The organism is Bacillus sp. AFS088145, from assembly GCF_002564465.1.
Taxonomy (GTDB): domain Bacteria; phylum Bacillota; class Bacilli; order Bacillales; family Bacillaceae_G; genus Gottfriedia.
Genome location: NZ_NUUX01000042.1, coordinates 1 through 52836 on the forward strand (window position 1 = coordinate 1; position 52836 = coordinate 52836).

A 52836-nucleotide genomic window follows, 5' to 3' on the forward strand; every position below is an offset into this window, starting at 1 on the left:
TGTTTAGTTTTCAAAGATCACCTTATCGCTCTGAGGCGACTTAAACATCTTAACATTCCCTGTCGAATGTTGTCAATGTTTTTTTAAAAGTTTTTTTCGTTGTCATTTCGTATTAATGTGACAACGTTTAATAATATAACATCTATAAAAACAAAATACAATACCTAATTTTAAATTCTTTTTATTCAGATAGTTTCTACCAGATTCCAATAAATAAATGATGTCCTTATTCCTTTAAAAAGATACATTCAATTATAAAAAAACTGGCTAAAAGTATTCCTTTAGCCAGTTAGTTAAATCTTATTTATGTCTCATTAATGGGAATAATAGAACGTCACGGATTGAAGGAGAATTAGTTAACAACATAACTAATCGATCAATACCTATTCCAAGACCACCAGTTGGTGGCATACCATGCTCTAATGCTTCGATGTAATCATCATCCATCATATGTGCTTCGTCATTACCAAGCTCACGTTCTTTAAGCTGTGCTTCAAAACGCTCTTTTTGGTCAATTGGATCATTTAACTCTGTAAATGCGTTAGCATGTTCACGTGCCACAATAAATAACTCAAAACGATCAGTAAAACGTGGATCGTCAGAATTCTTTTTCGCAAGCGGTGAAATTTCTACAGGGTGACCAAAAATAAATGTAGGTTGAATTAATGTTTCTTCAACTTTTTGTTCAAAGAATTCGTTAATAATATGACCAACAGACATATTCTCATTAACTTCAACATTATGTTCTTTAGCATATTGTCTTGCTTGCTCAACTGACATTTCTGGCCAGAAATCTACTCCACAAGCTTCTTTAATCGCATCTACCATATGAAGTCTAGTCCATTTTGGCTCTAGGTTTACTGTGTACTCACCGTAAGGAATAGTAGTAGTACCTAAAACTTCTTTAGCGATATGAGCGATTAGATTCTCTGTAAGTTCCATTATGTCAGCATAATCAGCATAAGCTTCATATAATTCAATCATCGTAAACTCTGGGTTATGACGAGTAGAAATACCTTCATTACGGAATACGCGACCAATTTCATAAACTTTTTCAAGTCCACCTACAATTAGTCGTTTTAAGTGTAGCTCAATTGCAATACGCATATATAATTCCATATCAAGCGCGTTATGATGAGTGATAAACGGTCTTGCAGAAGCTCCACCTGCAATAGCATGTAGCATAGGAGTTTCAACTTCTAAATAACCTTGGCTATCTAAATAACGTCTCATAGATTGGATAATTTTACTGCGAGCAATAAATGTTTGTCGGCTTTCCATATTCATTAAATCTAAATATCTTTGACGGTAACGTTGCTCAACATCTTGTAAACCATGGAATTTATCAGGAAGTGGTAATAACGCCTTTGAAAGGAATGTATATTCTTTAACTTTAATAGATAATTCTCCTACATTCGTTTTAAATACCACACCTGTAACACCTACAATGTCACCTAAATCAGTAATATCAAAGATTTCATATTGTTCTTCACCTACAGCATCTTTACGAACGTAGATTTGAACTTGTCCATTTAAATCTTGAACATGTGCAAATCCAGCTTTACCTTTACCACGTTTAGTCATTACTCGACCTGCAAATGAAACAACAATCGCTTTTTCTTCTAATTCTTCTTTAGAATACTGGTCAAATTGTTCTAATAAATCATTTGAAGAATGTGTGCGCACAAACTTTTTACCGAATGGATCGATACCTTTTCCTTCAAGTGTTTTTAATTTCTCCCTACGTATAAGGGCTTGATCATTTAATTCTTCGTGACTCATTTTCTCAACTCCACGTAATTATTCAAAAATATTTAAATACAATATAATTTTAATAGAAAAACTGCCAGTATTTCGATCTGGCAGTTTTGTTTACTATAACTTATTATATTTTGTCAAGCGAAACCTGTCAAACTTACAAAGCTTGAGTAGCTTTCATTTTTTCTTCCACTTCATTAACGTATGTTGCTAACACTTCAACCATTTGAGCACGAGTACTAACCTCGTTAATTTGATTTCGAACTAATGCAGTGCCTTTTAAACCTTTTAAATACCATGCTGCATGTTTTCTCATTTCCAATACAGCTACATGTTCATTTTTCAAATCAATTAAACGGTCTAAATGCAATAAACATACATCAATTTTTTCACGCGCTTCTGGCTCAGGCATTAATACACCAGATTCCAAGTATTTAACTGTACGATAAATCATCCATGGATTTCCTAATGCAGCTCGACCAATCATTACACCATCACAGCCTGTTTCATCTAACATACGCTTGGCATCTTGAGGAGTCTCCACATCACCATTACCGATTACGGGAATCGAAACCTGATTTTTAACTTCTTTAATCCAGCTCCAATCAGATTTCCCTTCATACATTTGATAACGAGTTCGTCCATGGACCGCAACTGCTTTTCCACCCGCTGCTTCAACTGCTTTTGCATTATCTACTACATATATGTGATCGTCATCCCATCCAAGACGCATTTTAACTGTAACTGGTTTACTAACATTCTGTGCTACAGCATATACCATTTCATGAATTTTGTTTGGGTCTAAAAGCCATTTAGCTCCTGCGTCTACTTTTGTAATCTTAGGAACAGGACATCCCATATTAATATCAATAATATCTGCATTCGTATTTTCGTCAACGTACTTAGCAGCTTCAACTAATGTTGATTTTTCTCCACCAAAAATTTGTAAGCTTAATGGCTTTTCACGTTCATCCATATAAAGCATATCTAATGTTCTTTTATTATTGTGTAGAATAGCTTTATCACTTACCATTTCTGCGCATACTAAACCTGCACCAAATTCTTTTACAGTTAAACGGAAAGCTGAGTTACAAACTCCAGCCATCGGTGCTAATACGACGGGATTTTTCATCTCGATGTCACCAATTTTTAGCACATCCCATCCTCCTTCTATCTACAAGAAAACTCTATATTGATAATTCCTCTACACTTACTTTTAATTGTTTTGCACAATCATGCAAAAATTGTTCAGTCGGCATACGATTCCCTCGCTCAACTTCACCTAACACAGAAACAGAAACTCCAAGGTTTTTTGCAAAGCCTTCTTGGGTAAAACCTTTTAATTTTCTAAAAGCCCTAATCCGTCTACCCCACTTTTCAGCTTCCATAATCGAACTCCTTTATCCTCTAAAAATTTAGTTTCAACCTTAATTGATTGGTTAATTTCTTTTAAGGGGATTAATACAAAGCTTCTTTCAAACATTCTCGGGTGCGGTATTCTTAGGTGCTCAACTTCTATATCTTCGTGATTATAGAGTAAAATGTCAAGGTCTATCGTTCTTGGACCCCAACGTAATTCCCTTTTTCTACCAAGGTTTTGTTCGATTCCTTGCGTAACATCAAGTAATTGAAGTGGTGTTAAATTGGTAGAAATTTTAATAACGAGATTTAAAAATGGATCTTGGTCTACGTATCCAACTGGGTCTGTTTCATAGATAGAAGAGATTTGTTCTACTTGAATGTCGGGATGATTCACTAATTCCCTAATAGCCTTTGTAAGAAAACCTTCTCGGTCGCCTATATTCGTTCCTAAACTTAAATATGATTCATTTTTCATATGCGACCTCTTGTTATTTCAACTGCTACAAAATCATAATGTCCTGGTATTGGTGGATCTGGTTTTATGACTTTTACAGTACATTGTTGAATTAAATCATATGTATTTAATATTTGTTTGGCAATCTCTTCAGCCACTGATTCTACTAAATCATAAGAATGACCTTGAACTACTTCTTCGCAGGTTTTAAATAAGTCTGCGTAACTTACTGAATACGCCAAATCATCTGTTTCTCCTGCTTTTTTTGTATCTAATTCGACAATTAAATCAACATTAAATCGTTGCCCTAATGTTTTCTCCTCTTTAAATACACCATGGTAGCCATAAAATCTCATACCTGTAACATAAATTTTATCCATTTTTTACTCCAATCCTTAACATTGCGTCCATCATTTTAGCCATACGGGAAATCGCTAATACATCATGTACTCGTACAATTTCGCAGCCTTTCGTAATACCTAAACAGACTGTAGCCCCTGTACCTTCCATTCGCTCATGTACTTCAGTACCAAGAACCTCTCCTATAAACCTTTTTCGTGAAGTACCAAGTAACACTGGATAATCCAATGCTTTGATTTGCTCCATTTGGTTTAAAACCTCTAAATTCTGCCTAGCCGATTTCGCAAAACCAACACCCGGATCCAAAATTATCATTTCATCCTTTACACCTGCGCGTTTTGCTATATTAATACTTTCAACTAAATCACAGACAAGATCACTCATTAAACTATAATAGTTTTCATCTGTTCGATTGTGCATTAAACAAATTGGAACATTGTACGCAGCAGCCACTTCAGCAATTTTTGGGTCTTTCTTTGCTCCCCAAACGTCATTAATGATTGTAGCTCCCACTTCAACAGCTTGTTTTGCCACTTCAGATTTATATGTATCAATGGAAATTGGGACATCAATTTCTTTAGATAATGCTTTAATAATCGGAACAACTCTTCTTAACTCTTCGTCTTCGTCAACTATGGCGGCTCCAGGTCTTGTCGATTCCCCACCTACATCAATAATTTTTGCTCCATCAGCAATTAACTTCTTTGCATGTTGTATCGCTAATTCAATTTCGTTGTATCGACCACCATCAGAAAATGAGTCCGGGGTTACGTTTAAAATCCCCATTACAATTGTTTCATTCTGAATTGGTAATGAGTAATTTCCACAAATCAAGGGTTTTGTTGCTCTTCTCACGCTTGTTCACTTCTTTCCATTTCATTCATGCTTAATAAGGATTTTCGGTGAATTCTATAATCCTTTTGCAAATCCTTTATTACGCTACTTTCACTAACATTAAAGATCTGCTCGCCAATTACTGTAACAGGAATAATTTCTTGGATTGAGTTTGAAATAAATATTTCATCCGCTTTTAACAGCTCTTGTTCAGTGTAGAAGCCCTCTTCAACTGTAATCCCTTTTAATTTAGCCCAATGAATCACGAACTGTCTCGTTATCCCATTCAAGATTCCCGTATCAACGTGTGGTGTATATAATCGACCTTGGTTAATAAAGAAGAGATTCGAAACGATACCTTCTGAAAGAAACCCATCTTTGTTTAAAAAGATACCTTCTATACTTGGTGAGTTACCGATTTCTTTTTTACCGATAATATTATTTAAATAATGATGAGACTTTAAACGCTCTTTTCCTTCAGGAGAGTTGCGAGGGGTATTTAGTATTACCCCTTCTTTCTCTAAGATATTACTTTCATGCATAGGTTTAATAAAAATGATGGTATTTGGATTCGAATACTGACCAGTGTATAAACCTATTTCACCTTCACCTGCTGAAACATTTAAACGTATATACGCATCTTGTAAACCATTTAATTCAATTAGCCTTTTTAAAATCGTTTGAATTTCCTCATCTAGCAAATTCCACTCGATATTCAAGTTTAATAACGACTTTCTTAAACGTTTTAAATGATCAAATAATAAAAATGGATGCCCATCATAGATCCGAAGTGTTTCAAATACTCCTAAGCCATATAAAAAGCCATGATCAAATGGAGATATTTTCACTTCATAATCGTTCAAGAATTCTCCATTAAAATATAGTTTCATACTGTACTCCTAGACGGTTTATATGCTTGTAAAAAGTTTCTAAGCATTTCTTTCCCGAATTGTGACATAATCGATTCCGGGTGAAATTGTACTCCTTCAATCGGTAATGTCTTATGTTTTAAAGCCATTATTTCTCCCTCATTCGTCCAAGCTGTTATTTCAAGCTCCTCAGGGAACGTTTCTTTTTTAACAATTAAAGAGTGATATCGTGTCACATCAATTGGTGATGGTAGATCATTAAATAATCCTAAACCTTCATGTGTAATTGCAGATGTTTTTCCGTGCATTAAGCGTTCTGCACGTACTACGTCGCCTCCAAACACTTGAGCGATTGATTGGTGACCTAAGCATACGCCTAAAATTGGGATTTTCCCAGCAAAGTGTTCAATTGCTTTTAAACTGATTCCAGCTTCGTTTGGTGTACAAGGACCTGGTGAAATCATCAAATAAGATGGGGCTAATGCTTCGATTTCTTCTATAGTAATTTCATCATTTCGTTTTACAATTAACTCTTCACCTAATTCGCCTAAATATTGAACTAGATTATAGGTAAATGAATCATAATTATCAATCATTAATATCATTTTACATTCCCACCCAACTTTGCTTTTTCTTCACTTACTTTCTTAGCTGTCCATAAAGCTTGAGCTTTCTTAAGACTTTCTAAATACTCATGTTTTGGATTAGAATCTATAACAATGCCAGCACCAGCTTGTACAAATGCTTGCTGGTCTTTTGTAATCATTGTTCGAATCGTAATGTTCAACTCCATATCTCCTGTGAAGCTAATCCATCCAACAGAACCTGTATAAATGCCACGCTTGGTCGGCTCTAGTTCTTCAATAATTTCCATCGTACGGATTTTTGGAGCTCCTGTAATTGTTCCCCCGGGAAATACTGCTTTTAATAAGTCAAATGAATCTTTACCCTTTTGTAGCTCACCTCTAACATTTGAAACAAGGTGCATTACATGCGAATACTTTTCGATTACTAATAGTTCGTCTACTTCAACAGTTCCATATTCGCATACTCTTCCTAAATCATTGCGCTCTAAATCAACTAGCATAATATGCTCAGCTTGTTCTTTTTCATTGGAACGTAGTTCTTCCATCAGTTGTTGTTCTTCTTCAACTGTTTCACCACGAGATCTTGTACCTGCTATTGGTCTTGTCCAAACTTCTTGATCACGTTTTGCTACTAATAGCTCTGGTGAGCAACTAACAATTTGAAACTCTTCAAAATCTAAATAGGACATATATGGTGAAGGATTTATTTCTCTAAGCTGCTCATATATATACAGTGGTTCTGTTACAAGTGTCTCAGATTGTAGCACCGATAAATTCACCTGGAATACATCCCCCGCACTGATATATTCTTTAACATTTCCAACAGCATCCGTAAATTTTTGTTCAGACATATAAATTGTTTTTTCAATCTCTTCGGAAGAAGTTCTTCTAGATAAATCGATTTGCTCAATTTCACTAATGTAGAACTCTTCTAAAGAGTCTAGTCGTTCTTGTGCCTGATCAACATTTTTCATTTCATCTATAACAATAAAATATAATTGATTTTCTTGATGGTCATAAATAACAACTTCATGGAAGATTAATAAATAAACATCTGGAATATTGTAAACATCCTCAGCCATTGTTGGTAGGTCTTCGATATAATGGTTACAGTCATATGTGAAATAACCGATTGCCCCACCTTGAAATGGTGGTAGGTCATCTCTTTTTTCCGTTGTGTATTTAGATAGATATTCCTTTGCTAATTCAATTGGATTTCCTTCATACTCCACTTTCCCGGAGCATCCTTCAATCCCTACTTCGACCGTTAATTTATTATCCTTCCCATATAACTTCGCAACAGGATTAGATGCCATAATTGAATATCTACCGTCACGACCACTTTCAAGAAGAACGGCATTCTTTTTCTCTTTTACCGTTTCTACAAAGTATTTAAAGAAAGGTGTAGTATATTTGATAACTTTTGAAAAGATTTCATAATTCATGTGAATATCCCCCTCTGATAGCGCTTCTTTTTTCATTTTACACAAAAAGTAAGAAGTATACATCAAAGCATTTTATGGAAAAACAAAAAAACCCTTTGCTCACTTGCAAAGGGATTTTAAATTTATTATTTAATCCATCAAAAAATTACTCAAATTGGAATAATGCTGTGCTTAAATAACGCTCTCCATTACTTGGAATGATCGCAAGTACTTTTTTACCTTTTCCAAGTTTTTTTGCAACTTGTAAAGCAGCACTAATTGCAGCACCAGAAGAGATACCTACAAGTATACCTTCTTCTTTTGCTACTTTTCTAGCCGTCTCCATTGCATCGTCATTTTTGATTTTAACGATTTCATCATAAATATCCGTATTCAATGTTTCAGGGATAAAACCTGCGCCAATACCTTGAATTTTATGCGGACCTGGTTTACCACCTGATAAAACTGGAGAGTCTTCAGGTTCAACTGCGACAATATTAATTCCAGGGTAAGCTTCTTTTAAAACAGCTCCTGCACCGGAGATTGTTCCTCCTGTACCTACTCCTGAAATAAATGCATCAAGTTGGTCTCCCATTTGTTCAACAATTTCAGGACCAGTTGTTAAACGGTGAACTTCAGGATTTGAAATATTATTAAACTGCTGTGGAACGAAATATCCATTTTCTTTTGCTAATTCATCAGCTTTACGAATTGCTCCTCCCATTCCTTCAGGGCCTGGAGTTAGAACTAATTCTGCGCCATATGCACGTAATAAGTTTCGTCTCTCAATACTCATTGTTTCTGGCATTACTAGAATTGATTTGTAGCCTTTAGCAGCTGCTACCATTGCTAATCCGATACCAGTATTTCCACTAGTTGGTTCAATAATTGTATCACCTGGTTTTATTAAACCTTTTTTCTCCGAATCCTCAATCATCGCAAGTGCAATACGATCTTTAACACTGCTACCAGGATTCATAAACTCTAGTTTTAAGTAAATTTCCGCGCTGTCCTCGTCTACTAATCTGTTAAGTTTTACAATTGGAGTTCTACCGATTAATTCGTAAACTGAATTTGCAACTTTCATTTCATCCACTCCTAATTCCTAGTATATTGACCTGTTTAATATACATTATGTAAAAAACAAAAGAATCTGTCAATTACTTTCTCCTATACATAACTTGTATGAAATTCATAATAAATTATGAAAAGAAAGCTCGACAAATTCCTTCAATTTTCACCTACAATTTGTTAATTAATTCTTTTAATTGTTCATCAGAATAATGATAAGGTTGATTACAGAAATGACATGTTACTTCTGCTTCTCCATCCTCTTCTAATATTAATTCCAATTCTTGTTTACCAATGCTTAAAAGAGCACCCTCAATTCTCTCTCTTGAGCATTGACATTGGAATTTTACATCCATCGTTTCTAAAACTTTAACCTCTTCTTTTCCTAACACTTCATATAAAATTTCTTCTGGAGTCAGGCCTTCTTCAATTAGTTTAGAAACTGGTTTAATTGTTTTTAAATGATTTTCAATTTGCGTGATACATTCTTCACTTGCACCAGGTAAGATTTGAATAATAAATCCTCCACTTGCTAAAATCGAATGATCTGGGTTTACTAATACGCCGACACCTACAGATGAAGGTGTTTGTTCAGATACAGCAAAATAGTAAGTAAAGTCTTCACCAAGTTCACCTGATACAATAGGCACCGAGCCTGTGAAAGGTTCTCTCATACCAATATCTTTAACAACCGAGATTGTACCTACAGTACCAACAGCTTTTGCTACATCAATTTTTCCATGTTTGTTAAGTTCAGTTTGTACATGCGGATTTTGTACATATCCTCGGACTTCACCTTTTGCATTACTATCGACTAAAATATGGCCAATTGGGCCATTACCTTCAACTTTTAAAGTTAACTTCTCATCGCCTTTTAACATAGCACCCATCATTGTAGCAGCTGTTAGTGTACGACCTAATGCAGCAGAAGCGTTTGACCACGTGTCATGACGTTCTTGAGCTTCTTTTACGATATTTGTTGATCTAACGCTATATGCACGGACTTCACCGTTAAAAGCTAATGCTTTTACTAAATAATCTTTCATGTTGTACCCCTTTTTATGAATTTCGTTTATAAATTAAATGTAGACCTTTCAATGTTAAATATGGATCCATGACATCAATGATATCCGATTCCTTAGATATTAATGATGCAAGTCCGCCTGTTGCTATAACAGTAGGTTCTACCTTTGCTTGAGCTTTCATTCGTTTTACAATACCTTCAACTTGACCTACATAACCATATAGGATTCCAACCTGCATTGCTTCTACAGTTGTACGACCGACAATATTAGAAGGTCTTGAAAGCTCTATACGAGGCAGTTTTGAAGCCTTTGTATAGAGTGCCTCTGTTGAAATATTGATGCCTGGTGCAATTGCTCCACCGATGTAATTTTTATTTTCATCTATATAACAATATGTAGTAGCTGTTCCGAAATCTACAATAATCAGCGGACTTCCGTATTGTGCAATTCCAGCAACCGCATTAACAATTCGGTCCGCGCCAACTTCTTTCGGATTATCATATTTTATGTTTAAACCTGTTTTTATACCAGGACCAACGATTAGTGGCTTTTGTTTAAAATATTTTGTTGCCATTCTTTCCAGTGAGAACATAATCGGTGGGACAACTGATGAAATAATAACTGCATGAAACTCATCAAACCCAATACCTGCATATTCAAGTAATGAACCAATGACCATACCGTACTCATCTTCTGTTTTATATCGATTCGTCTCAATTCTCCAATGATGTATTAACTCATCTTCTTGGTAAACACCTAAAACAGTATTTGTATTTCCTACATCGATTACAAATAACATATACTCCACCGTCTCTCCATTTCAAAAATAAAACTTTTATTTTATATTTTTTGTCTCAAGTACATTTTTTAATCACTATAAAAATAATGATAACACAAGTTGATAGTAGTTTAAAAATAGATGCTTTCTGCTGTGGACATAGGTTCATATTGGTTTATTAAAACGTTTCAATGAACCAATTTCCCTCATGATTTTGGCCTACTTAATTTTCACCAATAAACAAAAGAAAGAGTGTCTAGAAAGACACTCTTAATTTTTTATTCAGTAATTTTAGGCTCAGTTGGTTCATCATTCTTTTTAGAAATGTTGACTTTAACCTCATCTTTTGAAGATGGAGATGTAGGAAGTGTGCCTTGTTCCCAAAGACTCTTAATTCCTTTTGCATCTAAAGTTTCCACTTCTAATAATGTGTTAGCAAGCAAGTCTAATTTATCGCGATGCGTCTTAATAATATCAGTTGCTTTTGCATAACAGTCTTTAATGATTGTTTGAATCTCTACGTCGATTTCATAAGCAATTTTATCACTATAATTTTGTTCATTATTAAAGTCTCTACCAAGGAATACACTTCCTCCTTGAGATTGACCAAACTGTAATGGACCTAGTTTATCGCTCATACCGAACTCAGTAACCATACGACGAGCAATACCTGTTGCACGTTGGAAGTCATTATGAGCTCCTGTACTTACTTCACCAAATACCACTTCTTCAGCAACACGTCCACCAAGTAGACCTGTAATTTTATCAAGTAATTCTGGTTTTGTCATAAAGTAACGATCTTCTTTTGGAAGCATTACTGCATAACCACCAGCTTGACCACGAGGTACAATTGTTACTTTATGAACCATTTCAGCTTCATCTAACACTTGGCCAATAACCGTATGTCCAGCTTCGTGGAACGCAACAATTTTTCGCTCTTTTTCAGATATAACTTTATTTTTCTTAGCAGGTCCCGCAATTACACGATCAGTTGCTTCGTCAATATCAAGCATATCGATTTTCTTTTTATCACGACGAGCCGCAACTAATGCCGCTTCGTTTAATAAATTCTCTAAATCTGCACCAGAGAATCCAGGAGTTCTTTGAGCAATAGCTTTTAAATCTACATCTGGTGCCAATGGTTTATTTCTTGAGTGAACTTTTAATACTGCTTCACGTCCTATTACATCTGGACGATCTACTGTAATCTGTCTGTCAAATCGACCTGGACGTAATAATGCTGGGTCCAGAACATCTGCACGGTTTGTTGCAGCGATGATGATAATACCTTCGTTAGCACCAAAACCATCCATTTCAACAAGTAACTGGTTTAATGTTTGTTCACGCTCATCGTGACCTCCACCTAATCCAGCGCCACGTTGACGACCTACAGCATCGATCTCATCTATAAATATGATACAAGGAGCGTTTTTCTTCGCGTTTTCAAATAAGTCACGAACACGAGAAGCACCGACCCCTACAAACATTTCAACGAAATCAGAACCACTGATTGAGAAGAATGGAACTCCAGCTTCTCCTGCAACAGCTCTTGCTAATAATGTTTTACCTGTTCCAGGAGGTCCTACTAATAGTACCCCTTTAGGAATTCTTGCACCTAATTCAGAAAACTTACGAGGATCCTTCAAGAACTCTACTACCTCAACAAGCTCTTGCTTCTCTTCATCTGCACCTGCAACATCTTTAAACCGTACTTTCTTTTTCTCGTCATTATATAGACGAGCTTTGCTCTTCCCAAAATTCATAACACGGCTTCCGCCACCTTGTGCATTATTCATTAGGAAGAAGAAAAGGATGAAAATAATGACAAATGGAATGAGTGAAGTGAAGATTTGCACCCATGCACTTGTTGTTTCAGCTGGATTCCAATTAGCCTTTATTTTATAGTCAGCAACTGCTTTGTTAACTATTTTTGTCGTTTCGTCACTAATTGGTACTTGAGTTTGGAAAGATTCGCCTTTTTTTACGTCTGTAAAGTGACCTCTTACTATGTACACTCCATTTTTAGGTTGGATAGATGTTAAACTGCTAACATCTCCTTTTTGTAACTTAGTATAAAATGTATCGTAACTTACTTTCTTAACTTGAGATTCTGGCCCATTGAAATATGTAACAACACCAATCACAACTAAGAAGATTAATATGTAAAAGACTGTATTACGGAAAATTCGATTCAATTCCAAACCTCCTCTCTTTCAATTTAATTACTTTATATAGTAGCATAGTTATACCATGTAAACAAACGAATAAAACTTGACTTATTTCGTGTAAACTTCAGGTTTTAAAACGCCAACATATGGCAGATTTCGATAACGTTCAATATAATCTAAACCATATCCTACTACGAAAGCATCTGGTACTTCGAAGCCAACTAAATCAGCCTCAATATTTGCTTTACGTCCGCTTGGCTTATCTAATAAAGTAACGATTTTAACTGTATTAGCTTTGCGATGTTTAAATAGTTCAACTAAATAATTTAAAGTTAGACCACTATCAATAATATCTTCTAGAATGATTACATCTCTTCCTTCTACAGAAGTATTTAAATCTTTTACAATTTTTACTTCACCAGAAGAAACTGTACTATGTCCATAACTAGAAACATCCATAAAATCAATTTCGATATATGTATCAATATGCTTGATAAGGTCAGACATGAACGGAAGAGCTCCTTTTAAAACACCCACTACTAGTGGAAAGCGGTCTTTGTACTCTTCAGTTAGTACTGCACCTAATTCTACTACTTTTTGTTGAATTGCCTCTTCACTTACTAATACTTGTTGAATGTCTTGTTTCATTTTTTCCTCCTAGAAACTCTTAGAAACCACCTGTATTGCAATGAGTGACTCATCTGTCGAAAAATTTCTTTCAAATGCAGATTTCTTTACGAAAGGTACCCATAATATATTATTTTGACTATCCGTAATTATTGGCCATTCATCACGTAATGATTGTTTCATTTTTTCATCAATAAATATATCTTTTAACTTTTTTGACCCATTCATACCCTTTAATGACATTCGATCACCATTCTTTCGATTCCGAACAATGAGTGGAAAAGAAACATCCTTGATAGAACAAATAAACTTGTCATTTTTTTGTTCAAAACATTGATTGTTTAATTCAACTTTAATTGAAAAACCATTTGGTAGTTCGTATTCGCCAGGCTCATTAATCGAAATAGTATAATCCTTCACATTCATTTGTTCGAATGTAAAGAGGCATTCATTATATGAGCGAATGACAAAAAGTCCTCCAGGTAAATGCTGCTCCCACGTAGATTTTTCATTTCGTAATAAAGTCAGAATTGAATTAAGATGCCCTTGTGTCAAGCCTTTAGGGATAGATAGGTAGACATAATCTAATATTAGTTGAATACATCTTCTTTGTAAAGATATAGGCACATTTAAAAACTGTTTAACGTCAATAGTGACTGCTTGCTTTTCTTTATTTTTTATAACTGTATTCATTGCGTCTTCAGTTAATTCCATTAAATATAGATCATCTTCCAATTGCTGTCTACTAAACTGCTGGAATCTTTTATGTGCAGTTGGATTTTCTTCAAAAATAAAAGGTAGAATATGATGTCTAAATCGATTTCTTGTGTAAACATCTTTATCATTACTTGGATCTTTTCGATGGATAATACTTTGTTCGTGACAATATGTAGTTAATGCTTGTTTTCTTAAATCTAAAAAAGGACGAATAATTTCGCCTGTACTAAAAGATCTCTTTTCCCTAATGCCAGCGTAACCGACCTGCGAGCTACCTCTTACTAAGCGCATTAAAATCGTTTCAACTTGGTCTTCCCCATGATGACCTAACGCTAAGTAATTTGCTTCATATTTATTCATCACTTCGTCAAAAAAACGATATCGACATTCCCTTGCCGCCAATTGACTACTTAAACCCGTTTCCTCGATATACTGATTCACATTTATGCTCTTACCTTCATATTGTACGTTGTTTTGGAGGCACCAGTTCTTAACATATTCTAAATCATCTAAAGATTCTTGTCCTCTAAACATATGATCTACATGTGCGATAATAATCGAGAACTCATATTCTTCCCTAATTGATAAAAAAGAATGAGCTAACGCCATTGAGTCTGGACCTCCAGAAACACCGATCACAATTACACTATTTCTGATAATATTGTTTTGTTTTATAAATTCCTTTAATTGATTAATTACCATTTACCTATACTCCTAAATGAAAGTAAAATTCATATCTATATGTTACCATTCACACACATGGAGTACTATGATTTACATCTGATAATAAAAATATAATGCATAAGCCAAGCCCATTAGCAGGAGAATGGTCGACGTTTCGAACCAGTGAATTCTTTTTTTCTTTTGCTTCACTTGGACATTGTTCCCTGCTCTTGTCTGTGTTGATTGGTTAGGTTTTTGATTCTGATTAGTTGCATTTCTAGGTTGATTTGTAGGCTGGCTATGTTTTTTTGATTGTGTTGATTGATTAGCTGTCTGATTTTGCTTTTTCGATTGCCTAGTTTGATTCATCGTTTGTGTTGTAGTAGCTTGATCCTTTTTACCCTTCTTCTTTTTTGTAGCATTTATCTTTTGTTCATACATTAATAGAGCTTGTTTCATAGCACTTGCATTAACATACTCCCCTTTTAATCCCTTCATTAGAAACTCTTTATATGGATTAAGGGTTTGGGTTTGGGTTATTACTTGTTCAATTTGATTTATTCCCAACCCATTTTTTAAAAACTGCTTTTTACAATGCAAGTGGATAAAAATCATCGTAACAGCAAATAAGTCATAGGAAATTTCTGCTTTTCTAGAACCTAAGCCCCAGTAACCACGATCAAAGAACTCCGTAAACTCTTTAACTGCACGTCCAATTTGAGTAACGCCTCCAAAATCGACCCACTGGATTTTATTTGGTTCTTTCGTAACTAGTAGATTATCTGTTTTTAAATCTCCAAAAATAAAGCCTTTATGGTGTAATTTATCTAACAATGATAAAACTTGTATGATAAAAATACTACTCCATTCTATTCCATTTCTTTCAATAAATTTTGGTAAACTTACACCATTTACATATTCCATAACATAGTAATAGCAGCATTCATTTGTTACTGGATTTATATAGTCATCTACATCGATAAAAGAAGGCCCAAGGATTGAATCCTGGACCTGTGTGATTTTCTTTAAAACATTTACTTCGTTCGTGATATTAGTAGAATCTTTACTCAGCTTAATAGCAACATCTCCAGTTTTTCCAGAAGCTAGATAAACTGTTCCATTTGCTCCATTTCCAAGTAAACTCTTAATTTCGTATTTGTTTTTATTCCACTTTCCAGTAATGAGAGTCCCAGGCGCTAAATTAATCTGCCCATTCAATTGATTGTTCATCATCACCATTATTACCTCTATTGTAGTTTTGTTCGTTAAAATAGTTTAAAGCCTCACGTAGAGCAGGACCGGTTGGCGTCATACCGCCCATCGTTAACTTAGGAAAAATTGTGTTTAGTTTTTCTAACTTAGGTGTCCAATCTAGTAATTTATCTACATCGTCATGTTTCCCAGGAAATATAAATAATGAGTAGGCATTTTCTCCTGTTCTTGAGTTTAAACTAATTTGTAAATCAAATAATGATTCCTTAACAGTTTCTAATTTGTCTTTCATACTAGCACTCGTATCTACTAAAATAATAACTTCTAAACCTACAGTTTCACCGATATCCTCTACAACCTCATATACCTCTTCTCGCTTTGAAGGAGGAAGTGATTCAATCGAATTGCTATCGCCTAAAATTTGCTTTAATTCTTTATTAACAAATCCTTGAATTGTTTGTGTCATCGCTTTTCTAGTAACCATCTGGACAGTTTGAGAAAGTTGCTTTGTGTAAACGACTTGACTAATCCCACCACCAGCTTTAGCAATTTCCTCGATTTCCTTTAAACCGTCACCACTTTGTACATTTTCATCTAAAATTCCAATTACATTTACTGTAATACCATATTCTTGTGCCAAGCTTGAAACAGCTAACGGATCTTCACCATGGTTTGAATAACCATCAGTTATTAATAGAATTTGTTTTAATTTACCCTTATACATACAAAATCCCCTCCGCGTAAAAGTTGTTACCATTTTGTCCAATTACGGGAGGGGATAAACCTTTATTATTTTATTTTACTAAGCCATCGCACTATATGATGAGATAGATGACCACTCTGGCAGGTTTCGTTTAACAACAGCAACCACAACCGTCATATCATCATTAATATCACCTGTATTCGAACGTATTACTTCCTCGAGTAACAATTCTGCTACAGATTGTGGATCATCCGTTTCAAATTCACTTATTTTACGTTTCATCCACATTTCGTAATTTTCAACATGTTTAGGACCTTCAAAAATACCATCACTCATCATAATTAATAAGTCTCCAGCTTTTAACTGCTCACTTACGACTTCTACATCAAATTCATCAATGATCCCAATTGGTAAATTACTACCTTCAATTTTAATAACTTGCTTGCCTCGTTTAACAAAGCTTGGCGATGAACCAATTTTTAAGAATTTTGCTGAAGCATCGTGTAAATCGACCATTGCTAAATCTAGTGTAGCAAAGACCTCTTCAGTAGTACGTAATGATAGAATCGAATTAATCGATTTAATAGCGACTGTTTCTTCAATACCTGAATTTAATATTTTTTGAAGTAGTTTTAGTGTTTCATTACTTTCAATATGAGCTCGCTCACCATTTCCCATTCCATCACTAATCGCAATAGCGTGCTTTCCTGCTCCAACATCCATTATTTTAAATGCATCACCCGAAATAAAGCCTCCACCTTTAGCTGCAGTCGCAACCCCGGTTTCAATAACAAATGCCTTATCTGATCCAAATGTAACTAAGTAATTACCTCCATTTGGTATTGTCGCTGACTCTTCTTTTAATACGACAATCGTCTCTTTTAAAATATCTGATAGAATCGGCGCAATTAATTTTTGGCATTCACCATACTCGTTTTCAAACGGAATTAATATATCTATATCAATATTACCTTGCTCTAAGTTATAAATTTCTACTTGGCTAACGTCAATTCCAAAGTTTAATAAAGCTTGTAGGATTTGGTCCTCCTGTAATTGATGGTTTTCTTTTTCACGTTGAATCTCTTTTGCAAAATCAACCATTACTTTTGAAACCCCGCGCAATTGCTCAGCTACTAATCTTCTACTTTCTTGAACTTGTTTTTTAAGTCTTTGATTTGCACGGAAGTAGAAAACCTCTTGCTTCATTAAATCAGCCATTTTTGAAGAACGTTGGCAATATTTCTCCCACTCTCTCATAAATTGGCCATTCTTAATGAGCTGATCCTTTTCAACTAAATGCATCATATTTTCCATGTATTGATATGTTCGGTCACCATTGTTTGACCAGCAATGGTCCTTTTTCATACAACTATTACAGCACTTATTTGAAATACTACAAATAAACAATTCTTCATCAGTTAGTTCGTCCTCAATATGTGCAAACTGGCTAGGCTGTGAAAAACTTGCAGATAATGCTTCAAACACGTTTGAAAATTGAGTAATCCGATTAGCTGTCAAATCTCTTATTTTACGCAAGTATTGTTGTTGATCTGTAGAATGTTCTTCTGTTCCTGGTACTAGTTTAGCTAATTGCTTAAGTAGGAAAGATGGTGTTATTAAGAATAAGACAATCGCAATTACTGATTCAATGATTGAAAAGATAATATCTGATTGTTTCTCAGCATAAAAGCTAATGAGGCATGTCCCAATTAATAGGCCAGCTGCCGCACCTAATCTTTTTCCCTCTTTAAGGAGGCCACCAAGTAATCCAGAGAATGCTAATAAGCTCATTTGATATAGACTCGAAACACTCGCTAAACTTAGTATAAGGCCCGTTACAACCCCTACTGTACAACCGACCGTTCCTCCGGCTACAAAGGCAAATAGTAAGACAATGTATCTAGTAACAATATGCTGAATAGATAAATCTTGAATATACCAATCAGTTGTCCCCGTCACAACTGAAGCTAAAAGAATAACTAAACATACGATTTCTTCAACACCTAAAAGCTGTTTTCTTTTAGGAATTGCGAGTAGAGGTACACTCTGGAAAAAGATCATCGTTAAAATAAAACTTAACCCCGCTTCAACTGATGCCATCAAAACATCATACATCAGAACTTCCTGTTGAAAAGCATAAGTGATTAATAGATGACTAATAAATACTGATAAAAAAACTTGAAAAGGAACTAAACCTATATAATGTCGTTTAACTCTAGCGAAGAAAATATTAAGGATAAAAAATAGGATAATTGTGGCAAACGCATAACTAACCGTTTCAATCGACACAGTTAATGAACCGATCATAAGAGCAACAAAAGCTATTCCTGTTCGCTCACGTTTCATCATATAAACTGAGGCAAAAAACGGTAGTACAAACGGGAGAATATGTGATAGTATCAACGCTCGTCCTAATAAAAATCCCGTTATAAAGATTAGTAACCCAAAGTCAAAGAATGCTCTCTCTAATTTGGATTTAATTGATTTAGAAGATTGCCGAAATACTGATTGAAATCCATTAGTAGGGACCAAGCTTGCTGAAGAATTAGAAGACCCTCTTTGCAGTTTCGTCATATTTCCACCTCATCCGAATTGGTTTATTGAACATATTTTAACTTGTCCAATTGAAGGAATATGTCAAAATGACAAAGGCAAATAAAAGTTTTCTTCGACGGAAAAAGCTTTTACGTACAACTGTTTTACAAAATATGAGAAAAGCTTGCAGCATAATTTCTCTAATAGGGTAAAAGAAACGCAATTATTAAATTTTATGTCAATCGAAATTCAGAATAAAGAGGGAAAGTATGGAATGAAGAATGGGATAAGAGGCGGGGACGCATGTTGCTGAAAAAGAAAAAAACGCCTAGCCTCTCTTATAGAGACCAAACGTTTTTGTTGTTATATGACCCGTACGGGATTCGAACCCGTGTTACCGCCGTGAAAGGGCGGTGTCTTAACCGCTTGACCAACGGGCCGTTAAAGGGAATGGTAGCGGCGGAGGGAGTCGAACCCACGACCTCACGGGTATGAACCGTACGCTCTAGCCAGCTGAGCTACACCGCCATTATCTTTAAACGACAAGATTTATATTATCATGGTACCAATTAACCGTCAACAGTTTTTTAAAATCTTATTTTATTATTTTTTCCATACAAAAACGCACCCATTAAAGAGTGCGTGTTCTATATACCTATTTATGTCGTGACAAGGTAGGAAATTAGCCTCGACGAGCTCCACGGCCACCACGTTTAGATTCTGTGTTGCGTTTTAATGAAGCTAGACGGTCTTCACTGTCTTTTAAAAATTTACTCATTTTTTGATCAAATGTTTCTTTAACCGGACGTTGATCCGAACGGTTTTGATTTTTGCCACGGTTTCCACCACCGCCGCCTCCATATGAAGGTCTGCTTTGACGAGGTCTTTGCTCACGCTCTCCCTCTTTTACTGGTGGACGTTCTTTCGCTTTTTTGATTGAAAGACCGATTTTACCGTCTTTTTCAACATTGATTACTTTTACTTCTACTTCATCGCCAACTTTTAAATGTTCGTTAATATCTTTAACATAGTTGTCAGCTACTTCACTAATGTGAACAAGTCCAGTTACTCCTTCTGGTAACTCTACAAAAGCACCAAAATTTGTAATCCCTGTAACTTTCCCACTAACTTTGCTGCCTACCTCAATTGACATAAAAAAAATGCTCCTCCTTAAAAATGTTTAACTGGATTTACTATATTATATAAAATTATAAAAACAAGTGTCAATGAAACGATAATTACTTGATATTAGGAAAAATTATTTCTCCCTTTTTAGAAAAAAATAAGTTTTTTCTAGCTAACTCAATAATATATTGATCATCGTTCAATTGGTCGATCATGCGCTTCGAATCCTCTACCGTACTCTTAGTTTTCTTTAAATCAACCTTTGCTAGTTTTAATTGCTTTACTTTAGATGAATACACATGTTGTTGTGTTACATAATGAGATTGTAATAAAAAGAATAGGGGTACAGTTAAAAAGCAGAATAATGAAATTCGCACTAAAAACTTTTTAAAACTCCTTCTCCTAGGCTTAACACCATGTTCCTCTACTAAAGTAATATTTTGTTTATCTTGAACTTGTCTAGTTAAATCCAATTTTCTCGCATGTTCCACCTATTTCTTCCTCCTATCTAAAAGGTCCTTTACTTTTTTAATAGTAGTAAGGAAGATATTCTTGAATTTTCCGAAAACTCCTTTAAATTGTATTAAATAGTTTTTGACTCGTTTTGGCACAAAAAACCAACATACTCTGCCGAAAAACAAAAGAATTGATAGTACAACGTTGTAAACTAAACGGATTAGTCGAATAAGGAGTCCATAAATAAACAAAAGAATGATGATTATTACCTGAATAATCCACTTTATAGGTTTTACAATGAATATTACGATCAACTTTACTATAATGCGATAAATGCTAATAACTAGCTGAATAACAAATTCTAATATTTTTTTATAAATAGTTCGAAAAAGACTTTGATATGCCGCATAACCACATAGTAAAGCTAATAGTAAATAAAACCTAAGTGCACCTTCATTAACTAAGTATAATACATAAAAAACTAGAAGAGCTTGAAAAATCCAAAATAATATATCAGTTGCAAATACAATTAATCGATTACGAGTACCTCGATATAAAAAACGATGGTATGTATCTAGTGCCATACCAAGATAAGCACCCATACCGACCATCGCTATCATTGAGTAGAACTGAACGTTTAAGCTCATTTAAATAGCTTGCTAAAGATTCCTTTAGCTTTCCCCGAGTTGTATTCGTCAATATAACAAAGTTCATTAATCTTTCCCTTGATTGCTACATGACCTTTTTCTACATCGAGGTTTTTCATTTGTAAATTATGACCTTTAATATGCAAAAAGCCTAAAGCCGTTTCTAATAGGAACTCTTCACTATCAAAGCTCTCAACCTGCTTTACTCCAGTAATCTCAAGATATCTTCTACTTTTTAACGATAAATCCTGCTCGATTATTTGGCTTGTATTTTTCGCATTTAACTCATACGGATTATTCATACTAGTCCCTCCATTTACATAAACTGTACCTCTTGTAAATCGATTCCTAATACAGTGTTATTTGTAAAAGTATATGAGGGGACAACTTTTTTAGAACAAGCTATCTGACAGTTTTTCCTCGCTTATGATTGTATACATTGCATCTGCTTCTTCTTTTCGAACGGTCTCTTTAAGTAAATTAATTTTTGCTGTAACAATTTTTTGTCCGAATCGAATTTTTAATTCGTCATTTACTTTGACTTCTGTAGATGCTTTTGCAACTGTTCCATTGATCGTTATTCTTCCTTGATCAGCTACTTCTTTGGCAAGTGTACGACGCTTAATAATTCTCGATACTTTTAAAAATTTATCAAGTCTCATAATTTATTCTCCTCAATTCTCATTCAATTAGACATTATTCGTATTTTTTAGCTTCATTCCATATCTCATCCATTTCTTCAAGAGATACATCAGAAAATGTCTTATTTATTTCACGAAGTCTTGATTCAATATATTGAAAACGTTTCGTAAATTTCATATTTGTTTTTAAAATCGCTTCTTCAGGGTTTACATCAATAAAACGTGCTAAATTAACAATACTAAATAACAGATCACCAAGTTCCGCTTCAACTTTAGACTGATCATTCAATTTGATGGCATCAAGAACTTCAGTTAACTCTTCGTTAACCTTATCTACCACTGGCGGTAATTCCTTCCAATCAAATCCTACTTTCGCAGCCTTACTTTGAAGTTTCTCTGCTTTTAATATTCCTGAAAGATCCTTTGGTATGCCTGAAAGTACAGATTCAACGACATGTCCTTTTTCAGCTTGTTTTAATTCTTGCCAATTTTTTAATACGTCTTCTTCATCATTCACATGAACTGTTGAAAATACATGCGGGTGACGATAGATTAGTTTGCTTACTAATCCTTGAATTACATCTTGGATTGAGAAGTAACCCTCATCTTCTCCAATTTGAGCGTGCAACATGACTTGAAGTAATATATCTCCAAGTTCTTCAATAATATGGTCGTCATCTTCTTCATCGATTGCTTCAAGTAGCTCATAAGCCTCTTCTAGTAAGTACTTCTTTAATGATTCATGTGTTTGCTTTTGATCCCAAGGACATCCATTGGGGCCTCTTAAAGTAGCAATGACAGAACGAAGTGTTTCAAATTGATGATACAGATCCTCTTCATTTTTAACTGGAGGTACATAAACACTAGTCAAATTATTAATTGATGTATCGCGATCTAACTCAAACAATGGTACTCTTCTTATTTGCTCATTTGAACTACCCGCTGCCGTAACTATTACGACTTCATAATCATCAGGAAGCTGCTCCATTAGCTTTAATTTCGCATGTGAGGCAGTCATTTGATCATAAACCTGGCAGATGATCAAATGCTGTCTAAACGTAATCGACTCCGCCTCTAAATCCGTTGCATCAACAAACTGGAAGCCTTCGATTGGATCAATCTTCAAACTAGTAAACATCGCATCTAAGAAGCTTTGTCCACCTTTGATGTCTAGCTGGATATTTCCTTTATCTGCAAGTTCTATTAATAGCTGAACAGTTTTTTCCGCTACAAGAGGATGGCCTGGTACAGCATATGTAATTGCACCTTCTTCAGAAGCTTTCACCAGTAGTTGAACAATTTCTTCATATACCTCTTCAAAACGATCATGTTTTTCATAAATTCCATCGAATGATTGGAACGTTAATCCTTCTTTTTCTAATTCACTTATAACAGGGTGGTCTTTTGTACGTAAATATAGATTCTCAGTTTTTTGTAACTCTTTATAGATACCAAATGGAAGCTGATTAAGGTCACCTGCTCCTAAACCTAAAACTGTAATCTTGTTCATTTTGATCCTCCTGTTCTTTTAAGAAAGCCATTTCTGTAATTTTTCACTTTTAACGATTGAGCTTAGCTCTTCTACTGTAAATAACTTAATTTTTATTAATACAATCGCGAATACGATTGCACCTACAACCGCTGAAGATAATGCCTCAACTAACATTCTTAAACGAAGTGGGTTTATAAACATTGCATATTTTTCAAAAACATATTCATAACCATATACACAACCATACATAATGGCTACAGATACTAGTAATTTCACAATAAACTTAAAGCCAAAAAATGTTACTTTTGACAATTTATATATATAAGCTAAGTTCAAAATCGTAACAATGATTAAAGCAGATACCGTTGAATAAGCTGCTCCTTTCGATCCGATTTGCTCCATTAAAATAACATTTCCAATAAATTTAACACATCCTCCAGCAATTACATTTAAAGCCGGAATTAAGCTTTTACCTAATCCTTGTGCGATTGAAGATGTCGTAATCGATACCCCAGCAAAGAAGATCGATATACATAAAACAGTTAGGACATCCGTTCCTAAATCATTTCGATAAAGCATTATATTGGTCGGATGGATAATTGAAATTAAACCAATTGTGGCTGCTGCTCCCGCTACAATGCTTACTCTAATGGCACCTGATATTCGATTATTAATAGAATGATGTTCTTTACGAACTAATTCACTAGATAAGTACGGAATTAGGGCCAGTGAAAACGATGAAGCAATGACAGAGCCTAATTGAATTAGCGGAAATCCACGGTCATAAATACCCTTTACTAGCTTAGCACCTTCAACATGATATCCATATTGTACTAATAACGGATAAAAAGAGAGGGAATCGATAAACTGAATAAATACAAGTACTAAACTACTTAAGCTTAGTAAGATACCTTGATACAAAATTGTTTTTAATTCTAAGCGATAGGTTTTAAGTAAACCAAATGATGGTATGGTCAAACCAGAGCCACGAAAAGAAACCCAATAAAAGAAGTACAGTATCGCTGCTATACTACCAAGTATCGAACCCGAAACAGCCCCTGCACCTACAATATAAAGATTGTCGGTCGTTTGCATTAAATAAAGTGACAGCACTAAAATCGTAATAACTCGAATTAATTGCTCAATCACCTGACTGACTGAAGTAGGTCCCATATCCCCTAAACCTTGATAATATCCTCGAAATGCTGAAGTGATTGGAACAAATAAAAAGCCAACACTAACAACACGAATTAACATCGCTAGATGATCATCACGCATAAACTTCGCTATACTATTACTTCCTATGTATAAAGTAAAGAAACACAATATACCAATGACTAACAACATCATAAATGTTGCATAAACCAAATCTTTGGCCCCTTTATCATCTTTTTTAGCCAATCTTTCAGCCACATAAGAAGATAAAACTAAAGGAAAGCCATATGTAGAAAATGCTAAAGCAATTGCGTAGACTGGATATACCTGTTGGTAAATATAATAACCTAAATCACCGGCAATATTTTGATAAGGAATTTTATAAAACGCACTTAGTACTTTTGATAATAACGATGCTATTGTTATGAACAAAGCCCCTTGTAGGGCTGCTTTTTGCTTAGCTTTTTGCAAAAGGATAACAACTCCTTTGTTAGACGGTTCACCCTTTAATGTATTACATTATTAGGGCTTATGTAAAGAGTTGCCAAAAGAAAAAACCTCTCTTTTCCAATTTTAGCAAGTAATGGTTTTCTTTAAATATAAATCCGGTAGTTTATATCAAAGGGAAAAAACAAAGACCAGTTAAGGTATTATCCCTTTACTGGCCCATGTTTACTTCGTATTTAATTATTGCTCCATTTGTCTAGCTAAGAAGTTAGTAGCGGTATCGATTGCTTTCTTTTCAACTTCAGAAATTGTTTTATCTTTTGAAAAGATTACAACAGCTCCAATTGGATCTCCACTAGCGATGATTGCTCCTACTGCATAGGATTGATATTTTTCAATTACACTTTCGATAAATGAAGCTTCCCCAGGCTCGCTAACTACTTTTGAGTTACGCTCCACCATAGTTTTTTCGATAATATCACCAATGTTTTTATTTAAGTATTCTTTTTTGGAAGCCCCTGCAACTGCTACAACTGAATCTCGGTCACTTATAATGACAGTATGTCCAAGTGTGTCGTAAAGTGCATCAGCGTATTCCTTCGCAAAATCACTTAATTCACTAATTGGTGAATATTTCTTTAAAATGACTTCTCCATCTCGGTCCACAAATATTTCTAATGGATCACCTTCACGAATCCGTAAAGTTCTCCTAATTTCTTTTGGTATTACTACTCGACCTAAATCGTCAATTCGACGAACAATACCTGTTGCTTTCATACTTGTAAAGCGCCTCCTCACTTACTTGCATGTCTACGTTGATGAAAGATACCCGAGTGACAATGAGGTAAGGTCACCCTTAATTAATGATAGTATCCTACACAACGAAAGTTCTATACAAAATAAGTGAGATTTTTTAACACCTTTACTAAAAATATAGTACTGTAAGCACTTTTTGGTAACTTTTAATTGCTTTATCGCCTATAAAACAACCATTCGCATTACTTCCCTAAGCATTTACACTCTCTTTTTTCACGTTCTTTAATCCATTAATTAAACCTTCTAGCGTAGTAAGCCAGTCAGCTGGTTTTTTTCCTTTTACGTCTAGCGTTACTTTTAATTTCGATCCATCCATGCCTAAACCAATGCCTCTACCGAATGAATTACATAGTTGGAATAGCTTGCCACCATCAATATTAGCACTTGCCTTCTCAGAGAAATAAACACTTACTTCTGATTTAACTTGTTTAATCAGTTCAATCTGCTCTGCAATAGCTAAAAGTTTAATATGAGCAACCTGACATAGGTAACCTACTTCTAACGGGAAATCGCCAAAACGATCCATTAATTCATCTTGCAAATCATTTAACTCTTCAAATGTTTCAACACGTCTAAATTGCTTGTACATCTCAATTTTTTGCTTACTATCTTGAATATACGTATCAGGTAAATAAGCATCTACTTCAATGTCAATTTCAATTGAAATGATATCCTCTTTCTTAACTCCCCTACGCTGTTCGATTGCATCTTTTAACATTTGAGAATATAAATCGAAACCAACTGAATCAATAAATCCATGTTGTTGTGCTCCAAGTAGATTTCCTGCACCTCGTATTGACAAGTCACGCATGGCGATTTTGAAACCTGAACCTAGTTCTGTAAATTCTTTAATCGCTTGTAGGCGCTTCTCGGCAACCTCAGTCAATACTTTATCCTGTTTATATGTGAAGTAAGCATATGCCACTCTATTCGAACGTCCTACACGCCCTCTTAATTGATAAAGTGTTGATAGACCCATTCGATCTGCATCATATACAATCAAGGTATTAACATTTGGAATATCCACGCCTGTTTCGATAATCGTCGTACTTACTAATACGTCATATTGGCCATCTAAAAAGGCATACATAACTGACTCTAGTTCCCCTTCATTCAATCGACCATGTGCTACAGCTACTTTTGCATCTGGTACAAGCATCGAAATCTGTTCAGCCATACGTTCAATATCTTCTACTCGATTATATAAGAAATATATTTGTCCATCTCGAGCAAGCTCTCTTTCAATCGCTTCTCTTACTAATGCAGCATTATATTCAACAACATATGTTTGAACTGGAAAACGATTTTCTGGTGGCGTTTCAATAACTGATAAATCTCTTACTCCTAACATCGACATATGCAATGTACGAGGGATTGGAGTTGCAGTTAACGTTAAAACATCTATATTTGCTTTTAGTTGTTTTATTTTTTCTTTATGAGATACACCAAATCTTTGCTCTTCATCAATAACTAAAAGTCCTAAATCTTTATATAGAATATCCTTCGATAATAGGCGATGTGTTCCAACTACTATATCGACAGAGCCCTCTTTTAAGCCTTTCATCGTTTCAAGCTGCTGTTTGCGAGAGCGGAAACGATTTAACAAACCGATATTAATTGGATGATCTTGGAACCTTTCTCTTAATGTTTCGAAATGCTGCTGTGCCAAAATTGTAGTAGGAACTAAAATAGCAACTTGCTTACCTTCAACAATTGCTTTAAAAGCTGCTCGAATAGCTACTTCAGTTTTTCCGTATCCTACGTCACCACAAAGCAGTCGATCCATTGGACGTTCTCTTTCCATATCCTTTTTAATTTCATGAATTGATCTAAGTTGATCGTCAGTTTCCTGATAAGGAAATGAAGATTCAAATTCTTGTTGTTCGAGTCCATCAGGTGAAAAAGCATAACCTTTTGATGCTTCGCGTTCTGCATAAAGCTTAATTAAATCATCAGCTATATCCTGAACGGAGCCTTCAACCTTCTTCTTAACCTTTTTCCAATCAGTACCACCAAGTTTATAAATCTTTGGCTCTTTACCTTCAGATCCAACATACTTTTGTACTTGATCAATTTGTTCAATCGGTACGAATAATTTGTCGTCGCCATGATATCGAATATGTAAATAATCTTTATGAATACCATTAATCTCTAATGTTTCAATTCCCAAAAACTTACCAATACCATGATTTACATGAACAACATAATCTCCAACTTTTAATTCTGAGTAATTTTTTATTCGTTCTGCATTTGATAATTTTGTATTGATTCTTTTTTTCTTCTTAGCTTTTTTCGTGAATAACTCTCGCTCTGTTATTAGAACAAATTTTTCTAAAGGAAGTTCGAATCCAGAACGAAGATCACCTTTCATGATGTATACTTCACCATTTTTTATTTGCTCTAAAGAAGAGACAATTTTACCTTCAATTTGGTAATCTTCTAATATATTTTCAATTTTATTTGTTCTTTCGTCACTTTCGCCGAGCATAACGATTGTATAGTTATTTTTCTTCCATCGATCTAATTCATTTTTCAACAGATTCATTTGTCCATGAAACTCTTGCATCGATTTACATTGAATCGAAACTACTTGTTCAGGATGCGTATGAGGTACTCTTCTAGGGAAAAGACTCGTATGAATTTGTTGGCGCCTTCTCGAATGTAGTAATTCAAAAAAGTCATGTGAAAAACTTACTCCATGTAACGCATTTCCTTCAGCTAGTAAAGACGTATACCACTCTGCTTCATCCTTTTTAAGCTGCTCTACAATTTCATGAACCCTCGAAATCTCATCAATAACAACAACAGTTTCCTTAGGAACATAATCTAGTAAACTAAATTGGTTTTCATAGATTAGACCAAAGTATTTGTATATTTGATCAATCAATTGCCCTTGCTTTAGTTGTTCAAGATCATAGGTTACCTTTTCAACCAATAACTCTTTTACTTGTTGATCACTTATTTTTGATAGAGTTGTTTTAAAAGCTTGTTCAATTCGTTGAACTCCTAATTGTAAATCAGTCTTGGAAATAATCCTTTCCGTTGCTGGACCAATATGGACAGTCTCATATTTTGTAATAGATCTTTGAGAATCAGGAGAAAAAGAACGGATTGAGTCGATTTCTGTGTCAAAAAGTTCAATTCGAATAGGATCTTCATACGTTAGCGGATAAATATCAAGAATTCCTCCGCGTACACTAAACTCACCTTTACTTTCAACCATCCCAACACGTTCATAGCCCATTTGAACAAACTTTGATATCAAATTAGATAAGTCGATTTCTTCACCAATTTCAAAACTGATCTGATAGTTAGACCATAATTCTGGAGATGGCAAATAGCCAATTAATCCCGATACAGGTGTAACTACTACCGACGGTTTTTTTGACATCAAACTGTTTAACGCGATTAGTCTTTGCGATCTAAGCTCTGGACTTGATACTGCAATCTCTGAAGCAATCAATTCATTTGCAGGATATAAAAATACTTTATCTTCCCCAATAACTGATTTTAGGTCTTCTGATACTTTTTGAGCTTGGAGAAGATTATTTGTCACGATTAACTGGGTTTGTCCAGTTTCTTTAAAAACAGCTCCAGCAAGCAACGTTTTCGCAGATCCAGTTAAGTTTGTAACCAATTGTTCTCTTAGTCCATTTTTTAGGCCATTTATTATTTTCTTAATATCTTTATACTGGTTAAATTGTTCAATTAAACCAATCACGAAGTCAATCTCCCCTAACAGTCAATCTAAGTAACAATAATCTTAGTTGAAGTTTATATTTATAGTTTTTTTGAAATTTGCTCCATTTTAAGTGACATTTGTAGAGATAAACACACTTCATCTTAACAGAGTCTAGAAAAAAACAGAAAAACGCCTCAGTTATAAACCAAAGGCAATTTAATTTATGAAATTCTTATATTCATGATAATGTGGAAACTCAGATAGAGTCATTTCGCAATCCTCGCACACAATATAAATTACTTGATTAGGAGATTGAATAAAATTTACAAAATCGCTTAATTCTTCATCGAAAGAATGACAATACGAAGATGAAACTTGTAACAACTGTTGTTTTTCAATACTACCCATTTGTTTACTACAATACCGACACTGACAATCTAATAATTCCATTACTTCCTCCATACTACATAAAATTCATATATACAGTATGGATTGTACTAACTATACTTATTCAATGTGAAAGCTTAAATTCCTGTTTTTTATTTTTTATTATATTGATTCATTACATCCACGAAAGAATGCTTTAAAAAATATTCACATGCATCTGCAGCTCTTTTTACACCATCAACTACTTCAGCAATTTCTTCTTCAAAAAAGTTTGATAATACATGATTTACGACACTCATCCCATTTGATGGACGATCTACACCAATTCGAACACGTTGGAATTCTTGTGTTCCTAAATGCTGAATTAATGACTTTATGCCATTATGCCCCCCAGCACTTCCTTTTGTACGAAGACGTAGCTTTCCGGTTGGAATATCCATTTCATCATAAAGAACGACAAGATCTTCTATATCAATATTAAAATAATCCATAAATGGTCTTACACATTCACCTGACAAGTTCATATATGTTAAAGGTTTTAACAAGAAAACTTTTTCTCCGTTCACAATTCCTGAAGCATAAATACCATTAAATTTTTGTTGGGTTAAAGAAAAACCCCATCGGTGAGCTAATTCATCGATCGCAATGAACCCGATATTATGTCGCGTTCTTTCATACTCTCTACCTGGGTTGCCTAATCCTACAAACAACTTCATTTTATTATCCTCCATTCTAATTCACTTGGTTATATTACGAAAAGACGTAACCACTTCTGGTTACGTCCTCTTATAAGTTTCAAAGCAAAGATGTAATTTTTATATTAATCAAATAAAGTACTTACTGATTGCTCTTCATAAACACGGATAATCGCTTCACCTAATAGGCCAGCAACTGATAATTCAACAAGTTTATCAGTCTTTTTATCTTCAGTAAGACAAATTGAATTTGTTACAACTAGTTCTTTAATACAAGAGTTTTCGATACGATCAATTGCCGGTCCAGACAATACAGGGTGTGTACAACATGCATATACTTCTTTTGCACCATGCTCTACTAATGCATTAGCAGCAAGTGTAATTGTACCCGCTGTATCAATAATATCATCAATTAAGATAGCCGTTTTACCATCAATATTACCGATGATGTTCATAACTTCAGCAACATTTGGTTTTGGACGACGTTTATCAATGATAGCAATCGGAGCTTTTAGACGATCTGCCATTTTACGAGCTCTTGTTACTCCACCGTGGTCAGGAGAAACAATTACGATATCTTCAAGCTGTTTTTTTCTAAAGTAATCTGAAAGGATAGGTACACCTAATAAGTGATCAATCGGAATATCAAAGAATCCTTGAATTTGTGGAGCATGTAAATCAAGTGTAATCACTCGAGTTGATCCCGCAGTTTCAAGTAGATCTGCAACTAACTTTGATGTAATCGGCTCACGTGAACGAGCTTTTCGATCTTGACGAGCGTAACCGTAGTAAGGAATTACAATGTTAATTGTTTTTGCTGATGCACGTTTTAATGCATCAATCATAATTAATAATTCCATAATACTTTCATTTACAGGGAAACTTGTTGACTGAATGATAAATACATCACAACCACGGATACTTTCCTCAATGTTAATTTGCACTTCTCCATCGCTAAAACGAGAAACCGAACATTTACCAAGCTCTACACCAATGTGTTTTGCAATTTCTTCAGCTAATTTAGGATTCGAGTTTAGAGTAAATACTTTTAAATGCTTGTCTGGATAATGATTAGGCATGTTTCGTGTACCCTCCGCTTTTTTTCTTTTCTTTTTATCTATAATTAATTTTTATAGTAACCCTCTTTGTTCACTTGTCTTGCTCTTGCAATTGCTAGTGAATCTTCTGGAACTTCATCAGTAATCGTTGAACCAGCTGCAATGTATGAACCTTTTTTCACAGTTACAGGTGCAATTAAATTTGAATTACAACCAACAAAGACATTATCCTCAATTGTTGTTTTAAACTTATTTTTACCGTCATAGTTCACAGTGATTGAGCCACAGCCAAGATTAACACCTTGACCAATTTCCGCGTCACCAATATAGCTTAAATGAGATGCTTTACTTCCGTTGCCAAAAGTAACTTTCTTAGTTTCAACAAAGTTTCCAATTCGAACTTCATCACCTAATGTTGACGCCGGACGAATGTGAGCAAATGGTCCAACTGTAGTTGAATGACCGATTTTACTTTCATGTACAACTGATTGTTTAATAGCTGTATCATTACCAATTTCACTATCGATAATTTCAGTATTTGGGCCAATTGTACTACCCGTTCCAATTATACTATTTCCATAGATCATTGTACCAGGGTAAATAATTGTATCCGAACCAATTTTTGCATCTGCAGAGATATATGTGCTAGCAGAATCAATAATTGTTACACCGTTCAGCATATGCTTTTTGTTTATATTTTTGCGCATGATTGATTCTGCAATAGATAATGCATATCGATCATTTACACCTAATGTTTCATCGAAATTTGCTGTTTTATATGCAGCTACTATTTCGCCTTTTGTTTTTAGTATCTCAATAACATCTGGTAAGTAGTACTCACCTTGAGCGTTATTATTGTTTACTTCATTTAAGGCTTCAAATAATGCTTTATTATCAAAGCAATATGTACCTGTATTGATTTCTTGAACTGTTAGCTCTTCTGGACTTGCATCCTTATGCTCAACAATTTTTATAACAGATCCATTTTCGCCCCTAATTATTCTACCATAACCAGTTGAATCCTCAAGATGGGCTGTTAAAATTGTAGCTTTTGCCTGTAATCTTTCATGCTCATCGAATAATGCTTGAATTGTCTCTGGTGAAATTAATGGTGTGTCACCACAGATTACCAAAGTAGTTCCTTCTTTATCGTTTAACATTGGCGCTGCTTGAATAACAGCATGTGCAGTACCTAATTGCTCAGCTTGTAGAGCATATTCGCTATGATCACCTATTTGTGTTTTAACTAATTCTGCTCCGTGACCTACAACAGTTACAATATTTTGTACACCAACTGACATTACGTGGTCTACAACATGTTGAACCATAGGCTTCCCACAAACAGGGTGAAGTACTTTATATAATTTTGATTTCATTCTAGTACCTTTTCCTGCAGCTAGAACAATCGCATATTTATTTGACATAGTCATCCTCCATCAATCTAAATACCTATACCTGGTAGCTCAAAATGCTAATTTTAATATTTTTCCACAAAATACATCCATTTTATTATACCATAAAAAAAGAACCCATTATACATTAATGGGTTCTTTTTGGTCATATTTTTAAGAAGCACCTGCTTCTTCAAAGTCTTCTTCCAACTCACCTACACGGTGATATTCAGCTAATACAGAATCCTGTATTTTGCTACGAGTTGAAGAGTTAATCGGATGAGCGATATCACGGAACTCTCCATCCGGAGTACGTTTACTTGGCATTGCTACAAATAAACCGTTATTACCATCGATTACGCGAATATCATGAACAACAAATTCATGATCTAATGTAATTGATGCGATAGCTCTCATACGACCCTCCGTGTTTACGCGGCGTAGTCTTACGTCTGTCACTTCCATCTTGTTCACCACCTTTATCAACTTAAACCATAATTAGTAAGTTTCAACAATTATCAATAATTTCCTTCTTTTTGGAAAATTTTTTATTTAAATTATTTAATTTTTAGAAATGTTTACTAAATTAACGTCCTTAACTTATTTATCGGAAGATTTTAATTGAATTTTAATGAAAGTAAAAAAACCTGAAAAAAATTTCAGGTTTTTTTACTTTGTTGAAAACAAGTTTGTCAATTTATTATCAAATTTTCGTAAAAGGAGTCGGGTATTGTTGATTTCCACTACAGGATGCTCGCTTTCCATNNCTTATCCCATAGGAGTCGAGCATCCTTCCGTTCCAATCAACTTTCTCATCTAAAAAAGTCTACAATAAAAACCTATTCAAATAGCCTTTACTTAGCGTACCGTAACTATTTGTTTCAATTTAATATCGAACATCACCATTTTTAATATTGAACTTATTTTTCTAAATTAATATTTAAAAACATTTTAAAATTGAATTCTATTATCAGTAAGATAAAAGAGCAAAAAAGAAGAAATTGCATTAATAGATGCTCAACAAAATTCACAACTGCTTAAATTTCACTTATTTTCTATTTTTAAATTTGTCTAATTAATATTTCCACACAATAAAAAAAACCTGAAAAAGTTTTCAGGTTTTGGTCTTATACTACTGCGATACATTCGATCTCTACTAATACGTCTTTAGGTAGTCTTGCAACTTCGACACAGCTTCTTGCAGGCTTGTGTTCATTGAAAAACTCTTCATAAATGGCATTAAAGTCAACAAAAGTTGTTAAATCTTTTAAAAATACAGTTGTTTTAATAACTTTTGATAAGTCTGTTCCAGCTTCTTCTAGAACCGCCTTAAGGTTGGCAAATACTTGCTTTGTTTGTTCCTCAATTCCACCTTCTACTATATTTCCTTCTACTGTTAATGGAATTTGTCCAGAAGTGTATAGTAATCCATTAGCGATTATTGCTTGAGAATATGGTCCAATTGCTTTTGGTGCATGATCAGTATGAATTAATTGCATTATGTATCTTCCCCTTCTTCATTATATACATTTAGCTTATCTATTAAATGACTATAAGTTTTCAGTTTTAATAAATGATTCTTCTTGGAAATTGCCTCTTTCAACTCGAATAAGCTGTTCTCTTTCATTTACCTCAGATAACTTTACAAGTGATATATAATCTTCAACTAATCTTTCTTCAATATTTACTGCCTCAACTAATACACCAATTCCTGCAACATTTGCCTGAAATTCCTTAAGCAAATTTTTCATACCAGTAACCGTTCCACCAGCTTTCATAAAATCATCGATAATTAAAACATTTGAACCTGCCTCGATGCTTCTTTTTGCTAATGACATCGTTTGTATACGTTTTGAAGAACCAGATACGTAATTAATACTTACTGTTGATCCTTCCGTAACCTTGTTATCTTGACGAACAATTACAACTGGTACATTTAAAAAGTTTGCAACAGCATATGCTAAAGGAATTCCTTTTGTTGCGATTGTCATAACGATATCTATTTTTTGCTTACTGAATATAGATGCAAACATACGGCCTACACTATTAACATAGTTAGGATTGCTTAATATATCAGTCATGTATAAGTATCCACCGGGCAAAACTCGGTCTGGTTTTTGAAGTAGATCACATAATTCTTCAATTACTGTATTTACTTCTTGATTACTAATACTAGGAATATACTTTACGCCACCAGCTGCTCCTGGCACAGTCATTAGTGTCCCAATTCCTTGCTGTTCGAACGTGTGCTTTATAATACCTAAATCTTCACTTACTGATGATTTAGCAGACGCATATAAATCAGCAAAAAATGTTAATGATACTAATTGTTGTGGATGGTGCAACAAATAGTGTGTCATACCTACAAGACGAGAGCTTCTTCTAATTTTCATGCAGCACCTCAAATCACGAATATTTTATAAAAATTTTATAATAATATTCGTTTTTAATCAAGTTTTTCCCTTTCACCTAACATCCGAACGGCGTATACTTGATCGCAGAAACCTTTTAATCCGTTATAAACACGATTCATCCTAGAATCATGTCGAACTAATCCGAATACTGTTGGACCACTTCCGCTCATTAAAACAGCATCTGCACCAAAACGTTTCATTTGATCCTTAATCATTGCAACCTCAGGGTGTAATTGCAGTGTAACTGTTTCTAATACATTTCCTAATGACAGACAAATATCGTCGTAATTTTTATTCGAAATGGCATTAACCATTCGATCTACATCAGGATGTTGAATATTATCTAATTTAAGCTTTTGATAAATAGTTGCTGTTGAAACGCCCTGTGTTGGTTTTGCTAAAATAACCCAACAAGGTGGTGGGGTATCAATATGTTCAATTTTTTCACCACGACCTGTGGCTATAGCTGTTCCTCCGTAAACACAAAACGATACGTCCGACCCGATTTTAGAACCAATTACCGCTAATTCATCTAACGAACAATTTAAATTCCAAAGCTTATTTAGACCTCTTAGTACCGCAGCAGCATCTGAACTACCTCCAGCTAAACCAGCAGCAACAGGAATATTTTTTGTAATAAAAATATGCGCTCCTAATTTTACTCCGAACATTTCTTTGAGTAGCATCGCAGCTTGATAAGCTAAATTGCGTTGATCGTCTGGCACGTAACGATTGTGTGATGTAACGACAATCTTATCTTCTTGAATAAGCTCTAATTCAATTCGATCAGCTAAATCGATCGTTGTCATGATCATTTTAACATCATGATAACCGTCGCCTCTTTTCCCTACTACGTCTAATGAAAGATTTATTTTCGCAGGAGCCTTCACCATTAATTTCACTATTCTCACCTTCTTATGAACACTTACTTTTTTGCTATTGTATCATAATTAACTCATAAGAAAAATGTACCCCAATGAAAGAGAGCTAGATCAGTAAATTTTCTTTTGGAAGATTCACAAAAACCGAAGCATTTAGCTTCGGTTTGATGTGTAGACAAATTTGCTTGTCGAAGTGAAGATTGTTTATTGTTGCTTATTAGATAATTGTAACTCAGCTAATTCGATTGCCCTTTTAACCATGTTGCCGGCATCCTTCGCTCGAATGCCTCCCCAGCCTTCTTTTTGAACGACCTCATAGAAACCAAGATCTTTTGCAAGTTCCTCTTTAAAGCTCTGTGACATTATACCTCTTTTTCTTCTACCCAAAAAAAGCAACCCCCTTTTTCCACTTCGACATTGATAGTATGTGTAAATCTGTTTAATTTCATGAATAATAAAAAGAAAAGGGACAGTAGAAAATTCTACTGCCCATTCGCCATCAGTCCACTTGTATGGTCATCACAGAAAAACAATTCAACTGTTTCTGTTAAAATATCTGCATAACTAAAAGATAAGCGTTCAAATGTGTTCTCTTCTTGATCTAATTGTACTACGAATATGGATGGATATGTTTCTGCTAATACACCGGAACGTTCCACAGTCTTTCTACGTCCGCTGTTTGCTTTCAATGTAAGTCGTTGTCCAACATGACTATCTAAAGTATCCTTTATTTCAGATAATTTTTTTGCCATTTCATACCACCTCACTATGACAAGTATACCATCTTATGTAAACTAAGTCAAAAAAAAGATAAAATTATACCAACGATACTGGTTACCTGTCAATATTTTTTTGCAACACTCGATTATTATTTGTGAAAATCTGAAAATTTATGTATGGAAATAAAAAAAGATTTTCTACATACGAGTTCTCTCGTTAATGTAGAAAATCTTTTCCTTACTCCTCTTCCATCGATTGGAAAGGTAGCCCTGTTCTTAAAATTCCTTTTGTTTCTACTCCGCCTAGTCCCTTTTCACCTGTAATTGTATTACGAACGACTTCATAAACATTTACTCGATCCATAAATGATGTGAAGCTTATCTTCCCAACTACATAAACGGGATCTAATGCATGTATGTTTACCCTAGTTGGTGAGCTTGCAAAGTTTGCTCCTGCACGTATAATCGCTTCAAAGTGTGATTGACATGCCCCAGCAAAAATTACAAGGTGGTCTAAAGATGGAACCTTTTTTCGCGCTTCTTTTACAGCATCGACAAAATATCTTGAATGTCTGTAAGCTTCTATATCAGTAACGACCCCTTTTGCTTTTGTGTATGCATCGTGACCAGTTATAACTAGTATATCGGGACGATAATGATCTAAGTAATAACCAATTTTTGTTGGTAATTCTGTTTCCTTACAATAGATTCCCTCAACAGGGACACCCATCTTATTATACATTTCAAGACATTTTTTTAAATATATTGGATCTCCATCGATGTGAAGAACCCGACCTGGTATTTGAAAAAGATTTACATCTGTTCTATATCCATTTGTTGCTTGAAATCTTCTTTTTTCTTTTTGCTCCAAGGCTTCTCTTTTAAATAGTTTGTAGTTTTCCTCAATTTGAACAGATGATCTTTTACCTTTTTCTCGATACTCTGATTCAATGATTACTCGCAGGTCAGATAAAGGCGCATCAGCAATTAAACGAAAATCGTCACCATATAAAACAGCAATGACTTCATCCCCGATTTGTTTTACCTCCACTACTCGAAAAACTAGGTCATATTTATAAGATGCTCTTTCTACTATATCCCCTACATTAATATTCACATGCCTTCCCCTCCAAAATTGCTTAAGTACACTACGAGTTCGCTCTCTTTTTTTAGATTATGTATGGACAAAAAAAAGGGTGAAAAGAAGGTTTATTGAACTTTTGTAGGGCATCAGAACTAAAATAAAGTTTTAAATAAAAAAGATGATTACAAACTAGTTGGTAAATTAGCTTATAATCATCTTTTTGTTATTTTACTTGTTTATATAGACTATTACTTAAAGTGGCAAATTCTTGAATTGATAAAGTTTCTCCTCTTCTTGTTCCTTCAATACCTGCCTCTAGAAGACAAGTTTCAAGTATTGCTTTATCCTTTTTTAGATGAGAAAAGTTATTTAATAAATTATTATTTAATGTTTTTCGTCTTTGAGCAAAGCTCGCTCTAACGACTTCAAAAAAGAATGATTCGTCAATTACCTCTGCAGCTGGTTCTTCACGTTTTACTAGCTTTATAACAGCAGAATCAACGTTTGGCTGTGGCATGAAGACTGTTCTAGGTACAGTCATAACAGTTGAAGCATGTGTATAAAACTGTATTGCTATTGATAGTGAACCATAATCCTTTGTTCCCGGCTTAGCAGCGATACGGTCAGCCACTTCTTTTTGCAACATACAAACAATTCCTCTGATTGGTAAACCTTCTGTTAATAGCTTCATGATAATTGGTGTCGTTACATAATAAGGCAAGTTTGCGACTACCATTATATCTAACTCATTTGGCAAATACTCATTAATCGCTTTTTCAACGTCTGCCTTTAGTACGTCTTCATTAACGATTTGTATATTATCATATGGTGAAAGTGTATCTTCTAAAATTGGGATTAGTCTATTATCAATTTCAAAAGCTAAAACTTTCTTAGCTCGCTTAGCAATTTGCTCAGTTAATGCCCCAATTCCCGGGCCAATTTCAATTGCACAACTTTCTTCAGTTAAATCTGCATAACTTACAATGTTTTCTAGTATATTTGTATCAATTAAGAAATTTTGACCATAGTTTTTTTTAAAGAAGAAATCGTACTTGGCTAATATTTCTTTCGTTCGACTAGGTGTTGCGATATCCTTCATTATTTTTCCTCCATTAAAACTTTTTTTACTGCTTGCCCAAATTCATCTTTTGAGATTTGAAACATTTGCAGTCTTTTCTCTAGTTGCTTACCGTTTGTATAACCTATATTAAGAATTTTACCAAGTTTATCTCGTCTTTCACTTGATTTGGGATGTCCAATTAATCCGGCATCTATTAAATCTTCCTTTGTAATTTCAGATTCAACTTCGATAAATTCCTGCTTAACATGAATTAAAGCATTTCGAATAGATTCTCTAGTAGCATGCTCGATTCCTAATCCTTTTTTACCTGAACGAACAGCTTCTTCCTTTGGTAAAAATGCATGCTTACATCCTGGTACATGTTCTTTAATAATCGAGCGTATACGTTGACCAGGATAATCAGGATCTGTAAATACGATAACTCCTCGAGTCTCCTGAGCATGCTTTATTAATTTTAAAGTATCCTTATTTATAGCAGAACCACTTGTTTCAATTGTATCTGCATCCACAGCTCTTTTAATTGCCGCCGTATCATCTTTACCTTCAACAACAATGATTTCTTTAATTTTCATTTGTTCCTCCAACCAATACAAGTATATGTAATCATACCATAAGGATAATAAAACTTCATACTCTCTTAAAAGTAGTATAAAAAAAAGCAGAAGGACTTATCCTTCTACTTTCATTCAAACAACGATCTATTTTAAAAATATTAGCTAATAATACGAATTTTTACAGTACGACGACCAAAATCAAAACAATCGTCTTTTGTAGGCATTAAAATATCGATTCTTCTGCCTTTAATTGCTCCACCAGTGTCACCAGCAATAGCAACGCCATATCCTTCAACCCAAACTTTAGAACCTAAAGGAATCACTTTTGGATCAACTGCAATCAGTTTTGTGTTAGGATTTTTACGAACATTAATACCTAAAGCTGTTACACCAGACATCCCCGCATCGTAAGGTGAATATGCAGTTGCTTCAACATACATTTCTTTTACCTTACTACTTGATTTTGGCGCACTAGATTTTACTAATGCACTTGATGTTGGTACGGACTTTGTTCCAACTGCAACTACTCGATCAACTGGTTCTTTTAAAATAGTTTCATCAACTAGCGTTTTAGAAACTACCTTACCATTTTCTTTAATCAGTTCAAAGTTACGTTTAACAAGTCCTTTTACACCTTCTGAAATGACCGAAGATTCATCCTTATACATAGAAGAATCTTTTTGCTCTTTTTCTTTAAAATCTACTGGCTCTTCCACCACATCGTTGACTTTTTCGACACGGATAACTCGAACTGTATCATTTTGTTTGATCATTTCGCCGGCACCTGGTTCAACTCGGTCAAATTCGTTTAATGTAATGTTCTGCTTTTCTAAAAAGTCAGCGACAGTAGTCGAAGTTGCAAATACTTTTTTAGAAACTCCTCCGTCATTTAAAACCATAGGGAATGCTTTTTCGTAAGATATCTTACCATTTTCCTCTAACGGTGTTGACAGTGCAGGCATTATAACATCATCAGGATTGATCTTAATATTTTGTTCCTCTAATAATTCCTTTACCGTTTGAGCAGTTGTCATAATGACTTTTTCTTGCCCATCAATCGTAAGTTTAACAGGTTTCGCTAAATGAACTGTAATATCCATATCATCTGATATTTTCGTTTTGGCTGACGGATATATTTCATCTGCATTCGTAATATTAATATTTTGTTCTTTTAATAATTCAGCCACAGTATTTGCATGTGTTTGAATAACCTGTTCCTTCCCGTCTACCTCAAGAGTTACTTGTTCTTTAAGTCCCTCATATGCTCCTGTACCTACTGATCCAGTGAAAACTAAAGCTCCTGCAAGTTGTACTGCTAGTTTTTTACTACTCCCAAGTCTAGAAAGTAACCTATTCGCGTCTATCACGATTTTACTCCTCCTTTTCGCCTGAGAAAAAAGATTGACTAGCTCCAAACCTATTAACTAGTGCTTCTACTCTACTGAATGTATGTTTACTAGATTTAGAAGTAGAAGAGTTTTCTTTCGACAAATTCTTCAACTCTTCATACGTGAACTGTGACGAATTTTATGTATTCGTACTAGTTCATGAGATCATTTGTTAATCTGAAAAATATTACACGCATTTTCGAAAGTTCGTTTTTGAACTTCCTCAACTGATATGTTTTTTAAACGTGCAATTTCTTCAGCAACAAGTGATACATAGCTAGGTTCGTTTCTTTTTCCTCTATACGGATGTGGTGTTAAGTATGGACAATCCGTTTCGATTAATAGATTTTCTAACGGAATCTCTGTCGCTACTTCTTTTGGTTTTTTTGCATTCTTAAATGTAACTGGTCCTCCTAATGAAATATAGAAGTTCATTTTAATACATTCTTTTGCAGTTTCCACACTTCCGCCGAAGCAGTGCATAATGCCACCTACTTCAGATGCATTTTCTTCTTTTAAAATGGTTACAATGTCTTCTGTTGCGTCTCGATTGTGAATAACAATCGGTAGTCCGCATTCTTTTGCTAATTGAATTTGTTTGCGAAATACTTCTTTTTGGATTTCTTTTGGAGATTTATCCCAGTAGTAATCTAATCCAGTTTCACCAATTGCTACTACTTTAGGATGTTTTGATAATTCCTTAATCCATTCAAAATCTTCTTCGGTTGCGTCAATTGCATCAACTGGATGCCAGCCAATAGCTGCATAAAGAAAATCATACTTCTCAATTAATTCCATAGCTTTCGTAATTGTTGGTCGATCAAAGCCCACAACTACTTGATGAACAACTCCTGCTTCCAAAGCTCTACTAATTACTTCTTCAAGGTCTTCTTTGTATTGATCTGCATTTAAATGTACATGTGTATCAAAAAGCATTTTTACTTCCCCTTTGCTCATCTGAGATTTAGTCTAGCATACCGTAAAATTTCTTACCTAACGCACAGTTAACAATTCCGTTACAAAAAGAAACGGTCAAAATTAAGCAATTTCTAATAAATTTTTAAAGATGTTTTAAATTAATTCCATGTTATATCAAGACTTTCTTACTTTTTGAAACAAAATTCTGATAATTTTTTCAGTTTACTATTGTAATCATTCTGTAATATTTTCTTCATATAGTGACATTTTCTAACAATAACTTGTTAATACCTGCCATAAATCAACAAATTATTATCATATTTGTGATTCTTATGATATTTTTACAATTTTCTGCACAATACAACAATTATTTCAGTAAAACAAATCAAAAAAGAAAAGTATTTCATGTTAGTTTTTACACGAAATACTTTTCCTAGTAACATTATTTAATAATAGTACCGTTTGGTAATGATTGATCAATTGTTGCAAGTGATAGCTTACCTTCAATACTTCCTGCAAGGATCATCCCTTCGGATAGTTCTCCTCTAAGCTTTACAGGTTTTAAATTCGTTACGCAGATCACTTTTCTACCAATTAAGTCTTCTGGTTTATAGTATTCCGCTATACCTGATACAACTTGTCTTGATTCATTTCCTAAATCTAATTGAAGTTTTAGAAGTTTTTTTGCTCCTTTTACTGCACCAGCTTCTTTTACTTCTGCAACCTTTAGTTGAACTTTAAAGAATTCATCAATTGTAATTTCAGGAACAGTTTCTTCCACTTTAGCTTCTACCACTGGTTTTACAGTACCTTGCATTTGTTCTTTAATATATGCAACTTCAACCTCTGTCTCTAAACGTGGGAAAATTGGTTCACCTTTTTGTACTCTCGTATCCTCTTGAATTGCTCCAAACTCATTTAGGCTATCCCATGAAAGAATCTTTTCATCAACTAGTCCTAACTGTGTGAAAATTTTCGCTGGAGTCTGAGTTAAGAAAGGTTTTAATAAAATCCCAACTTGACGTAAAGATTCAGCCAAATGTGCCATTACCGAAGCTAGTTCTTGTACACGGCTTTCGTCTTTAGCAAGTACCCACGGCTGTGTCTCATCAATATATTTGTTTGTACGACTAACGAACTGCCAAATATTTGTTAATGCAACTGAAAACTCCATATTTTCCATTGCTGCTTCCACAGTATCCTTCGTGTTCTTTGCCACTTGTTGAAGGTTTTCATCAAAATCTGTAACTGTTCCATTAACTGCAGGAATATTACCATCAAAATATTTTTGGATCATTGCAATTGTTCGATTTAATAAATTACCTAGATCATTCGCTAAATCAAAATTAATACGATCAACGAATCCTTCAGGCGTAAAAATACCATCTGATCCAAAAGGAACTTCGCGTAATAGGTAGTATCTTAGAGCATCTAAGCCATATCGGTCGATTAATACTACTGGATCTACAACATTACCTTTTGATTTACTCATCTTGCCGTCTTTCATTAATAACCATCCGTGAGCAAAGACTTTTTTAGGTAATGGTAAGTCTAATGCCATTAACATAATCGGCCAATATATCGTATGGAAACGTACAATTTCTTTACCAACTAAATGAACATTCGCTGGCCAATATTTTTTATATTTTTCTTCATTATCTGAACCATATCCTAAAGCTGTAATATAGTTAGATAAAGCGTCAATCCAAACATAAATTACGTGTTTAGCATTACCAGGTACTTTTACACCCCAGTCGAATGAAGTACGTGAGACAGCTAAATCCTCTAATCCTGGTTTAATGAAATTGTTAATCATTTCATTTTTTCTTGATTCAGGTTGAATAAATTCTGGGTTTTCTTCATAATACTTCAGTAATCGGTCAGCATATTTACTCATTTTAAAGAAATATGACTCTTCTTTAACTAGCTCTACTGGATGACCGCTGTCCGGACTCTTTCCACCAATAATTTTTCCTTCTTCATTATATAAAGGATCAACAATTTGTGTTTCAGTATAGTATGTTTCATCCGGTACAGAATACCAACCCTCATACTCATCCAAATAAATATCACCTTGATCAAGTAATTGCTTGAAAATCTTCTCAACAATTTCTTTATGTCTGCTTTCCGTCGTACGGATAAAGTCATCATAGGAAATATCTAATTTTGTCCATAGGTCCTTAATTCCAACAACGATATCATCTAAGTATTCTTGCGGTGAGACATTTAATTCCTCAGCTTTTCGTTGAATTTTTTGACCATGTTCATCTGTACCCGTTAAATAAAAAACATCAAAACCTTGAAGTCTTTTATATCTAGCCATTGCATCCCCAGCAACAGTCGTATAAGCATGACCTATATGTAATTTTCCGCTCGGATAATATATTGGGGTTGTAATATAAAAAGTTTTATTACTCATTGACCAAAAACCCTCCTTCAAAAATTTCTAAATATTGACACTAAATTATTCGCATGATTTTGCATTTCATTATAAAATGAAAAATGAGTTATCTGCATATCCCCATCTACTATTACAACTTCATACTTATTTTATAAGTTAAATTTTACACAATAGTAACATCTATTTCTATTATTTCTCATAAATATACATACATTTTCTCTTTAATTAACCCATTTTGGCATTGTAGCATTATGTAGCTCTGTCTTTTAGGCTACATAGTACATTCATTTTTCATAAAAACTTTATATAGGAGGATTAATTATGAAATCTACAGGAATTGTCCGTAAGGTAGACGAGCTTGGCCGTGTAGTAATTCCAATTGAACTTAGAAGAACACTAAATATCACTGAAAGAGACACACTTGAAATATTTGTTCAGGATGATCGAATTATCCTAAAAAAGTATGAACCAAATATGACTTGTATGATGACGGGAGAAATTTCTCAAAATAATCTTGAGGTTGCTGATGGCAAAATTGTTTTAAGTAAAAAAGGCGCAGAGCTTCTAAAATTCGAGATTGAACAATTTATAGCTGATAATAATTAAATTGAAGAGGCTGCCTATTTTAATTGCATTCTCTAAATAAAAGCTAGTAAAAATGAGTAGAGAATTACAAATAAATAAGACAGCCTAACTTCATTTTTAAACCTTATTAAATTTCGTGATATTCCGCGTAGACGTCCCTTTTATTTAATGAACGATCCTTCGCAACAAGTTTTATTGCATCTTTACTTTTTTCATTTTTTTCATTTATGTACCAATCGACATGTTGGTTAATAGTTAGTTCCTGCCACCAACACTCCTCATTGTTTTTCACATCTTCTTCAGATGCCCCTTCTAAAACAACTACAAACTCTCCACGTACTTCTTCATTCGTTGCCCAGTCTATTGCATCACTAACTGTCCCACGTAAAAACTCTTCGAACTTCTTTGTTAATTCTCTACAAAGGACAATTCTTCTGTCACCTAATACTTCAAGAATAACGTGTAACGTTTCTTTTAAACGGTGTGGTGACTCGTATAAAATGACTGTACTACGTTGCCCCTTTAACGGTTCCAATTGCTTCTTCTTATCTTTCTTTTGACGTGACAAGAATCCTATGTATAAAAACGAATCAGTAGGTAGTCCAGATGATATTAAAGATGTTAAGGCAGCATTTGCACCAGGTAAAGGAACGACAGAAATACCTTCTTCTAAACAAAGTTTTACAAGCTCATAACCTGGGTCATTTATACACGGCATTCCAGCATCACTTACTAATCCAACTTTTAATCCTCGTTTCAAGTCTTCTACAAGCTTTAATCCTGCTTTTTCTTTATTATGCTCATGATAACTCACTAAAGGCGTTGGTATTTCGAAGTGATTACAAAGCTTTTTCGTGTTACGAGTATCCTCCGCTGCAATATAATCTACTTCTTTTAGTATTCGTACCGCTCTAAACGTCATATCTTCTAAGTTACCAATAGGGGTTGGTATTAAATAAAGACAGCCTAATTCTTCATTCAAGAAGCTTTTTTGACTTTTAATCATTACTCGTTCCTCCTCTCATATATCGTTCTTTGTTTTCTCTTGATAATTGCTTAAAAGCGTATTCCGCTTGCATTGCTTCTTTTTTAGTTGGGTATTCCTCAAAAAATATACAATTTACAGGTGTCCTACCCCTTGTATATTTTGCACCCTTTCCATCGTTGTGTTGTTTTACTCTACGCTCAATATTTGATGTATACCCTGCATAGAAAGTTGTATCTGAACATTCCAGCACGTATAAATAGTGTTTATGATCTTCCATATAGAATTTCCTTTAACTCAGCTGTATACTCGTTATTTTCCTCATATACGTAAATCGGAGGCAAAATTTTAAGGTCAGCCTTACCACCTTTAATCCCTTCAATTAGAAGTGTATTTGCTTCCTTACCCATTTTTGGATAAACAAACTGAATTCTTTTCGGCTCGATACCATGTTTACGCATTGTTGTAACAATATCCAACATACGCCCTGGACGGTGAACCATCGCCAATTTTCCACCATGCTTCAAAAGTTGTTTACTTGTATTGATTACTTGTTCTAAATTCGTTTTAATCTCATGTCTCGCTATTGCATAATGCTCATTCATATTCTGTTCAGAAGTCGGAATATCTTGAAAGTATGGTGGATTACACGTAACAACATCTACAAATTCTCTACCTATTTTATCTGGTGCATTTTTTAAATCGTCATGAATCATTGATATTTTTTCATCTAACTTGTTATATTCAATGCTTCTTTTAGCCATATCATACAGTCTCTCTTGTATTTCTACACCTATTATATTTGCTTTAGATCTACGGTGTAACATCAACGGAATAACTCCATTTCCAGAGCATAAATCAACGATTGTACCTTTTTGGATCGGGACATATGTAAAATTGGATAAAAGAACTGCATCTAATGAAAATGAAAAAACAGATGGACTTTGAATAATCCTCATATCATCGGTTAATAAGTAATCTAAGCGTTCGTCACCTTTAAGCATAATTAGTTCCTTTCAAATTCACACCAATATTATCTTTTAGCATTGCCTAATTGTCTAACAATTAACTAGCAATGCATAAAAAGAAGCTATTCCATTTGAAGCCTGCGCACTTTACCTTTTTAAACAGCTTTTTTAATAGCTGTTTTCTAAAAAGGTAATCGCTCGCTTCTTCCGGAATAGCCTACCATTACTTTTTATCAAAGAAGGATAAACAAAACAGACAGTCCTCACCATGACGTACGCTTCCATAATGTAGATTACAAATATGGAAACCTTCTTGATACAATCTTGCTAAATTATCATAGCCTTCTCCAAGATCCTTATCCTTTTGTACCTTTTTCTTCTTTGAGTCTTTTATTTGTTCTTTTTCTTCTATACGTTTATTTAGACCTAATCTTTCTCGTAAGTGATCATTCTCAATTTTCGTATAGTGATTTTCTTCTAGTAGCTCAGCAATATATTGTTTTAAATCACTAAGCTGTGTTGATAAATCTTGAATTTGTTCTTCCATATTGGAAAGAGATAAGAATATATTCTTCTTGTCCAATCTTACCACCTCTTAATCTGTGGTTTGTATTGACACGACTCCCTCGTGAATTAAATCATCTAGGGTATACTCCACAACGCGTTCTTTTTTAATCAATTCTACCTGAATAACTCGTTCTAAGATGTTCAATCCTACTACTCTTCCAGGACCTTCTGCAGTCTTGATGATATCCTCTAAGTCTGGAAGTTGTTCTTTTGCAGCCTCATACTCGTCATTTTCATATTTTAAGCAGCACATTAATCGGCCACAAAGTCCTGAAATTTTCGCCGGGTTAAGAGAAAGGTTTTGATCTTTAGCCATTTTAATGGATACTGGTTCAAAATCACCTAAGAACGTTGAACAACACAACATTCTACCGCAAGGCCCAATTCCACCGAGCATTTTAGCTTCATCGCGTACTCCTATTTGTCTTAATTCAATTCGAGTACGGAATACTGCAGCTAAATCCTTTACTAATTCCCTAAAGTCTATTCTACCATCTGCTGTAAAATAAAAGATGACTTTATTTCGGTCAAATGTATATTCGACATCAACTAATTTCATATCTAGTTCATGTTGCATAACTTTACTAGAACAAACTTCATAAGCTTCTTTAGCTGATTGTCTATTCTCTTCAACAATCATACGATCATGCTCATCTGCTAATCGCATAACTTTTTTTAACGGAAGGACTACGTCATTTTCTCCGACCTTTTTATTTGGTACAACTACTTTTCCAAATTCAATCCCTCTCACCGTCTCAACGATGACAAAAGTATCTTTAGGGATTGCTAATCCATTTGGGTCGAAATAATAGATTTTACCAGCTTTTTTAAAACGTACTCCGACTACTTCGTACACAATCTACAATCCCTCCTGTAGCTCTATAATCATTTGCTCTAAAACCATTAACATATTTGCGTTAGATGTTAATCGCTTTTTAGCAAAAAGGATGATTTCTAAACAAGTGGTTATTTTCTCTAATGAAATACGATTTAATGCTTGTCTCATTAATGGCTCTTCATTTTTAAAAACAACATTTTGATCTTGCTCAGCATATATATATAGCATATCTTTAAAGGCTAATACAAGCATATCTAGCATCATTTGTAACTGTTCCTTCGTATCAAAATGACGAGAAACATTTTGTTGTATGACTAGAAGACTATCTTTTTTTGTCGTTAATAATGCTTCATATAATTCTATCACTAAATCTCTAGCTTGTGCAAACCATTCTTCTTCAGCAATTTGAAGTGCAACTGCCTCACTATTTGTTAATCTTGCTAATAATGGTACTAAGTTTGATTGGAGCTCGATATTAACTAAATGTTCTTCAAAGTATTTTGTTGGTAATGGATTAAAATGGATTGATTGACAGCGAGATAATATCGTTGGCAAAATTTGTTGTACTTGTTCAGTTAATAAAAATGCAGTTGTAATTGAGACCGGCTCTTCCAAAAATTTCAATAAAGAATTAGCTGCATTTGTCGTCATTCGATCAGCATGGTCTATTATATAAATTTTCCGATTCGATTCAACAGCTGTTTTAGAGAATTCTTCTTGTAATTGTTGAATTTGATGTTTCTTTATTGAGGTTTCTTCGGGCTCAATTACATAAACATTTGGGTGATTACCAGAATCGACACGCTTACAATTACGACAAGTTCCACAAGGTGTAGCGCCACTTACATTCTCACATAGTAATACTTTTGTGTAGTATAATGCAAGTTCGCGTTTACCAGTTCCTCTTGGGCCTTCAAATAAGTAAGCATGAGCTACCCTGTTCTTAATTATTGCATTTTTTAACATTTTTGTGGCAACTGGCTGACGCTCGCTTAGTTTCTCCCAAGATGTTTTCATGTTTACACCTACTCATATCTATAAATTAATCAATGATATTTTTAAATTGTATCGTTTTTTTAAATCGTTTTATAAATTATTTCACCTTAACTTTTGGCCTACACATTTCAAATAGATGCACGTAATTTTTAGTTAAGTTCCGAATGTATTCCTACTTCTATTATAACAGTTCCGTCATATTATTGTTCATGTAATCAATTTTTTGTAAATAATTAAATTTCTTCTATTTTTTCTAAAATGACTTTTAAAGTATCATTAAATACTTGATCGACCTGGTTTGATGCATCAATTCGTTTAAAGCGCCATGGTTCTCTCTTCATGATTTCAGCATATCCACTTTGAACTTTTAAATGAAAATCTAGTTCTTCCAAATCCAGTCGATTGATTTCTCTCTCATCTGCTTGGTGAACTCTATTTAGTCCAACTTTAGGGTCTAAATCAAAGTAAACTGTTAAATCAGGCATTAAACCATCGATCGCAAATTGATTGATATTATATATTTCATCTATTCCGATCCCTCTACCGACACCTTGATATGCGAGCGAGCTATCTACAAATCGATCACACAACACGATTTTTCCTTCTGCCAATGCAGGGATTACTTTCTCTGCTAAATGCTGCCTCCTTGCCGCAGCATAAAGTAGTGCCTCCGTACGCTTGTCCATTTCAATATTCTCTGTGTCTAATATAATATTTCTTATACTTTCAGCAATCCGTATACCACCTGGTTCTCGAGTGGATATAAAATTTACACTTCTTTTACGAAGTTCTTCTGATATCATATTTATAATTGTTGTTTTCCCTGCACCCTCTGGTCCTTCAAATGTAATGAATAAAGATTTCAAGTGTGTTTCCTCCTAAATCAATACTTCAATTTGTAAATTTTTATCTTCAATCAAATTTTGAATCGTCATTCCATATTGATATACATCATGAATATAATCAACATGCTTAGTAGTAATTAGTTCACCCTTTAGTAAAATCGGAATTCCTGGTGGATAAGGAACAATATTTTCTGCAGAGATTTCTCCTACTGAATCTGCCAAATCTTTTACCAACTTCCTTTTTTTCTTTAAGTCAGCGTAACTTTGTAACACTGTACTGGTAAAATTAGGTACATTAAGCTTAGGTTGTTTATTTTCAATATAAGCCATAGATTCAGTTGCTTTATTTACTCGATTAATAAGGTCATTAAAATCCATTCTTTCATCTAGCGGAAGGATGAACAAAACATGTCCCCAATCTGATAGTTCAGAATAGATTCCCTCATTTTCAAATATTTCCTGTAATTGCTTACCGGTATGTCCTTTTTTACTTTTTACGATTACTTTTAGTAAATCTTGTGAATAGTTTATTCGACTTGATGTAACAATTTGTATACTAGATAAATCATTAACTTCTTTAATAAAGTCGGCAATTTTCTTTTGAAGTATCTTTACCCTATCATGAGAAAAATTTTCGACAAAACTCCTTGCGTAATCTAAGGAAGCCATAATTGGATAAGAGGGACTGCTGCTTTGTAGCATTCTCAGCATTTCTCTTACTTTATCTTTGCAAACAAGTTTTGATTTTATATGTAAATATGAACCCATTGTCATTGCAGGCAAAGTTTTATGCGCTGATTGTATGACAATATCGGCACCCATAGAGAGCGCATCATTTGGAAAAGGATCCCCGATTATAAAATGTGTTCCATGTGCCTCATCCACGATCGTTGGGATCTCCATACTATGAGCGAACTCAATTATATTTTTTAAATTCTGAGACATTCCATAATAATTAGGATTTGTTAAAATTATTGCTTTTGCTTTCGGATAATTTTTTATTACATTCATAGATTGCTCACTGTTTACCCCAAGTGGCTGTCCTAGCTCTTCATCAATATCTAATGGCAAGAATATAGGCTTTGCTCCGGCAAGTAAAAGACCATGAAAAATTGATTTATGACAATTGCGTTGTACCAATACTTCGTCATTTTCGCCACATAACGCTAAAATTGCAGCTAGGTTTCCCACAGTTGATCCATTTACTAAAAAGAAACTTTCTTCTGCTTTGTATACTTTCGCTAACATTTTTTGAGCCTCGCTAATTACCTCTGAAGGATAATGTAAATCATCTAAGCCATTTAATTCCGTCACATCATAATTTAATATATTTGGTAATCCTAATTCATTTATAAAAGTGTGCTTTCCATTTTTATGACCTGGAACATGTAGAGATATTGTTTCTTTATTTACAAACTGTTTCAGTGCATTTAGTAATGGCATTTTATTCATCAATAACTCTTCCTTTAATTTACGCAATTTATTTGTATGTATCGTTATATTAGTATATTGTTGTTAGGTTTTAAATTAAACATTCCAAACATACTTTTCGACATTATATACAACTACCTAATTCGAAATCTTATATTTTATAGACAATATAAAAACCGATTATATTTACAAGTTCTCTCCATTACTTAAAGGCCCTGTCACTAAGGGGTGACCAAGCAGTAATAAATTATGGCAGAGGTACCTGTATATAGAATCGGTCCTTCATTTTATATCTTATTTTAACTTACAAAAACTTATTAGACTACTACTATTAGTCTATTACGCTTATGCTAACCTCTAATTCGCAATTTCTTCTTTCACCGTACTAATACATCTTAACTTCTCTACAAAGGAATTGTATATAGGTGCATCTGTTTCAGTTTTTACGATTTTCTTTTCACACTCTTCACATACGAATGCTTCAATAATATGAATGCCATTTTCCTTTTTTTCTTCACAAACTATACATTTTGATAAACCATTCACCTTTTTTCCTCCTCTAAGTGTTTTTCCAGTGCAATTTACGATTGATTAAAAAATTTTGTTTATTATATAGTTTTGCAAATTAAAAACTTTTTATACAATTTAGGGCCTATTTTTTTGTAATATATGAAAATAGTTCTAATTTTGTGCTCTATATTTTAAATATTTCTTTCTAACATGATACTACTTACCTGTTTTGATCTTATTTTTGTTCCTTTTAACTACTATAAAAGGACTACAATTCGTTTGTTGTCTCAGACTAGCCGCCAAACGCTCGTTTTCTTCGTTACTTCGCCTGCCTTACTGTGCGGTGCTCATTACCATATAAGGTAACCCCATGCCTCGAAAGAACTGCTACTTAAGCCAAGGGCCTTTAAGTGAAGTATCAGTGAAATTAGCTTTGATTAAATACATTGATCAAGTTTCACATAATTTTACTTTGATTTATTAAATATTTTTATATTTATTTTTATAAATACAAAAAAACATCAGCCTAATA

53 protein-coding genes and 2 tRNA genes are annotated in these 52836 nt (G+C 34.2%); 1 reads left to right on the forward strand and 54 read right to left on the reverse strand.

The features are described from left to right. Window positions 1-300: 300 nt before the first annotated feature. From lysS to metG, 45 genes are all read right to left on the reverse strand, one after another. The gene (gene lysS, locus COI44_RS20700; RefSeq protein ID WP_098429616.1) at window positions 301-1782 is read right to left on the reverse strand and encodes a lysine--tRNA ligase; all 1482 of its coding nucleotides are present in this window, start codon (window positions 1780-1782) and stop codon (window positions 301-303) included. 133 nt (window positions 1783-1915) lie between these two features. Continuing rightward, on the reverse strand, window positions 1916-2914 hold the full coding sequence (dusB, locus tag COI44_RS20705; protein WP_098429617.1) for a tRNA dihydrouridine synthase DusB: 999 nt from the start codon (window positions 2912-2914) through the stop codon (window positions 1916-1918). Window positions 2915-2945: 31 nt separating this feature from the next. Continuing rightward, window positions 2946-3146 carry a helix-turn-helix domain-containing protein gene (locus tag COI44_RS20710; protein ID WP_056474403.1) on the reverse strand — a complete coding sequence of 67 codons (201 nt, stop codon included), beginning with the start codon at window positions 3144-3146 and terminating at the stop codon, window positions 2946-2948. Then, a complete protein-coding gene (folK, locus tag COI44_RS20715; RefSeq protein ID WP_091024811.1) occupies window positions 3098-3595 on the reverse strand; it encodes a 2-amino-4-hydroxy-6-hydroxymethyldihydropteridine diphosphokinase in 498 nt (165 codons plus the stop codon). The genes COI44_RS20710 and folK overlap by 49 nt, the downstream gene beginning before the upstream one ends. After that, complete coding sequence (gene folB, locus COI44_RS20720; RefSeq protein WP_098429618.1) at window positions 3592-3954, reverse strand: dihydroneopterin aldolase; 363 nt, start codon at window positions 3952-3954, stop codon at window positions 3592-3594. The genes folK and folB overlap by 4 nt, the downstream gene beginning before the upstream one ends. Then, entirely contained in the window at window positions 3947-4720 is a 774-nt protein-coding gene (folP, locus tag COI44_RS20725) for a dihydropteroate synthase (protein WP_098429652.1), read from the reverse strand. The genes folB and folP overlap by 8 nt, the downstream gene beginning before the upstream one ends. Window positions 4721-4785: 65 nt before the next feature. Beyond that, a complete protein-coding gene (gene pabC, locus COI44_RS20730) occupies window positions 4786-5658 on the reverse strand; it encodes an aminodeoxychorismate lyase (protein WP_098429619.1) in 873 nt (290 codons plus the stop codon). After that, entirely contained in the window at window positions 5655-6242 is a 588-nt protein-coding gene (gene pabA / locus COI44_RS20735; protein WP_098429620.1) for an aminodeoxychorismate/anthranilate synthase component II, read from the reverse strand. The genes pabC and pabA overlap by 4 nt, the downstream gene beginning before the upstream one ends. Further along, window positions 6239-7669 carry an anthranilate synthase component I family protein gene (locus tag COI44_RS20740; RefSeq protein WP_098429621.1) on the reverse strand — a complete coding sequence of 477 codons (1431 nt, stop codon included), beginning with the start codon at window positions 7667-7669 and terminating at the stop codon, window positions 6239-6241. The genes pabA and COI44_RS20740 overlap by 4 nt, the downstream gene beginning before the upstream one ends. Before the next feature lie 145 nt (window positions 7670-7814). Then, window positions 7815-8735 (reverse strand): cysteine synthase A, encoded by a 921-nt coding sequence (cysK, locus tag COI44_RS20745; protein ID WP_098429622.1) that lies wholly within the window; start codon window positions 8733-8735, stop codon window positions 7815-7817. Between the two features lie 154 nt (window positions 8736-8889). After that, window positions 8890-9765: an Hsp33 family molecular chaperone HslO gene (hslO, locus tag COI44_RS20750; RefSeq protein ID WP_098429623.1), complete on the reverse strand. Its 876-nt coding sequence runs from the start codon at window positions 9763-9765 to the stop codon at window positions 8890-8892. 13 nt (window positions 9766-9778) lie between these two features. Continuing rightward, the gene (locus tag COI44_RS20755) at window positions 9779-10543 is read right to left on the reverse strand and encodes a type III pantothenate kinase (protein ID WP_056474433.1); all 765 of its coding nucleotides are present in this window, start codon (window positions 10541-10543) and stop codon (window positions 9779-9781) included. A 257-nt stretch (window positions 10544-10800) separates the two neighbouring features. Beyond that, window positions 10801-12717: an ATP-dependent zinc metalloprotease FtsH gene (gene ftsH, locus COI44_RS20760; protein WP_098429624.1), complete on the reverse strand. Its 1917-nt coding sequence runs from the start codon at window positions 12715-12717 to the stop codon at window positions 10801-10803. Between the two features lie 81 nt (window positions 12718-12798). Continuing rightward, window positions 12799-13338 (reverse strand): hypoxanthine phosphoribosyltransferase, encoded by a 540-nt coding sequence (hpt, locus tag COI44_RS20765; RefSeq protein ID WP_088014785.1) that lies wholly within the window; start codon window positions 13336-13338, stop codon window positions 12799-12801. A 9-nt stretch (window positions 13339-13347) separates the two neighbouring features. Beyond that, window positions 13348-14736, reverse strand: a complete 1389-nt coding sequence (tilS, locus tag COI44_RS20770) for a tRNA lysidine(34) synthetase TilS (RefSeq protein ID WP_098429625.1) — start codon at window positions 14734-14736, stop codon at window positions 13348-13350. A 72-nt stretch (window positions 14737-14808) separates the two neighbouring features. Beyond that, window positions 14809-15930 (reverse strand): protein kinase domain-containing protein, encoded by a 1122-nt coding sequence (locus COI44_RS20775; protein WP_179887211.1) that lies wholly within the window; start codon window positions 15928-15930, stop codon window positions 14809-14811. After that, entirely contained in the window at window positions 15899-16633 is a 735-nt protein-coding gene (locus tag COI44_RS20780) for a VWA domain-containing protein (RefSeq protein WP_098231490.1), read from the reverse strand. Before COI44_RS20780 ends, COI44_RS20775 begins: the two co-directional genes overlap by 32 nt. 78 nt (window positions 16634-16711) lie before the next feature. Next, on the reverse strand, window positions 16712-19186 hold the full coding sequence (gene spoIIE, locus COI44_RS20785; RefSeq protein ID WP_098429627.1) for a stage II sporulation protein E: 2475 nt from the start codon (window positions 19184-19186) through the stop codon (window positions 16712-16714). Between the two features lie 329 nt (window positions 19187-19515). After that, window positions 19516-19587: transfer RNA gene (locus tag COI44_RS20790), tRNA-Glu, on the reverse strand. A gap of 11 nt (window positions 19588-19598) precedes the next feature. Further along, a tRNA-Met gene (locus COI44_RS20795) sits at window positions 19599-19675 on the reverse strand. Between the two features lie 154 nt (window positions 19676-19829). Then, window positions 19830-20300, reverse strand: coding sequence for a S1 domain-containing RNA-binding protein (locus COI44_RS20800; RefSeq protein WP_056474447.1), 471 nt, complete (start codon window positions 20298-20300; stop codon window positions 19830-19832). Window positions 20301-20385: 85 nt separating this feature from the next. Then, entirely contained in the window at window positions 20386-20763 is a 378-nt protein-coding gene (locus tag COI44_RS20805) for an FtsB family cell division protein (RefSeq protein ID WP_098429628.1), read from the reverse strand. Beyond that, the gene (gene yabQ, locus COI44_RS20810) at window positions 20764-21375 is read right to left on the reverse strand and encodes a spore cortex biosynthesis protein YabQ (RefSeq protein ID WP_098429629.1); all 612 of its coding nucleotides are present in this window, start codon (window positions 21373-21375) and stop codon (window positions 20764-20766) included. It abuts the gene before it with no gap. Next, the gene (gene yabP / locus COI44_RS20815) at window positions 21372-21677 is read right to left on the reverse strand and encodes a sporulation protein YabP (RefSeq protein WP_056474457.1); all 306 of its coding nucleotides are present in this window, start codon (window positions 21675-21677) and stop codon (window positions 21372-21374) included. The genes yabQ and yabP overlap by 4 nt, the downstream gene beginning before the upstream one ends. Window positions 21678-21767: 90 nt before the next feature. Next, the gene (locus COI44_RS20820) at window positions 21768-22037 is read right to left on the reverse strand and encodes an RNA-binding S4 domain-containing protein (RefSeq protein WP_056474461.1); all 270 of its coding nucleotides are present in this window, start codon (window positions 22035-22037) and stop codon (window positions 21768-21770) included. A gap of 34 nt (window positions 22038-22071) precedes the next feature. After that, window positions 22072-23526 carry a bifunctional methyltransferase/pyrophosphohydrolase YabN gene (gene yabN / locus COI44_RS20825; RefSeq protein ID WP_098429630.1) on the reverse strand — a complete coding sequence of 485 codons (1455 nt, stop codon included), beginning with the start codon at window positions 23524-23526 and terminating at the stop codon, window positions 22072-22074. An 18-nt stretch (window positions 23527-23544) separates the two neighbouring features. Next, on the reverse strand, window positions 23545-25134 hold the full coding sequence (locus COI44_RS20830) for a putative polysaccharide biosynthesis protein (protein ID WP_098429631.1): 1590 nt from the start codon (window positions 25132-25134) through the stop codon (window positions 23545-23547). 216 nt (window positions 25135-25350) lie between these two features. Next, window positions 25351-25887 (reverse strand): stage V sporulation protein T, encoded by a 537-nt coding sequence (gene spoVT / locus COI44_RS20835; RefSeq protein ID WP_098429632.1) that lies wholly within the window; start codon window positions 25885-25887, stop codon window positions 25351-25353. A 229-nt stretch (window positions 25888-26116) separates the two neighbouring features. After that, window positions 26117-29647: a transcription-repair coupling factor gene (gene mfd / locus COI44_RS20840; RefSeq protein WP_098429633.1), complete on the reverse strand. Its 3531-nt coding sequence runs from the start codon at window positions 29645-29647 to the stop codon at window positions 26117-26119. A 177-nt stretch (window positions 29648-29824) separates the two neighbouring features. Continuing rightward, the gene (locus COI44_RS20845; protein ID WP_056474476.1) at window positions 29825-30058 is read right to left on the reverse strand and encodes an anti-sigma-F factor Fin; all 234 of its coding nucleotides are present in this window, start codon (window positions 30056-30058) and stop codon (window positions 29825-29827) included. Window positions 30059-30147: 89 nt separating this feature from the next. Further along, a complete protein-coding gene (gene pth, locus COI44_RS20850) occupies window positions 30148-30711 on the reverse strand; it encodes an aminoacyl-tRNA hydrolase (RefSeq protein ID WP_098429634.1) in 564 nt (187 codons plus the stop codon). A gap of 104 nt (window positions 30712-30815) precedes the next feature. Then, window positions 30816-31769: a ribose-phosphate diphosphokinase gene (locus tag COI44_RS20855; protein ID WP_098429635.1), complete on the reverse strand. Its 954-nt coding sequence runs from the start codon at window positions 31767-31769 to the stop codon at window positions 30816-30818. A gap of 44 nt (window positions 31770-31813) precedes the next feature. Next, window positions 31814-33172: a bifunctional UDP-N-acetylglucosamine diphosphorylase/glucosamine-1-phosphate N-acetyltransferase GlmU gene (gene glmU / locus COI44_RS20860; protein ID WP_098429636.1), complete on the reverse strand. Its 1359-nt coding sequence runs from the start codon at window positions 33170-33172 to the stop codon at window positions 31814-31816. A gap of 141 nt (window positions 33173-33313) precedes the next feature. Beyond that, window positions 33314-33604, reverse strand: coding sequence for a septation regulator SpoVG (gene spoVG / locus COI44_RS20865; protein WP_056474486.1), 291 nt, complete (start codon window positions 33602-33604; stop codon window positions 33314-33316). A gap of 662 nt (window positions 33605-34266) precedes the next feature. Continuing rightward, window positions 34267-34638: a RidA family protein gene (locus tag COI44_RS20870; protein WP_098429637.1), complete on the reverse strand. Its 372-nt coding sequence runs from the start codon at window positions 34636-34638 to the stop codon at window positions 34267-34269. 51 nt (window positions 34639-34689) lie between these two features. Next, window positions 34690-35532, reverse strand: a complete 843-nt coding sequence (gene purR / locus COI44_RS20875) for a pur operon repressor (protein ID WP_098429638.1) — start codon at window positions 35530-35532, stop codon at window positions 34690-34692. A 53-nt stretch (window positions 35533-35585) separates the two neighbouring features. Continuing rightward, on the reverse strand, window positions 35586-36455 hold the full coding sequence (gene ispE / locus COI44_RS20880; RefSeq protein WP_098429639.1) for a 4-(cytidine 5'-diphospho)-2-C-methyl-D-erythritol kinase: 870 nt from the start codon (window positions 36453-36455) through the stop codon (window positions 35586-35588). Window positions 36456-36638: 183 nt separating this feature from the next. Next, entirely contained in the window at window positions 36639-36797 is a 159-nt protein-coding gene (locus COI44_RS20885; protein WP_098429653.1) for a small, acid-soluble spore protein, alpha/beta type, read from the reverse strand. A gap of 119 nt (window positions 36798-36916) precedes the next feature. Next, the gene (veg, locus tag COI44_RS20890; protein WP_097979271.1) at window positions 36917-37186 is read right to left on the reverse strand and encodes a biofilm formation stimulator Veg; all 270 of its coding nucleotides are present in this window, start codon (window positions 37184-37186) and stop codon (window positions 36917-36919) included. Between the two features lie 205 nt (window positions 37187-37391). After that, a complete protein-coding gene (yabG, locus tag COI44_RS20895) occupies window positions 37392-38270 on the reverse strand; it encodes a sporulation peptidase YabG (RefSeq protein WP_069033952.1) in 879 nt (292 codons plus the stop codon). A gap of 190 nt (window positions 38271-38460) precedes the next feature. Next, on the reverse strand, window positions 38461-39336 hold the full coding sequence (rsmA, locus tag COI44_RS20900; RefSeq protein ID WP_098429640.1) for a 16S rRNA (adenine(1518)-N(6)/adenine(1519)-N(6))-dimethyltransferase RsmA: 876 nt from the start codon (window positions 39334-39336) through the stop codon (window positions 38461-38463). Next, the gene (gene rnmV, locus COI44_RS20905) at window positions 39336-39890 is read right to left on the reverse strand and encodes a ribonuclease M5 (RefSeq protein ID WP_098429641.1); all 555 of its coding nucleotides are present in this window, start codon (window positions 39888-39890) and stop codon (window positions 39336-39338) included. Before rnmV ends, rsmA begins: the two co-directional genes overlap by 1 nt. A gap of 140 nt (window positions 39891-40030) precedes the next feature. Then, window positions 40031-41239 carry a G5 and 3D domain-containing protein gene (locus COI44_RS20910; protein WP_098429642.1) on the reverse strand — a complete coding sequence of 403 codons (1209 nt, stop codon included), beginning with the start codon at window positions 41237-41239 and terminating at the stop codon, window positions 40031-40033. A 186-nt stretch (window positions 41240-41425) separates the two neighbouring features. Further along, the gene (locus COI44_RS20915; RefSeq protein WP_098429643.1) at window positions 41426-42196 is read right to left on the reverse strand and encodes a TatD family hydrolase; all 771 of its coding nucleotides are present in this window, start codon (window positions 42194-42196) and stop codon (window positions 41426-41428) included. A gap of 424 nt (window positions 42197-42620) precedes the next feature. Further along, a complete protein-coding gene (gene metG, locus COI44_RS20920) occupies window positions 42621-44597 on the reverse strand; it encodes a methionine--tRNA ligase (RefSeq protein ID WP_098429644.1) in 1977 nt (658 codons plus the stop codon). A gap of 303 nt (window positions 44598-44900) precedes the next feature. Here metG and COI44_RS20925 point away from each other — a divergent pair, with 303 nt between their 5' ends. Further along, window positions 44901-45185: a transition state genes transcriptional regulator AbrB gene (locus tag COI44_RS20925; protein ID WP_069033946.1), complete on the forward strand. Its 285-nt coding sequence runs from the start codon at window positions 44901-44903 to the stop codon at window positions 45183-45185. 106 nt (window positions 45186-45291) lie between these two features. On the opposite strand, the gene rsmI is transcribed toward COI44_RS20925, so the two are convergent. The 9 genes from rsmI to COI44_RS20970 all read right to left on the reverse strand — a co-directional run bounded on the left by rsmI (window position 45292) and on the right by COI44_RS20970 (window position 52340). Continuing rightward, on the reverse strand, window positions 45292-46167 hold the full coding sequence (gene rsmI / locus COI44_RS20930) for a 16S rRNA (cytidine(1402)-2'-O)-methyltransferase (protein WP_098429654.1): 876 nt from the start codon (window positions 46165-46167) through the stop codon (window positions 45292-45294). Further along, entirely contained in the window at window positions 46163-46429 is a 267-nt protein-coding gene (locus tag COI44_RS20935) for a GIY-YIG nuclease family protein (protein ID WP_098429645.1), read from the reverse strand. Before COI44_RS20935 ends, rsmI begins: the two co-directional genes overlap by 5 nt. Further along, on the reverse strand, window positions 46416-47156 hold the full coding sequence (locus COI44_RS20940; protein WP_098429646.1) for a tRNA1(Val) (adenine(37)-N6)-methyltransferase: 741 nt from the start codon (window positions 47154-47156) through the stop codon (window positions 46416-46418). The genes COI44_RS20935 and COI44_RS20940 overlap by 14 nt, the downstream gene beginning before the upstream one ends. Window positions 47157-47340: 184 nt before the next feature. Next, window positions 47341-47700: a DNA replication initiation control protein YabA gene (gene yabA / locus COI44_RS20945; RefSeq protein WP_069033942.1), complete on the reverse strand. Its 360-nt coding sequence runs from the start codon at window positions 47698-47700 to the stop codon at window positions 47341-47343. Between the two features lie 12 nt (window positions 47701-47712). Further along, on the reverse strand, window positions 47713-48540 hold the full coding sequence (locus tag COI44_RS20950; RefSeq protein ID WP_098429647.1) for a PSP1 domain-containing protein: 828 nt from the start codon (window positions 48538-48540) through the stop codon (window positions 47713-47715). A gap of 3 nt (window positions 48541-48543) precedes the next feature. Continuing rightward, entirely contained in the window at window positions 48544-49539 is a 996-nt protein-coding gene (gene holB, locus COI44_RS20955; RefSeq protein ID WP_098429648.1) for a DNA polymerase III subunit delta', read from the reverse strand. A 212-nt stretch (window positions 49540-49751) separates the two neighbouring features. Continuing rightward, on the reverse strand, window positions 49752-50384 hold the full coding sequence (gene tmk, locus COI44_RS20960) for a dTMP kinase (RefSeq protein WP_098429649.1): 633 nt from the start codon (window positions 50382-50384) through the stop codon (window positions 49752-49754). A gap of 12 nt (window positions 50385-50396) precedes the next feature. Then, window positions 50397-51815 (reverse strand): aminotransferase class I/II-fold pyridoxal phosphate-dependent enzyme, encoded by a 1419-nt coding sequence (locus tag COI44_RS20965; protein WP_098429650.1) that lies wholly within the window; start codon window positions 51813-51815, stop codon window positions 50397-50399. Window positions 51816-52151: 336 nt separating this feature from the next. After that, window positions 52152-52340 (reverse strand): sigma factor G inhibitor Gin, encoded by a 189-nt coding sequence (locus COI44_RS20970; RefSeq protein WP_098429651.1) that lies wholly within the window; start codon window positions 52338-52340, stop codon window positions 52152-52154. Window positions 52341-52836: the final 496 nt, after the last annotated feature.

Bases quoted from the DNA above. Each gene is read 5' to 3' on its own strand.
- lysS (WP_098429616.1), bottom strand. From the start codon at position 1,782: ATGAGTCACGAAGAATTAAATGATCAAGCCCTTATACGTAGGGAGAAA.
- COI44_RS20710 (WP_056474403.1), bottom strand. From the start codon at position 3,146: ATGGAAGCTGAAAAGTGGGGTAGACGGATTAGGGCTTTTAGAAAATTA.
- folK (WP_091024811.1), bottom strand. From the start codon at position 3,595: ATGAAAAATGAATCATATTTAAGTTTAGGAACGAATATAGGCGACCGA.
- folB (WP_098429618.1), bottom strand. From the start codon at position 3,954: ATGGATAAAATTTATGTTACAGGTATGAGATTTTATGGCTACCATGGT.
- folP (WP_098429652.1), bottom strand. From the start codon at position 4,720: ATGGGGATTTTAAACGTAACCCCGGACTCATTTTCTGATGGTGGTCGA.
- pabC (WP_098429619.1), bottom strand. From the start codon at position 5,658: ATGAAACTATATTTTAATGGAGAATTCTTGAACGATTATGAAGTGAAA.
- pabA (WP_098429620.1), bottom strand. From the start codon at position 6,242: ATGATATTAATGATTGATAATTATGATTCATTTACCTATAATCTAGTT.
- COI44_RS20740 (WP_098429621.1), bottom strand. From the start codon at position 7,669: ATGAATTATGAAATCTTTTCAAAAGTTATCAAATATACTACACCTTTC.
- cysK (WP_098429622.1), bottom strand. From the start codon at position 8,735: ATGAAAGTTGCAAATTCAGTTTACGAATTAATCGGTAGAACTCCAATT.
- hslO (WP_098429623.1), bottom strand. From the start codon at position 9,765: ATGAAAGATTATTTAGTAAAAGCATTAGCTTTTAACGGTGAAGTCCGT.
- COI44_RS20755 (WP_056474433.1), bottom strand. From the start codon at position 10,543: ATGTTATTTGTAATCGATGTAGGAAATACAAATACTGTTTTAGGTGTT.
- hpt (WP_088014785.1), bottom strand. From the start codon at position 13,338: ATGAAACAAGACATTCAACAAGTATTAGTAAGTGAAGAGGCAATTCAA.
- tilS (WP_098429625.1), bottom strand. From the start codon at position 14,736: ATGGTAATTAATCAATTAAAGGAATTTATAAAACAAAACAATATTATC.
- COI44_RS20775 (WP_179887211.1), bottom strand. From the start codon at position 15,930: ATGATGAACAATCAATTGAATGGGCAGATTAATTTAGCGCCTGGGACT.
- COI44_RS20780 (WP_098231490.1), bottom strand. From the start codon at position 16,633: ATGTATAAGGGTAAATTAAAACAAATTCTATTAATAACTGATGGTTAT.
- spoIIE (WP_098429627.1), bottom strand. From the start codon at position 19,186: ATGACGAAACTGCAAAGAGGGTCTTCTAATTCTTCAGCAAGCTTGGTC.
- COI44_RS20800 (WP_056474447.1), bottom strand. From the start codon at position 20,300: ATGTCAATTGAGGTAGGCAGCAAAGTTAGTGGGAAAGTTACAGGGATT.
- yabQ (WP_098429629.1), bottom strand. From the start codon at position 21,375: ATGAGCTTAAACGTTCAGTTCTACTCAATGATAGCGATGGTCGGTATG.
- yabP (WP_056474457.1), bottom strand. From the start codon at position 21,677: ATGAATAATCCGTATGAGTTAAATGCGAAAAATACAAGCCAAATAATC.
- COI44_RS20820 (WP_056474461.1), bottom strand. From the start codon at position 22,037: ATGAGACTTGATAAATTTTTAAAAGTATCGAGAATTATTAAGCGTCGT.
- yabN (WP_098429630.1), bottom strand. From the start codon at position 23,526: ATGAACAAGATTACAGTTTTAGGTTTAGGAGCAGGTGACCTTAATCAG.
- spoVT (WP_098429632.1), bottom strand. From the start codon at position 25,887: ATGAAAGCAACAGGTATTGTTCGTCGAATTGACGATTTAGGTCGAGTA.
- COI44_RS20845 (WP_056474476.1), bottom strand. From the start codon at position 30,058: ATGGAATTATTAGATTGTCAGTGTCGGTATTGTAGTAAACAAATGGGT.
- pth (WP_098429634.1), bottom strand. From the start codon at position 30,711: ATGAAGTTGTTTGTAGGATTAGGCAACCCAGGTAGAGAGTATGAAAGA.
- COI44_RS20855 (WP_098429635.1), bottom strand. From the start codon at position 31,769: ATGCCTAATCATTATCCAGACAAGCATTTAAAAGTATTTACTCTAAAC.
- glmU (WP_098429636.1), bottom strand. From the start codon at position 33,172: ATGTCAAATAAATATGCGATTGTTCTAGCTGCAGGAAAAGGTACTAGA.
- spoVG (WP_056474486.1), bottom strand. From the start codon at position 33,604: ATGGAAGTGACAGACGTAAGACTACGCCGCGTAAACACGGAGGGTCGT.
- COI44_RS20870 (WP_098429637.1), bottom strand. From the start codon at position 34,638: ATGCAATTAATTCATACTGATCATGCACCAAAAGCAATTGGACCATAT.
- purR (WP_098429638.1), bottom strand. From the start codon at position 35,532: ATGAAAATTAGAAGAAGCTCTCGTCTTGTAGGTATGACACACTATTTG.
- COI44_RS20885 (WP_098429653.1), bottom strand. From the start codon at position 36,797: ATGTCACAGAGCTTTAAAGAGGAACTTGCAAAAGATCTTGGTTTCTAT.
- veg (WP_097979271.1), bottom strand. From the start codon at position 37,186: ATGGCAAAAAAATTATCTGAAATAAAGGATACTTTAGATAGTCATGTT.
- rsmA (WP_098429640.1), bottom strand. From the start codon at position 39,336: ATGAAGGATATCGCAACACCTAGTCGAACGAAAGAAATATTAGCCAAG.
- rnmV (WP_098429641.1), bottom strand. From the start codon at position 39,890: ATGAAAATTAAAGAAATCATTGTTGTTGAAGGTAAAGATGATACGGCG.
- COI44_RS20915 (WP_098429643.1), bottom strand. From the start codon at position 42,196: ATGCTTTTTGATACACATGTACATTTAAATGCAGATCAATACAAAGAA.
- metG (WP_098429644.1), bottom strand. From the start codon at position 44,597: ATGAGTAATAAAACTTTTTATATTACAACCCCAATATATTATCCGAGC.
- COI44_RS20925 (WP_069033946.1), top strand. From the start codon at position 44,901: ATGAAATCTACAGGAATTGTCCGTAAGGTAGACGAGCTTGGCCGTGTA.
- COI44_RS20935 (WP_098429645.1), bottom strand. From the start codon at position 46,429: ATGGAAGATCATAAACACTATTTATACGTGCTGGAATGTTCAGATACA.
- holB (WP_098429648.1), bottom strand. From the start codon at position 49,539: ATGAAAACATCTTGGGAGAAACTAAGCGAGCGTCAGCCAGTTGCCACA.
- COI44_RS20965 (WP_098429650.1), bottom strand. From the start codon at position 51,815: ATGAATAAAATGCCATTACTAAATGCACTGAAACAGTTTGTAAATAAA.